The following is a 56,687-nucleotide window of genomic DNA, read 5'->3' on the forward strand; positions in this document are numbered from 1 at the left end:
TCTCTCGCCAAACCATCGCCGGTCCTCCCGGCGGACAAGAAAACTGTCACCCATGCTATCGGTCCATTCTGTTACCTATCTATCCGGTTCGGACAGCATTTCCTCTCCCCCGTCGATCGGGGGAGAGGAAAGGTGCCAAGCCTGTCCCTGTTACTTCCAGTTCTTACGCCGCTCGAGCTCGGCCTCTGACGGCTTCTGCGTAGCGAACGACCCGACCTTGACCTCACCCCCGCGTTCGTAGGTCGCCATGATGACGCCTGTGGTAGTGGCCTGCGACTTGACCAGCTTGAAAGCGGCGGGCATCGCACCACCATCGAACAGCCGCTTGCCCTTGCCCAGCAGCAGCGGGAAGATCATCAACCGGATCTCGTCGATCAGCCCGTTGGCCAGCAAAGTCTGGATCAGCTCGCTCGAACCCTGGATGAGCAGGTCAGGCCCATCTTCCTTCTTGAGGCGGCGCAACGCCGCGACGATATCTTCTCCAAGCCATTGCGTATTTTCCCAGGTGAGCGAATCCGGCCGATGCGTCGCCACATATTTAGTCGCAGGGTTGAAGGCATCTCCGATGGCATCTTTCTGATACGGCCAGTAAGCGGCGAAGATGTCGTAGGTTCTGCGGCCGAGCAGCAGGGCGAAGGGTTTGGAGAACAATTCCTCCATGGCCACCCCCGCCACCTCGTCGAAGTAGTGGAACGTCCAGCCGCCGAATTCGAAGCCGCCAACCGGGTCTTCTTCCGGGCCGCCTGGCGCCTGCATGACGCCGTCGAGGCTGACGAAGGTGGAAGCGATGATCTTTCGCATTGGATTTTCCTTTTCCAGGATCCGCGCCGTCAGGGCCGGATTTCGATCTAAGGACGGACAGGCCGGCGGCCGCCCGACAGGCGTTGGCAAAAAAACGCTGCCGGCCGACAAGGGTACCTACCGCCGTCGCCCGCCGCCAAGCGCCTGCGACGAAAACCAGACGTCGCCGATGATGGCGGTGGCGGTCCGGTCCGGCGCCCTGTCTGACGTCAGCCAGATCGAACGGCTGCGCGCCGCCTTCTGGAGGTCGGGGATTTTGGCCGCCGAACCGGCCGCCGAGGCGCCGACGCAGGGGATGAACCACGAGCGCATGAAGGGGTCGCAGGCAAAGCCCTTGTCGTTGCGGGTTACCATCACGGCCAGGCCGACGCCCTGGGACGGACGCCAGGGAAAGATCATGCGGCCGCCCGCTTTCAGCGCCCGAAGCCAAGGAGCCGGCGGTGCGACGACACCGGCATTGACATAGATGATGTCGGACGGCGGCAGATCGCCGGTGACGGCATCGCCGTGGACGACGCTTACATTGCCGTAGGTTTCGAGATTCTTTGTTGCTCTGGCAGCAAGATCTGCCTCTATTTCGAAGGCGGTCACCGGGCCGGGCGCAACCAGCCGCGCCAGCAAGGCGGTGTAGTAGCCGGTGCCGGCGCCGATATGGGTGACGGCCTCGTCCGGTCTGGGGGCGATCCTGCCGATCCACATCGCGTGCAAGGAGGGTTCGCCATTGTTGATGCCCTTGTCGGCATCGAGCGCCACCAGCACGTCCTGATAGATGTGAACAGGATCGGCGCTCGGCGTCATGATCTTGCCGTTGCCGGTGGTGAGCGCCCTGCCGGCGACTACCGCCCAGGGTCCGGGACCGAGAAAGGCCTCGCGCGGAACGGTGGCGAACGCCTCTTCGAGGCGCGGATCGGCCGAGCCGGCATTGGCCGCCATCAGCTGCGCGTAAAATTTCCTGGCGTCTTCGACACTTGTCATGATGGCGAGCAAGATAGCGCAAGCCGCCGGTTTGTCGCGGTCGGGAATGAGAATCAGCCGACGCCGAAGACGGTGTCGTAGAGCAGCTTGAAGTTGAGCACCAGGATGACCGCCGCGACCACCCAGGCGAGGGCCGCCACGCCACGGGGAATGGCAAGGTCGCCCATCTTCTTCTTGTCGGAGACGAACTGCACCAGCGGGATGACCGCGAAGGGCAGCTGCATCGACAGCACCACCTGGCTGAAGACCAGCAACTGGCCGGTGCCCTTTTCACCATAGAGCGCGGTCACGACCACCACCGGGACGATGGCGATGCCGCGCGTCAGCAGCCGGCGCGCCCATTGCGGAATGCGCAGGCGCAAAAAGCCTTCCATGACGATCTGGCCGGCAAGCGTAGCCGTAACCGTCGAGTTGAGGCCGGAGGCCAGCAGCGCCACCGCAAACAGGATGGAGGCGATGCCGAGGCCGAGCAGTGGCGACAAGAGCTCGAAGGCTTGGCCGATCTCGGCGACATCCTGATGGCCGGTGCCATGGAAGGCCACCGCCGAGACGATCAGGATCGAGGCGTTGACGAACAGCGCCAGGACGAGCGCGATGGTCGAGTCCGTCGTCGCCCATTTAATGGCGTCGCGCTTGCCTTTTTCGGTCCGTTCATAGGCGCGTGTCTGTACGATCGAGGAGTGCAGGTAGAGATTGTGCGGCATCACCGTGGCGCCGATGATGCCGATGGCGATGTAGAGCATCGCCGGATTGGTGACGATCTCCGTCGACGGCACGAACATCGAATGCAGGATCGAGCCGACCGGAGGGGCAGCGGCAAAGATCTGGATGGCGAAACAGCCGAAGATGATGATCAAAAGCGCGATGACGAAGGCTTCGAGATAGCGGAAACCCTTGTTCATCAAGAGCAGCACGATGAAGGCGTCGAGCGCCGTCAGCAACGCGCCGCCGATCAGCGGAATGCCGAACAGAAGCTGCAGCGCGATCGCCGTGCCGATCACCTCGGCGAGGTCGCAGGCGATGATGGCGAGTTCGCAGGCGATCCACAGCACGAAACTGACGGGACGCGGATAATAGGCGCGGCAGGCCTGGGCGAGGTCGCGGCCGGTGGCGATGCCAAGCCGGGCGGCAAGCGCCTGCAGCAGGATCGCCATCAGGTTGGACAGCATGATGATGAACAATAGCGTGTAGCCGAACTGGGCGCCGCCGGCGAGGTCGGTGGCCCAGTTGCCCGGATCCATATAGCCGACCGAGACCATGTAGCCCGGTCCCATGAAGGCGAACAGGCGACGGAACCAGACGCCGGACTGCGGCACCGCGATCGTGGAGTTCACCTCGCGCAGGCTGGGAGGATTGTCCTCCGGCCTGTCAAATCGCCAGGATGATCCCAAGGTAGCGTCAGCTTCGGACATGGAGGGCTTTCCACTGGGTGGATCGGTTGACGTCATCCTATCTATGCCAGGGCTCAACATTATGCAATAGGCTATATTTCATTGTATGTGCTTCCTGTTGCGCCGACCGGCAGGCCGGCCGGGGATCGCAAACGCCGGTTGCGCCTACCATGGAATGGAAATAAACGGCTGGAACAGTTAAGCCCGTGCTATGAATGGCAAAGGGCGATTGCTTTGCCCAAAGCCGATTCTTGTCAAAAGATAGGAAGGAGCGCGTGTTGGCGCTGAAGCACAGACCGGTTGGACGCGAGGAGCCGCTGCCTGACGCCGAGATTCATTCGAAAGGGTTCCGGCAGCAGCGCGAAGCGCGCCGCGGCGCGCTGGTCGAGGATTATGTCGAGCTGATCGCCGACCTGATCGAGGACGGCAATGAGGCGCGTCAGGTCGATATTGCTGCGCGGCTCGGTGTCGCCCAGCCGACGGTGGCCAAGATGCTGACCAGGCTGTGCGCCGACGGGCTCGTTTCCAGAAAACCCTATCGCGGTGTGTTCCTGACCGACGCCGGGCGCAAGGTGGCGGAAGAGAGCCGCATCCGCCACCAGACGGTAGAAGCGTTTTTGCGTTCGCTCGGTGTCAGCGCCGAGACGGCGCGCATCGATGCCGAGGGCATCGAGCATCATGTCAGCGCCGAGACGCTGGAAGCCTTTCGCAAGGCGATGATCGCGCCGCGCTGAGGGGTGCCGGGGCCGCACCACTGGAACCTCCGCACGTCAGGCTCGTTGCTCCTGACGTTGCGCGTGATTGTCGCGCGCCAAGGAGGAAAACATGGGCGTCGAACAGGCACCGACCGCGAAGGGCAAGCAGGCGGCCGAGGGTTTGAGGCAGGCAGCGGCAAAGGACGAACGCAAGACCGAGGTCGAAACCGGCCATGCGCTGAAAAAGGGCGCCGCGCGTTTCGAGGAACGCTCCAAAAGCTCGGACGGCAAAAGCGCCGGCACCAAGCAGAAGATCTGAGTTCTGTTCGCAAGCGGCAACCTGCCGCTCATTCCTCGGTGTCCTGCACCCAACTGCGCGGATGGCCGTCGACGCGGAACTGGAATATGAAATAGGGCGGAATGCAGGAGCCCTTGCCAGGCTTGGCTGCGGCCAGATCGTCGTAGCCGGCGGTGCAGATATAGTCCTCGCGGCAGGGATGCGCCTTGTCGCAGGCGCGCAGGCCGGCGGTCTTGGTGAATTCCTTGGTGCAGAATTTGTGGTCCTTGCCCGACGCGATGCAGTCGTTGAAACCGGTCTTGGCGAGGCGGCCGCAAGTCGCCTCGTCGGGAAGCTTGTCGCAGCTTGCCTTGCGCAGCATGCCCCCGGGAAAGCCACCGGTCTTCTGCTCGGGGTTGTCGTAGCGTTGGCGCGCCGCGCCATAGCCGGCGAGCTTGATTACCGGTTTCTTGTCGCGCGCCGGATCGATGGCGCAGGCTTTTGCGGTGGCCGGCGACAGGCGGCAATATTTGTCGCTGCCCCAGCTCGACATCTTAATCTCGCCGAACTCGACGGGGTCGCCGACTGCGGTGGCCGCCTCGCTGACGCAGGTGCCGAAGCCCGGATGGATGTCGCTTTCATGGACGCCGGCGCAGCGCAGGCTTTCGCCGCAGCTCCAGTCCTTGAAGCTGGCATCCTTGCCGCTGTAGCAGATCGAGCCCCAGCCATTGTAGAGATCGGTGCCTTTCAGCGCTTCGGCGAGTTTGGCGTCCGGACGGGCGGCGAAGCCGTGTGAGAAATCCGGATGGCCGCCGGCGGCGAAGTCCTCGACGATGGCGCGGCGGCGAGGCAGGTCGGCGAAGAACACCGCCGAGCCGGGGACGAAGACGGCGTTGCGGCGCGGCTCGCTGGCCGGATCGGCGCCGGTGTAATGGAAGCCGGCAATGCCGTGCGTCTGGTGGCAGCCGGTGCAGGTCATTTCGTTGAGACGCAGATTGAAGCCGGCCACCGATTTCACGCTGCGCAGCTCGTTGCCCTTGGCGACATAGTCCTGCAGTGCCTTGTCGATGTCGGCATCGTCGAGCAGCCCATAGGCGATATTGTTTTGCGACCTGGCCATGCCGCCGGGTGCGACCGAGACGGCGCTGGTCGCCAGGAACTTGTCGTCGATGACCAGCCGGCCGCGATCGAGGTCGTAGAGGTTGCGGTCGGTGAGCAGCCATTTGGCGAAGGCCGGCCGGTCGGCCAGAACCACTTTCCGGTCGATCTGGTTCTCCATCTTCGATTCCTGGAAGGTGGACGTCGTTGGGTCCCATTTGAAAATCTTGAGGAGATATTCGGCGTGGCCACCGAAGTCGCGGCGGCTCGAGGCCGACAGCCGGAGAACCTGCATGTTCAGCTCAAGCCGCATGATCTGCGACGAATTCAGCATGGCGTTGGAGAGCGGCCCTTCGTCGGAGCGCAGCCAGGCTGCCAGTTGCTCGGGCGCAAGGTTCTTCTGGCCGGCGGCGAGCCAGCGCTTGGCGATTTCGGCACAGGAAACGGCGGTGGCGCTTGGACGGTCTCTCGAAGCGCGGGGGCGAGCCTCGCCGGGCCTGGCGTTGAAGACCAGACCCATGGTCAGCGGCAGCCGCGACGAGATGCGTTGCGCTGTCTTTCCCTTCGTGGGCTTCTCCGCCACCGAATAGTGGAAGCGGTAGATCAGCCTGATCTCGCCGCATTCGGTGTGGCCGAGATAGCCGCGGTCCATGCGGTTGACGACGCCGGTCAGGTCGAGCGTCGAGCCGTCATCGTCGATGTATTTCGGGTTGAATTTCTGGCTGGTGTCCTTCGACTTGACCATGGCCGCGACGTAAGGATCGGGGCTATTGGCAGGCTCGTCGGCGATCTGCTGCTTGACGGCGTTGCGGACAGGGGTCAGCGCGCGCACCGAAAACAGGCCGCGATTGTCGACCTCGCGCGTGAGACCCAGCGCCGGGCCGAGCAGGCGGCTGATCGAGAGGCCGCCACGCTCAAGCGCCTGCAATGTCTCGGGATCGGTCACGGCGACGCTGGAATCGAGCGTCACGGCGCGCGCCGGCAACGGGCCGAGGCATAGCACCACCGCCAGCAGCAGAAATCGACCGATCGTCCGCAAGTCCCGACACCCCCGTTCGAACCGGATGCTACAGCGCGCATGCCGCCTCGACCAGAGTGCGAACGCGATGCCGCTGCCACGAAAAATACTGTGACTTGGCGCAACCATTGCGATAATTGTCTGTTGGGTCGGACTGGGCCACGACATCGGCCAGGCCAGCCGAAAATTTGCATACGGGGAGTTGCCATGCTCTGGAAGGGACGCCGTCAGAGTGACAATGTCGAGGACGAGCGCAGCGACAGCGGCGGCGGTGGTGGTTTGGGCGGCGGCAGCCCTGGCCAGTTCCGCATCCCGATCGGCGGCCGCACCGGCGGCGGCGGCAGCATATTGCTGGTCGTCCTCGTGGTGCTGGCCGGATGGTATTTCGGCTTCGACCCGTCGCAGATCCTGGGCAGCGGCGACGGCGGCGGCGTGCTGCCGGGTGGCGGTGGCCAGATTACCGACAACAGCGGCGGCCAGGACGACGGCGCCGGCACGCCTGCTTCCGACGAGATGAAGCAGTTCGTGGCGACCGTGCTGGCCGAGACCGAAGAGACCTGGACCGGCATCTTCCAATCGCAGGGCCTGAAATACGAGGACCCGAAGCTTGTGCTGTTCAGCGGCCAGATCCGCTCGGCCTGCGGCTCCGCCTCGACGGCAGCCGGACCGTTCTATTGTCCCGGCGACCACAAGGTCTACCTCGACACCACCTTCTTCCAGCAGCTCGACCAGCAGTTCGGCGCCTCGGGGGATTTCGCCCAGGCCTATGTGATCGCCCATGAAGTCGGTCACCATGTGCAGAACCTCACCGGCATCCTGCCCAAGTTCAACCAGATGCGGCAGTCGATGGGTGAGGCGGAAGCCAACCAGATGTCGGTGCGCATCGAGCTGCAGGCCGACTGCTTCGCCGGCGTTTGGGCGCATTTCACCGCGCAGAAGGGCATTCTGGAACAGGGCGACATCGAAGAGGCGCTCAACGCCGCCAAGCAGATCGGCGACGACACGCTGCAGAAGAAGATGCAGGGCTATGTCGTTCCGGAAAGCTTCAACCACGGGACGTCGCAGCAAAGGCAGACCTGGCTGGCGCGCGGCTACAAGAGCGGCAAGCTGTCGGATTGCAACACGCTGACCGGTCCGGTTTGAGGCGCTCGCAAGTTCCAGCCGACCGCGGTTCAAAGCGCATCCGTCGGCGGGCCGATTCACCACCGGCAACAGATGTCAGGAGGAGAACGCCTGAGGCGTTCTCCTATTGTTCCAAAGTGACGCCTCGCCTATAACGGGCGCCCGCCCAAGGGCGGTCCGAGGGAGCAGACGCCATCATGATCGACCCCAAAACCGCCAGGCGGGGCCTTGCGCTCGTCTTCACCACGCTGCTGCTCGACATTATCGGCTTCGGCATGATCATGCCGGTGTTGCCGGCCTTTCTCAGGGAGCTTTCCGGCGTCGGCATCAGCGAAGCGGCAATCGAGGGCGGCTGGCTGTTCTTCGTCTATGCCGCGATGCAGTTCTTCTTCGCGCCGATCATGGGCGGGTTGAGCGACCGCTTCGGGCGGCGGCCGATCCTGCTTGCCTCGGTGCTTACATTCTCGATCGACAATCTGATCTGCGCCATCGCCTGGTCCTATCCGATGCTGTTCATCGGCCGCGTGCTGGCCGGCATTTCGGGCGCCAGCTACTCGACGACGTCGGCCTTCATTGCCGACATCTCGAACGACGACAACCGGGCGAAGAATTTCGGTCTGCTCGGCATCGCCTTCGGCGTCGGCTTCGTCATTGGGCCGGTGCTGGGCGGGCTGCTCGGCACGTTCGGGCCGCGAGTGCCGTTTTACTTTGCCGCCGGGCTTGCCTTCGTGAACTTCCTCATCGCCATGTTCTTCCTGCCTGAAACGCTCGATGAAAAGCACCGCCGCCGCTTCGAGTGGAAACGCGCCAACCCGGTCGGCACGCTGCTGCAGATGCGCCAATATCAGGGCATCGGCTGGATCGGGCTCGCCTTCTTCCTGATGACGCTCGGCCACATGATGTATCCGGCGGTGTGGTCGTTCGTGTCCAATTATCGTTATGGCTGGAGCGAGCAGCAGATCGGCTTCTCGCTCGGCGCCTTCGGCCTGTGTGGGGCGATCGTCATGGCGACGGTGCTGCCGCGCGTGATCCCCAAACTTGGCGAGTGGAAGACGGCGGTGATCGGCCTGACATTTACGGCGGCCAGCGCCTTCGGCTACGCCTTCGCCTCGCAAGGCTGGATGATCTATGCGGTGATCGTCGTCGGCTGCCTGGAAGCACTGGCCGATCCGCCGCTGAGAAGCCTCGCCGCCGCCAAGGTGCCGCCATCGGCGCAAGGCGAATTGCAGGGCGCGATGACGTCGATCTTCTCGATCACCTCGATCATCACGCCGCTGCTGTACACCGCGATCTTTTCCTGGTTCACCGGGCCTAATGCGCCCGTGGTGTTTGGCGGCGCGCCCTATCTGGTTGGCGCGTGCTTCCTGACGCTTGCCGTCATTGTCTTTGTAACGAAAGTTGCGAGGCCGACGGCGGTGAAAAGCGTTGCCACCGGCGCTGCGGAAGATGGAGCCCAGATATGAGCCATGACAGCCGCATAGAGCTGACCAAGGACGGAGTGTCGCTGTCGCGGCTGGTGTTCGGCGCCTGGCGCCTGCTCGACAGCGCGCGCGCCCGGACGCCGATCAGATCGCGCGGCTGATCGGCACTGCGGTCGATCTCGGCCTGACCAGCTTCGACCATGCCGATATTTACGGGCATTACCAGGTGGAAGCTGCCTTTGGCGCCGGCTTGTCGCGCTGGAAGGGCAAGCGCGACAGCATCGAGCTGATCTCGAAATGCGACATCATTCTGGCATCGGCCAACCGGCCTCAGAACCGGCTGAAGCATTACGACACCAGTGCGGCCCACATTGCCGCCTCGGTCGACCGTTCGCTCGCCAATCTCGGCACCGACTATCTCGACCTGTTGCTGCTGCACCGGCCGGATCCGCTGATGGATGCCGACGAGACGGCGGCGGCCCTTGCCGGGCTGGTCAAGTCGGGCAAGGTGAGAGCGGTCGGGGTCTCCAATTTCACGCCGTCGCAGTTCGACCTTCTGGCCTCGCGGCTGCCGTTTGCCTTGGCCACCAACCAGATCGAGATGTCGGTGCTGAAGACCAATGCGCTGATGGATGGCAGCCTCGATCACGCGCAACGCCTCGGCTATGCGCCGATGATCTGGTCGCCGCTCGGCGGCGGCTTGCTGTTCACCGGCAAGGAAGGGCGCGAGGCGCGGGTCAGGGCGGCAATCGCGGCGGTGGCTGCCGAGATCGGCGCCGGCGATCTCGCCGCCGTCGCCATCGCCTGGCTGCTGCGTCATCCGGCGCGGCTGGCGCCGGTGCTCGGCACGATGAAGCCCGAGCGGCTGGCCGCCATGGTCAAGGCGCTGGAGATCGACCTCGACCGCCAGCAATGGTTCGCCATACTGGAGGCCAGCGAAGGCCGGCCGGTGGCATAAGGTCACCCAGGCGCGAACTTCGAACCCGCCATAGGTGTGTGCTTCGTCCGTTAATGCGGCGCGCAAGCGAAGCGATGAGGGGGGCTTGGGCTCAGGGGATGCCGTCGGCGCTCTCGAAGCCTTCGTCGCTTCGCGCCGTCACAAACAGACCGGTTGACCGGTTTATTCCATTGACCCAAGACAAGGGCAATCGCGCCGCGTTTGTAACTCCGGCTATTCGGAGCATCACGATCTGGGCAACGGCTAGGCGAAGACCTGTAAAATCAAACCCGTTCGGCCAGCAGTTCCTCGCCGCGCTTTTCGCGGATCAGATTGACGAAACGGCGGAACAGATAGTGCGAGTCCTGCGGGCCGGGCGAGGCCTCGGGGTGGTGCTGGACCGAGAACACCGGACGTCCGGTCAGCGCGATGCCGCAGTTCGAGCCATCGAACAGCGAGACATGGGTTTCCTCGACGCCCTCGGGCAAGGAGTCGGCATCGACGGCAAAGCCGTGGTTCATCGAGACGATCTCGACCTTGCCGGTGGTATGATCCTTGACCGGGTGGTTGGCGCCGTGATGGCCCTGGTGCATCTTGGCGGTCTTGCCGCCCAGCGCCAGGGCCAGCATCTGGTGGCCGAGGCAGATGCCGAACACCGGAATATCGGTCTTGAGCAGATCCTGGATGACCGGCACGGCGTAGTCGCCGGTGGCTTCCGGGTCGCCGGGCCCGTTGGAGAGGAAGATGCCGTCGGGCTGCATGGCAAGGATCTCTTCCGAGCCGGTGCCGGCCGGAACCACGGTGACCTTGGCGCCGAGGCCGGAAAGCAGGCGAAGGATGTTACGCTTGACGCCGTAGTCGATGGCGACGACGTGCATCGACGGCTCGGCCTGTTCGCCAAAGCCTTCGTTCCACACCCAGGGCGTTTCACGCCAGACCGAGGACTGGCCCGAGGTGACTTCCTTGGCGAGGTCAAGCCCGATCAGGCCCGACCAGGCGGCGGCGCGCCGCTTCAAATCGTCGATGTCGAAGATGCCGTCGGGCGCGTGCGCAATGACGGCGTTGGGCATGCCCTTTTCGCGGATCAGCGCGGTGAGCGCGCGGGTGTCGATGCCCGACAGCGCGACGATGCCGCGCTTCTTCAGCCACTGGTCGAGGCCGGCTCCGGCGCGGTAGTTGGACGGGTTGGTGACATCGGCCTTGAACACCGCACCGACGGCGCCGGCGCGGGCGACCGGGTTGAGGTCCTCGATGTCCTCGTCATTGGTGCCGATGTTGCCGATATGCGGGAAAGTGAAGGTGACGATCTGGCCGGCATAGGACGGGTCGGTGAGAATTTCCTGGTAGCCGGTGAGCGCGGTGTTGAAGCAGACTTCGGCAACGGCGGAACCGGTGGCGCCGAGGCCGCGACCCTCGATGACGGTGCCGTCGGCCAGCACCAGGACGGCGGTCGGCTTTTCGGTTGCCCAAGGCGGGGTCAGTTCGGGGGTCATCTCGGCCATGGCGACGCTCCTGTCACGCTGCGCGCTTCGATGGCGGGCCATCTGCGCAGCAAACGGCGCGGCCGATCTCTCGAGCCTGCGCGCATCAATTCTTTGTCTTGTGCAAGGCCGAGTACATAGGGGAAGGCGCCAGAGCGGTCAATGATGCCCGTGCCAAAAACGGCGAGCATTTGTTTCGTCGAACGATATCACGGCTTTGGCGCGTTTGCTTTGCGGATGGGCCGCGGTTATTGTCCGCGCCGTTCGAAGGAGAAAGCATCATGCGCGCAAAAATCGCCGAATCCCTGAAGAGCGCGATGAAGGCGCAGGACAAGCACCGGCTGCCGACGCTGCGGCTCATCCAGGCCGCCATTCACGACCGCGACATCGCCAATCGCGGCTCGGCCAAGGACCCCGCCAGCGACGAGGAGATCTTGCAGATCCTGGCCAAAATGGTGAAGCAGCGCGAGGAATCGGCCAAGGCGTTCGAGGACGGCAAGCGCCCGGAACTGGCGGCGCAGGAGCGTGGCGAGATGGAGATCATCCGCGGCTTCCTGCCGACGCAGTTGGACGAGGCGGCGGTGATTGCAGCATCGCGCGAAGCGATCACTGCTACCGGTGCGACCAGCCAGAAGGACATGGGCAAGGTGATCGCTGTGCTGAAGCAGAAATATGCCGGCCAGATGGATTTCGGCAAGGCCAGCGGCATCGTCAAAGGCCTGCTGCAGTAGGAGCCGACACCACTTCAATGGCGAAGGAGAGCAGGGGGCGGGACATCACCTCTGGGCAAGAAACGGTCCGCACCGGCTTAAGCGAGCCAAGCCTTGACCTGCCGGAGAGCCCCACCATAATCGAAATCGTCAAACCCACGCTCGAACATCTGCCCTCCTACAAGGCGGCGCTCGAGCGTGGCTGGTCGCCGGACAATGTCCGGCTGATGGAAGCGACGCGCGAGCAACTTGCGGCGATCGACGAGGATCCCGCGGCGTTCCTTGCCAGCCTCGACGATCCCGAGGCCAAAGGAGGCCCGATTACCTTGCCGGACGGCACGACCGTGCCGCGGCTGCCGGGCTTCCGGCGCTGGATCTGGGACGGCGAGGCCGCCGGCTCGATCGGCTTTCGCTGGCAGCCCGGTACGGCCGCACTGCCGTCGCATGTGCTCGGCCATATCGGCTATGCCGTGGTGCCGTGGAAGCGCGGACGAGGCTATGCGACCGAGGCGCTGCGGCTGATGCTGGACGAGGCGAGGGCTGTTGGTTTGCCATATGTCGAGCTCACCACCGACCTCGACAATCCGGCCTCGCAGAAGGTGGTGCTGGCCAATGGCGGCCGTGTGGTCGGTCCGTTCATCAAGGACGCCGCGTATGGCGGCGCCGAGAGTTTGTTGTTCCGGATCGGTTTGTAGTCCGACGCTATTCGGCCGGTGCGGGCAGCGGCGGCGCTGCCCGGCTGCGCCCCTCCCAGATGTAGGAGGCAAGTGCCACCACCACCGCGACCAGCATGGCGGCAGCGCCCACAACCGGCAGGCTGCGGTAGCCGTAGCCGGCATTGAGCATGGCGGCGCCCAGCGACGCGGCGAGCGCGATGCCGACATTGAAGCCGGAGGGGATGAGCGAGGAGGCGAGGTTGGAGGCGTCCGCCGTCCAGGCCAGGATGCGGGTCTGGATCGGCGTGCCTATGGCGAAGTTGAGGCCACCCCAGATAACGATGGCGATGACCATCGGCACGGGGTAGGGGCTGACGGCATAGATCACGCCCAACATCACCGCCTGCAGGGCAAGCATGGTGATCAGCGACGGCATCAGCTTCCAATCGGAAAGCTTGCCGCCGAGAAAGACACCGACGGTGGCGCCGACGCCGTTGAGCAGCAGCACCCAGGGGATCAGGCTCTCGTCGAGATGGGTCACCTCAAGCAGTGTCGGGGTGATGTAGGTGAACAGGCCGAACTGGCCGATCATCAACGTCAGCATCAGGATCAGCGAGGTCCAGACTTGCTGGCGCGCCAGCACGCGAACCTCGCTGCCAAGACTGACGGATGGCCTTGATGCGCCTGTCGTGCGCGGCAAAAGCGCAGCCATGGCGGCAAACGCCACCACGCCCAGCGCGCACATCACCCAGAAGGTGGCGCGCCAGCCCCAGAGATTGCCGATTGCGGTGCCGGCCGGCACGCCGATGACATTGGATACTGTGAGGCCGGAGAGGATCACAGCCACGGCCATGCCGCGCTTGTCCTCGGGCACGAGGCCGACAGCCACCACCATGGCGACTCCGAAATAGGCGCCGTGTGCGACGGCGACCGCAATGCGCAAGAGCAGCATCGAGGCAAAATCGGGCGCCAGCGCGCAAGCGGCCTGGCCGATGGTGAAGGCGACGGTCAGGCAAAGCAGCAGCGTCTTGCGGGAAATGCCCTTGGTGGCGAGCGCCAGCAATGGCCCACCAACGGCGATGCCGCCGGCGTAGCCGGAGACGAGATAGCCGGAAGTCGGGATCGAAACGCCAAGGCCGTCGGCCACTTGCGGCAATACACCGGCGATGACGAATTCGGTGGTGCCGAAAGCAAAGGCGGCAATGAACAGGGCAATGAGCGGGAGCATGGCGGAAGCGATCCTCGGATAAGGTCGCCTCAAACCATGGATGGGGTTCGTGGGCAATGCAGAAATTATCGACGCCGCTTTAGGTTTTCTTGATCAGCTTGCCTTCAACCGCGACCCACCCAGCAACCCGCGCTCTTCCAGCACCGGGTAGGCCATCGACGCCAGCAGCGAGTTGATCTGCTTCAGGTCGCGGATGGTGTCGAGGTGGATGGAACTTGTTTCGACGCTCTTGGCGGTGCCGTCGCGCAGGCGCACGAAATGGCTGGCGCTGGTTTCCTTTTCGCGGTCGCGCAGCCGGTCCTTTTCCAGCACCAGCTGGCGGGCGGTCTCAGGGTCGCGCGACACCAGCACGTTGAAAGCAAGCCTGGCATTGGCCAGCACCGAGGTGTGAAAGGCGAGCAGCTCGCTCCAGCCCTCGGGCGTGAACTCCAGCCCGCGCTCGAACTTCTTCTTCACATGCACCAGCATGTTGCGCACGATGATGTCGCCGACCTGCTCGAGCTTGACGCAGGCGCCTATCAGCTCCTGGCAGCGCAGCGCCTCGTCCTCTGTGAGCGAGTTCCTGGTCAATTTGGCCAGATAGAGCTTGATCGCCGCGTGCTTCCTGTCGACGCGGTCGTCAAGGGCGGCCAGCGCCTTGATCTTGTCGCCGTCGGCGCTTTCATACAGCTCGATGATGCGCTTGAGCATGATCTCGACCGTCTCGCAGACGCGCACCACCTCGCGGGTGGCGTTGGCCAGCGCCTGGCTCGGAACGTCGAGCGCGCCGTCGTTGAGGGCGGAGAGTTCGACCACATCGAGCTCTGTAGCCGGCGCTGGCTTGGTGCCCATTGCGACGATCTTCTCAGAGGCACGATAGATCAGGCTGGCAAGCGGCAGGCCGGCGAGCAGGATCAGCACATTGAACAGGATGTGGGCGTTGACGATCTGGTCGGGCACGGTGGCGCCGAGGAAGGCGACCGGCGGCTTCAGCGTCATGAACAGGATCAGCATCATCAGCGAGCCCATGCCGCGCATCAACAGATTGCCGATCGGCACGACGCGCACGCCAGGTTCGGCACTTCGGGTGAGCAGCGGCGCGATGATCGACGAGCCGAGATTGACGCCGAGCACCAGCACGATGCCGAGTTCGGGCGGGATGAAGCCGCGGCCGGCCAGCGTCACCATCAAAAGCACGGCGGCGATCGAGGAGTGGAAGAGCCAGGTAACGAGCGCGGCGAGCAGATAGGCGGTGACGTAGTCGCTGGAGAAATATTCGATGATGAGCGGCATCAGCGTGCTCTGCCGCAGCGGCTCCGACGCCTGGCCGATCATTTCCAGCGACAGTACCAGAAGGCCGATGCCGACCAGGATACGGCCGAACTGGCGCCAATCGCGCCGCTCGGTGGCCATGAACATGACCGTGCCGGCGACGAGGCAGATCGGCACCAGCAGCGTCAGATCGAAGGTCAAGAGCTTGACCACCAGCGCCGAGCCGATCTCGGCGCCGCGCACAGCCAATTGGCCCGACATGCCCGAGACGATGCCGGCGCCGGCGAAGGAGCCGACGAGAAGCGTGACGGCGGTCGAGCTCTGCAGCGCGATGGACAGGCCGCAGCCGGCCAGCACCGCCATGATCGGATTGCGCATGGTGGAGCGCAGCCGGTGACGCAGCACGTCGCCATAGGCGCGCTCGACGCCTGTCTTGACCATGCGGGTGGCAAACAGCATCAGCGCCACCGCGCCCGCCAGATGCAGCAGGACGACGGAGCCGCTCATTTCGAAACCCGCACGCAGACAGCTACCGCGACGCGGAGGGCGCGCAGTGCAGGGAGGAAAACGGGGCTGCGAATCATGGTCATGACAGTCTTGAACAATATCCGGAATATTTTAGCCGGGTAATAAAATCTTGTCGATTTCAAGAGCCGTCGCGGCGCGACAGGGCGTGTCGGAAAATGGACGGATGCGCAAATGGTTGCATGGCGGATCCCTGGTGATGGCAGCGGATCGTCCCGGTTTGCCGGACTCCCGGCAATCGCCTTTGCGATGATGTTCAAATATCCAGGATAAGCACCGGATTTCATTACGTAAATGTAATGCTAGTGTTCAGTTTCGGTTCATCCTTCGGGCGCTATTCCCTAGGCATCGACAACCAAGGAGCCCCGCTATGAAACGTGTTGTTCTTTCCGCCCTCGCTTTCTCGATGCTGGCCGCCACTTCGCTTACCGGCCAGGCCGCACCGGTGAACGCACCGGTCGCACCGCAGTCGAATTACACGCGGGTCGACTGGCAGAGGCCCGGCAAGCATGTCGATGTCAGGAAGCGCGTCGTGAAGAAGACGGTGGTCGTCAAGCGCAGCCATTGGCGCAATGGCCAGAAATATTCCAGCTGGAAGCGGCACCAGCCGATCCGCGATTATGGCCGCTATGGCCTGCATCGCCCCGGCCGCGGCCAGGAATGGATCCGCGTCGGCAACGACTATGTGCTGGTCAGCGTCCTGTCCGGCATCATCTTCGGCGCCATTGCCGCGCATTAAGCCCGGCCTCGCCGGCGCAATGCAGAGACTTGAAAGGAGGCGGCCCGAAACGGCCGCCTTTCTTTTGGCTGTAGAAACCGGGCTTTTTGGCTGTGGAAACCGGGTATGGTCCGCAATAAGGGTCGTCGGATTCCGCGAGCATGATTATATGAGGGACAAACGAGTTCCCCAATGCGCTTTCCGCCCGCCTTTCTCGATGAGATACGCGACCGTGTGCCGATTTCATCGGTCATCGGCCAGCGCGTCGCATGGGACAGGAAGAAGACCAACGCCTCGCGCGGCGACTATTGGGCCTGTTGTCCGTTCCATGGCGAAAAGAGCCCCTCCTTCCACTGCGAGGACAAGAAGGGCCGCTATCACTGTTTCGGCTGTTCGGTGTCGGGCGATCATTTCAAGTTCCTGACCGAGCTCGACGGATTAAGCTTTCCCGAAGCGGTCGAGAAGATCGCCGACATGGCCGGCGTGCCGATGCCGGTGCGCGACGAGCGGGAAGAACAGCGTGAGAAGGAACGCGCCAGCCTGACCGATGTCATGGAGATGGCGACTGCCTTCTTCCAGGAGCGGCTGCAAGGACCGGAGGGTGCAAAAGCCCGCGCCTATCTCAGGGATCGCGGGCTGACGCCGGCGACGCAGCAATCGTTCCGGCTGGGCTTTGCGCCCGACAGCCGCAATGCGCTGAAGGAACATCTTGCCGCCAAGGGTGTGCCCAAGGCCGACATCGAGGCCTGCGGGCTGGTGCGTCATGGCGACGACATCCCGGTCTCCTATGACTGGTTCCGCGATCGCATCATGTTCCCGATCCCGGATTCGCGCGGCAAGATCATCGCCTTTGGCGGCCGCGCACTGGCGCCCGATGCGCTGGCCAAATACATGAATTCGCCCGACACGGAGCTCTTCCACAAGGGCAACGTGCTCTACAATTTCGCCCGCGCCCGCAAAGCGCTGGCGAAAGGGGGCACGGTGATTGCCGTCGAAGGCTATATGGACGTGATTGCGCTGGCGCAGGCCGGCTTCGAGAATGCCGTGGCGCCGCTCGGCACCGCGCTCACCGAAAACCAACTCGAACTTCTGTGGCGCATGGCGCCTGAGCCGATGCTGTGCTTCGACGGCGACCAGGCCGGGCTGAAGGCGGCGTGGCGCGCCGCGGATCTCGCGCTGCCGTCGGTGCAGGCCGGGCGGTCGGTGCGCTTTGCGCTGTTGCCGGAGGGCAAGGATCCCGACGATCTGGTCAAGGCAGAAGGGCCGGACGCGTTTCGTGCCGTGCTGGCGGAAGCGCGGCCTCTCGCTGATTTGTTGTGGATGCGTGAGACATCCGGTGGCGTCTTCGACACGCCGGAGCGGCGGGCGGGGCTGACAAAGACGCTGCGCGAACTGACCAGCCGCATCCGCGATGAGAGCCAGCGCTACCACTACCAGCAGTGGATGCGCGAGCGGGAGCTGACCTTCTTCAGCGCCCAGCGCGAAGTGCGGCAAGGTCGCCAGGACTGGAAACCGGGGCAGGGCAAAACGCCCGCACCCGGCGGACAGTTCGCCAAAGGCAGCGGGGCAGGCGCGCGCGCCGCGATCACCGAAAGCCTCGGCCGCTCCGCCATGGTCAAACGCGGTGGCGAGATGATGTCGGTGCGCGAGGCGACGATCATCGTAGCCCTCGTCAACCATCCGGCGCTGATCGACGAGAACTTCGCCCATGTCGAGTTCCTCGATCTCGCCAACACCGATCTGCAGCGGCTGCACGCCGCCATCCTCGATGCGATGGCGCACGACATGGCCAATGACCGTAGCGCGGTGATCGCCACCATCGAACGTGCCGGCTGCAGCGATATCTGGGGGCGCGCCGTGGCGCTCATCCAACGGGCCAGGCAATGGCCCGCGCTGGAAACCGCAGCGCTTGACGATGCCCGCGACGCCTTCAACCAGGCGCTGCACTTGCAGCGCAGCGCGCGCACCTTACATAAGGAGCTGAAACAGGCGGAAGCAGCGCTCGCCAGCGATCCCACTGACGAAAACTACCGGCACCTCATCGAGATTCAGGCGCAATTCCGTGATGTACAAGCAACGGAAGCGCTGATCGAAGGGTTCGGTGTATCCTCGGGCAGGGGTGGGCGCGTCTAGGTCGAAACCTGGCAAGAATGAATGTTGTACGTGCTGCACGTCGAATCGACGCCTCTAAGTCGGGTAATTGATTCGCTTTTTTGATGCGAATCATGCGAGAGGCGCTTGACCTTCTGGCAGAATGACGGAATCAGGACGATTCGAAACCTTAACCCGCGCCGGCGTCGATGGAAATGCACTGACGCGAGGTGCTGATCACTGGACAGGCTGTCAGCCTGCCACAGATATCAGGGTTAATCTGGACTTAATGCATATCGCCCAAAAGTGAAAACCGGTTTTGGGGGCACGATATGAACAAACAAAAGAGTTGATTCGGTTACCGGCCCGGTTAAGCGCCACCAGCGCATGTAGTTTGACCGGTGCGGCAGCTACGCGGCTTCGATGCTCGGCCGCTAGGAGAAGATAAAGACTATGGCGACAAAGGAAAAGGAAGAGGTCGAGACCGAACGTGAAGGCGCCACCGATGGGCCTCTGCTCGACCTTTCCGATGATGCTGTCAAGAAGATGATCAAGGCCGCCAAGAAGCGCGGCTATGTGACTCTCGACGAACTGAACGCGGTTCTGCCGTCGGAAGAGACCGATCCGGATCGCATCGAAGACATCAATGCGATGCTGTCCGACATGGGCATCAACGTGGTCGAGGACGACGATCAGAGCGAGGAGCCCGAGGCCGCCGACAGCAATGCCGACGCCGAGGAAGACGCCAACGAACTGGCCGAGCAGACCGGCACCGCCGTCGCCGCCACGACCACCAAGAAAGAGCCGACCGACCGCACCGATGACCCGGTGCGCATGTATCTGCGCGAGATGGGCTCGGTCGAGCTCCTGTCGCGCGAGGGCGAAATCGCGATCGCCAAGCGCATCGAGGCCGGCCGCGAGACGATGATCGCGGGCCTCTGCGAAAGCCCGCTGACCTTCCAGGCCATCATCATCTGGCGTGACGAGCTCAACGAATCCAAGATCCTGCTGCGCGAGATCATCGACCTCGAAGCCACCTATGCGGGCCCCGAAGCCAAGCAGGCGCCGGTGGTCGAGCGCATCGAGGAGGCGCCCAAGGCCGAGGACAAGCCGAGGCGTGGACGCGACGAGGAAGACGACATCACCAATGTCGGCGCCGACACGCGCGGCTTGGTCGATGACGACGAGGAAGACGAGGACGAGGCGAGCCTGTCGCTGGCGGCGATGGAAGCGGAATTGCGCCCGCAGGTGATGGAGACGCTCGACGTCATCGCCGACACCTACAAGAAGCTGCGCAAGCTGCAGGACCAGCAGGTCGAAAACCGTCTGGCCGCGACCGGCACGCTGTCGCCCAGCCAGGACCGCCGCCTGAAGGAGCTGAAGGACCAGCTGATCAAGGCGGTGAAGTCGCTGTCGCTCAACACGGCGCGCATCGAGGCGCTGGTCGAGCAGCTTTACGACATCAACAAGCGCCTGGTGCAGAACGAAGGCAAGCTGCTGCGCCTAGCCGAAAGCTATGGCGTGCGCCGCGAGGAGTTCCTCAAGGAATATCAGGGCTCCGAGCTCGACCCGAACTGGACGCGCTCGATCGGCAACCTGACCTCGCGCGGTTGGAAGGAATTCACCAAGAACGAGAAGGACGCGATCAAGGATCTGCGTTCGGAAATCCAGAACCTCGCCACCGAGACGGCGATCTCAATCCTGGAATTCCGCAAGATCGTCAACCAGGTGCAGAAGGGCGAGCGCGAAGCCGCGATCGCCAAGAAGGAAATGGTCGAGGCCAATCTGCGCCTCGTCATCTCCATCGCCAAGAAATATACCAATCGCGGCCTGCAGTTCCTCGACCTGATCCAGGAAGGCAATATCGGCTTGATGAAGGCGGTCGACAAATTCGAATACCGCCGCGGCTACAAGTTCTCGACCTACGCGACATGGTGGATCCGGCAGGCGATCACGCGTTCGATCGCCGACCAGGCGCGCACCATCCGCATCCCGGTGCACATGATCGAAACGATCAACAAGATCGTGCGCACGTCGCGCCAGATGCTGCATGAAATCGGCCGCGAGCCGACGCCGGAGGAACTGGCAGAAAAGCTCGCAATGCCGCTCGAAAAAGTGCGCAAGGTCTTGAAGATCGCCAAGGAGCCGATCTCGCTCGAAACCCCTGTGGGTGACGAAGAGGATTCGCATCTGGGCGATTTCATCGAGGACAAGATGGCGATCCTGCCGATCGATGCGGCGATCCAGGCCAATCTGCGCGAGACCACCACGCGGGTGCTCGCCTCGCTGACGCCGCGCGAGGAGCGGGTGCTGCGCATGCGCTTCGGCATCGGCATGAACACCGACCACACGCTGGAAGAAGTCGGCCAGCAGTTTTCGGTCACGCGCGAGCGTATCCGCCAGATCGAAGCCAAGGCGCTGCGCAAGCTCAAGCACCCGAGCCGGAGCCGCAAGCTGAGGAGCTTCCTCGACAGTTGATACCGGCAACAGACCAGCATTCGAAAAGGGCGCCGATGGCGCCCTTTTTGTTGCCCGGGGAGGGCTCTTGTCGCCCATCTCCGTCGGGAGGATACTTGCCTGGTCGGATGCATGTTCTGGGCGAAAAACCGGATGTCCGCCCCGGCTGATGTCCTCAGCCGTGCTCCGTGGCGCCGGAGGGAGGTGTGTGATGACAACCTACATCCTGCTGATGAACTGGACGGAACAGGGCGCCAGAAATATCCGAGAGTCGCCGAAGCGGCTCGATGCCGCCAAGAAGCAACTGGCCGACATGGGCGGCTCGTTCAAGGCGTTTTACCTGACTATGGGCGAATATGACATGGTGGCGATTATCGAGGCGCCCGACGATGCTGTGCTTGCTCGTTTCGCCCTGATGCTGGCAACGGGTGGCAGCGTCAAGACGCGAACGCTCAAGGCTTTCCCGGAATTTGCCTATCGCGAGATCGTCACTTCGCTTGGATAGCGCTGGGCGCGGGTCCGTGCGGCTCGGCGTCATATTGCGGGGCCGTGCCGTCAGGGTGATAGTCGCGCCATGTCCAAGCCTGCGCTGACCGTCTGGTACAACACACGCTGCCCGGTTTGCGATGGCGGCATCACCCGGCAGAAACGGCGGCTGATCGAGGCGATCAAGGCCGGGCGGATCGAATTCCGCGACATCAACCTCGAACCGGCGGCGCTCTCTGGCTACAGCGCCTCGCTGGAGGACATACGCCGCCGGCTGCATGCCACCGATGCCGAAGGCAGGCTGCTGGTCGGCGCCGATGTCGCGGTTGCCGTCTGGCGGACGACGCCGGGCGAGGGCTGGCTGGCGACGCTCTTCGGCAATCCGGTCGCGCTGCCGCTGACGCGCTTGGCCTATGATCGTTTCGCCGATCTTCTCTATGCCTGGAACCGGCGCAAGGGCCGCTGGTAGCGAGGCAAGGCCCGAAGATATCTGCGGGCCTTACCGTCATGGGCGTTACCGGGACGCCGGCTCGCAAAGCCAGCCGACAATGCGGCGCACCGCCGGCAGCACCATGAGCAACGTTGGGAACGCTACCAGCCAGGACAGGCCCCAGGCAGTGAGCCAGACAGCCGGCAAATCAGGTCGCAGTCCAAGGCTTTTCAGCGTCGATATGAACGAGACGATGAAGGTCATCAGCAGCGACAGCACCAGCGGACTGACGATCGCGGCATAGCGCGCCGGCAGCTTGCCGCGCTTACGGGTCGTGGTCATTTTTGGATTTTCCTGAAACATCCGGTCCGTCGCATTTGGCATCCATTGCGCCGGGTTTCCGGCGGAACTGCCCGGAAAGACCGGGGTGGATGCGTTGCTTGACGTCAGACGCTTACGGAGAGGTTTTGGCCCTCACGAGCTTTCTAGCTGCCGGCGGCGGCGAAATCAACCTTCTGGCGCCGCCTTTAGATGCATCGTAAGATATATCTTGACTCGTCGGCGGGGTAAGCCTAATTAAGATGTATCGTAAGATATAACTCAAGGAGCAATTCATGCACAGACATCATCCCTTTGGCGAGCGCGCCGAGCGCGCATTCCTGCACATGGCAGGCAAATTTGGTGGAAGAGGGGGCGGCGGCTTTGGTCCGTTCGGCCACGGCGGACGTGGCGGTGGACGCGGCGGCCCGGGCGACATCTTTCGTGCCGGGCGCATGCTGGCCGACGGCGATCTCAAGCTGATCACGCTGTCGCTGCTGGCCGAGGCGCCTCGCCACGGCTACGACATCATCAAGGCGCTGGAAGAGCGCACCAGCGGCATCTACAGCCCGAGCCCGGGCGTCGTCTATCCGACGCTGACCTTCCTGGAAGAGGCCGGCTATGCGGCTTCAGCCGCCGACGGCAACAAGAAGGTGTTTTCGATCACCGAGGCGGGCCAGGCGCATCTCGCCGAGAACCGCGAGATGATCGACGGCGTGCTCGAGCATCTCGAGCGCTTCGGCCGCAAGATGGCCAAAGCGCGGGACTGGTTCGGCTGGAACGACGACGGCGAGGAAGGCGGACGGCGTGGTGGACGGGGTCGCTCGGAAGCCCGCGACGAGTTCCGCGCCGTGCGCCACCGGCTGCGTGCCGCGCTCGGCGATCTCGTCGACGCGCCGGCTGAAAAGCAGGCCGAGGCGATTGCAGTCCTGGAAGCCGCCGCTGAAGCCCTGGAAGCGCTATCGCGCGGTTGACCCCTGGCGAGAACGCTTGCCCGTTCGACTGAGGAACGGTACTGAAAATCATCCTGCACCGCGAGACGTGGTGCAGGATAATTGCCGTTGGAGGAAGCCCCATGTCTTTTCTGAAGCGTCTTTTCGGTGGTGGCGGTGAGGGGGGCGAGCCCAAGAGCGCAGCACCGGCAAAGCAGGTTGAGCACAAGGGATTTTTGATCAGCGCCACGCCCTACAAGGCGGAGGGGGGCCAATACCAGACCTGCGGCGTGGTTTCGAAGGAAGTCGACGGCGTGATGAAGGAACACAAATTCATCCGCGCCGATCGCTTTGCCGGACTGGACGACGCCGTCGACATCTCGATCAAGAAGGGCATGCAGTTGGTCGACGAGCAAGGCGAGAGGATGTTCGGGTAGCCTACAGCCTCGGATCGATTGGCTCGCTCTCCAGCGCCAGCACGCCGAAAACACACTCGTGAACACGTCGCAGCGGTTCCTTGGCGACAAACCGCTTCAGTGCCTCGTGACCGAGCGCGAACTCTCTGAGCGCCAGGCTGCGCTTGCCACCCAAGCCTCGTTCGCGCAGGCGCACGAGATTGTCCCGTGCATCGTATTCGGGGCCATAGATGATGCGCAGATACTCCTGGCCGCGCACTTTCAGCGCCGGTTGCATGAGCCCCTTCTTGTTTCGGCTGACGAAGTCGTGCGGCTTCACTACCATCCCTTCGCCGCCTGAGTCGGTCAGCGTCTCCCACCAGGCGACGGCCTCCGCACAAGAACCGGCATCAGCCAGGTCAACCATCCGCCATTGCGTTCGCGTTACCACGCCGCCCCCGGCAGCCAGACGGTCCGCAAGCGTCATGTGCCAAACGTGGTTCTGGTCGAACCAGACGCATCCCTCACTTGCCAGCAGGTGGAACGGCGCGACTTTCAGGTCGTCGACGCCCGAGACCGGCCACACGTAAGGCGCCCAGGCAGTGGCGTATCTGGCGGCACGCGCGGCGCGGTCCTCAATACGAGCCTTGAGCGCAGCCGTATCCACGCCGCGTGCCATCGCACGGGCCAGCGCTTCGCGGCTGGCCTGGAGCCCAGCGGCCGCAGACGTTGCCACTGGGGCGTACTGGCTTTCAATCAGGCTGCTTGCCTTGGCCGACCATGGCATGATCTCGGTGTCCAGCAGCAACCAGTCGCTGTTCAATTCCTGCCATAGATCCGCAGCGTCGACGCTGGCGCGCAGGCGATTGAGCAGGCGCTCCGTCATGCCGCTGTCGCTGAAAAAGGAGCGTCCGGTCCGGGTCCAGATCGCGCCTGTCTCGTCGCCAGATACCCCGAACCGGTCGCGCGCCGTCTGCGCGTTTCGGCACAGAGCGATGACTGCCCGCGAACCCATGTGCTTCTCTTCGCACAGGATTTGGGTGACGCCACGCTCGCGGAAATGACTGAAAGCTTCCTCGGGGCGTTCCAGCCAGCCGGCTTGGCTGCTGGTCTCGGATGGCGACATTGTCGGCGGCAGATATACCAGCCACTGCGGCGACAGCGCGAAGCGGCTCATCACCTCAAGTGCCGCCGACGCGTTCTCCTCGGCCACGACAACCCTGCCTTTCAGTTCGGTCTCGATCCAGCGTCGCCCAGAGACATCCTGATAGTCGAGCACGCCGTCGGCATCGGCCTGTGCCGATTTGCCAAGGCCTGGTCCACCGAGGGGACGCACGGGTTCGGACCAGGTCTCGATTGCCGGTACGTCGACCAGTTCGCGTTCCGGCCAGCGCAAGGCAGTCAGCTTGCCGCCGAACACGCAGCCGGTGTCGATGCAAAGCGTGTTGTTGACCCACTCCGCCGACAGCACCGGCGTGTGCCCGTATACTACGCTGGTTTTGCCCCGATAGGCGGCTGCCCAGTCGGCACGGACGGGCAGGCCAAATTCGTCGATTTCGCCCGTGGTTTCGCCATAGAGGGCGAACTCGCGCACCGCGCCGGAACCGCGCCCGATCATCTCTTCCTTGAGTCCGGCATGTGCCACGGCGAGGCGTCCGCCGTCCAGCCAGACGTGGCTGCGCAGGCTGTCGAGGAAGGCCGGCAAAGCCTCTCGCAGGCCGCGATCCTGAGCGTCCAACTGGTCGATGGTTTGCTGCAGGCCGTGGGCGATCGTGACCTTGCGGCCTTCCAGCCAGCGGCTGAGTTTGCGTTCGTGATTGCCCTGGACACAGTAGGCGGTTCCCGCCGCGACCATGCTCATGGCGATGCGCAAGACGTCGGGCACGTTGGGACCACGATCGACGAGGTCGCCGACAAAGACGATCTTGCGGCCTTCTGGCGGCGTCACAGTGACGGTCCGATCGCCATGGCCATCGGACCAGGCGATGCTGTAACCGAGCTGACGGAACAAGGTCTGAAGTTCGTCGGCGCAACCATGGACATCACCTATGACGTCGAAAGGACCGCAATCGTCGCGCTTGTCGGTCCATAATGGCTGACGCGAGACCTTGGCCGCGTCGATACTGGCCTCGCCGGTGAGCTTCCAGACCTGACGGAAACCTTCGCGTTGCAGGCCGCCGAGGCCCTTGCGAATTTCGGTCGTCATACGCTGGGCAACGCCGGGGCCGAAGGGACGATCGGCTCGTAGCGCGTTGCGGGCGATGCAAACATCAACACTCGGATCGATGACCACGGCGACCGGCAAAGCGTGCCATTTGCGCGCCAGCTCGACCCACGCCTTGCGATCAGCGGGTCGCACATTGGTCGCGTCGATGACGGCCAGCTTTCGATGCTTGAGCCGTTTGCCGGCGATTTCGCGCACCAAATCAAAAGCGTCGGCCGAGACATCCTGATCAGTCTCGTTGTCGCTGACGAGCGCGCGGCAGCGATCCGACGAGATGATTTCGGTCGGCAGGAAGTGCCTGGCGGCGAAGGTCGACTTGCCCGATCCCGTCGAGCCGATCAGCACGACGAGGGCGAAGTCAGGGATGGTGAGGTCGGTCTTGTCTGGCTCTCTCATCGGGTGAATACCGCCATCTGCGTCGGCGCGCCGAGCACGGGGTCCACGGCTCCGATGCCACTTAAGGCGGCATTATAGCCATAGATCTCGCCGATCCTGGCCGCCCAGGCTTCAAACCGAACCCGGCCCCATTCGAAACGGTGATCCGGATGGCGAAAAGCGCCGACGGCCAGACTGGGGAACAAGGGGTTGTAGTCAGCGTTCGGCGTAGTCACGATCACGAATTTTGGCGCTGTCTCGCCGAAGATAATACGCTCGATCATTGGCAGCCGGTCTTCGTCGAGATGTTCGATGACCTCGACCAGCACCGCGACGTCGGCTTCCGCCCATCGGCTGTCGCGATATGTCAGCGATCCGTGCAGCAGCGTGACCCGGTCTTCAGGCGGTCCCCCGAACTCGTTCAGTTTGAGACGCTTGGCGGCCCATTCCAGTTCACGAATAGCGGGGTCGAGCCCGAACAGCTTGTGGACCCATTTTTCGCGCACGAGCCGATAGAGCAGCTTGCCTTCGCCACACCCCAAATCTGCAACACTGGTCCCTCCGGTCGCCCGAATGGCTTGCACCACGGCGTCCATGCGCAGGTCGTTCAGCCGGATGGGCGCCTCCAGCGCTTGCTCAAGTGCAGCCCGGGCTTCGGGGGGTAGGACCTCATTGGCCGTCTCCGGAGCCAGCCGCTCCAGGGCGATGCGGGCCAACGCACCTCGGTTGCGCAGATAACGGCGCACGATCAGGTCTTTGGCTGGGTGGTTTTCCAGCCAGCCCTCGCCCTTGGACAGCAGCTTGTCAATCTCGGCCTCGCCCACCCAGTAGTGCTTGGTGTCGTCCATCACCGGGATCAGGACATAAAGGTGGTTGAGCAGGCTGCTTAGGCGGCCGGTGCCAGTCAGCCTCAGATGACCGTATCGTGGTCCACCCGCGCCAGATCCGACAGTTTCGACCGGCGCCAGGTTGACGGTCCATCCCAGCGGTTCGAATAGATCTCGAACCAGGGCCTCGCCGCCACGCATCGGCAGCGGGGTCACCACAGCTTCGAGCGGGAGGTCGCTATCGGCCAGTTGCTGGCGCTCCTTCGAGATGCCGGTCATCGCTGTCCGCAGTACCTTGTTCAAAGCCACAGACAGAAATGACGATGCCGTATAAGGTCGGTCGTTTACATATTGATCCAGCAAGCCCTCTGCCTGGCCTTTGCCCCGAACGAGCCCTATCGGATCGACATCGAGCAGAAGCACAGCCTCACAACGCTCATCGGTCGCCTCCGGATAGAACAGCCAGCCCTTGCCGAAGGATAGGTCAGTCTCGTGCAGACGTTCGGGATGCTTGTGCAGCAAGAAGCCGAGATCTGTGGCTGGATGATGGGTTGTCGCGACGGAAAGGAACATCAGCGACCGATAACGCAGACAGGCCGAATAACCAATGGCGTTGCGCGGCAATCTAGTAACGCGATAGATCCGTTTTCGACACGCAACCTATCGCGCCGCCTGACAAGGAAAAAGGCAGGCGCCGAAGCGCCTGCCTTTTCAATGCGAATGACGGGGTGTGCTTACGCGGCGATTTGCGCGCTCGCGGTCTTGGCCACCACGGCATCGACCTTGGCCGTCGCATTGGCGAGCGCGGCGGTGACGGCATCAGGGCCCATGCCGACGCCTTCGATGCGGATGACGTCGACATCGGTCATGCCGAGAAAGCCGAGCACGCCGCTCAGATAGGGGATGGCGTGATCGAACTGCACGGCCGCACCTTCGGAATAGATGCCGCCCGAGGCGAGTACGATATAGACCTTCTTGCCGGTGACGAGGCCCTTGGGACCACCCTCGCCATAAGAGAAGCTCTTGCCGGAGCGGGAGATGTGATCGACCCAGGACTTCAGGGTTGAGGAGATGTTGAAGTTGATGAAGCCGGTGGCCAGGATCACGGTGTCGGCTGCGAACAGTTCGTCAAGCACGATGTCGGAGACGCCGACGACTTCGGCCTGGCGCGGCGTGCGGGCTTCAACGGGGGTGTAGATGCCGGTCGCATAATCGGTGTCGATATGCGGCAGCGGGTTGGCCACGAGGTCGCGTACGACGAGCGTATTCGACGGGTCGGCGGCGACGAGCTTTTCAGCGAATTCGGTAGCGATACGGGTCGAGTGCGAGGCAGCGCCGCGCGGGCTCGAGGTTACAAGCAGGATAGACATAGCGGTTCTCTCCAGTGGGAATTGATTTCTCCCGCCTGATATGGGCCCACCGACCCATTCAAAAAACTGGTATATTTTCTATACGATCCATCCATAAAGTAGGTATGTCGTGCAACCCAATCCGACGCTCGACCAATTGCAGATCCTGGTTGCGGTCGCCGACACCGGCAGCTTCTCAGCCGCCGGCCGCAAGCTTAACCGCGCGCAGTCCGTCATCAGCTACGGCATCGCCAATCTTGAAGCGCAGCTTGGCCTGAAACTGTTCGAGCGCGAGGGCACGCGCGAGCCGCAGCTGACCGAAATCGGCCGGGCGATGCTGGAGGACGCCCGGCGCATGGTCGGCGTGCTGCAGCGCATCCGTTCGCGTGCCGACGGTCACCATCAGGGGCTGGAGGCTGAAGTTGCGCTGTCGGTTGACGCGGCGCTGCCCTCGCCAGTGCTGGTGCGCGTGCTGAAGGCGTTCGAGGCGCAGTTCCCGACCGTGATGATGCGACTCCATATCGGCACGCTCGGTCTGATCCCCGACCATGTCGTCAGCGGACAGTCGGATCTTGGCATCGGTGGCTTGCTGGGCGAGGTCGACGTGCATCTCGTGCGCATCGGCTTCATGTCGATCGTGCTGGCTGCCGCCCCCACCCACCCTCTGGCACTGCTGCCGAAACCGGTGGCGCTCGAGGATGCGCGAGAGCACACCCAGCTGGTTGTCAGCGACCAGTCGGAACGCACCAAGGGACGCGACTTCGGCGTCTTTGCCTATCGTACATGGCGGCTGACAGATGTGCGTATCAAGCATACGTTGATGCGCGAGGGGCTGGGCTGGGGAGGGTTGCCGCGCTGGCTGATCGCGGACGATTTGGCCAGCGGCAGGCTGGTCGAACTCGACCTTGAACCCTTTAGCGAGGTGCGCTCATCGCTCTATGCCATGCACCGCGCCGACCGCAGCCCGAAACCGGCGGCGGCCTGGCTGATCGACCAGTTCAAACGCCAGCTCGGCTGCTTCAACGAGTTCGAACCGGACGACCTGCCTGAGGGCGAGCCGGAGACAGCCCATCGATCAGAGCCATGAGCACGGCGCGATAGTCTTCGGCCGAGGCGCCGGCCTCGACGGCAAGTGCTGCGCGGTCGAAGGCAGCGGCGAGCAAAGCGGTCAGCGCATCGGCCGGCAGTCTGGTCATCGACTGTTCGCGCATTGCCGCAACCAGGCCTTCGCGCAGCGACCGGTTGCCGTGGCGATTGTCGATCGCATCCATGGCGGCGCGGCCAAGCACGGCCGGCCCGTCGAGCAGCAAAAGCCGCGTGCGGCCGGGCGCGCGCATGGCGGCGAGATAGGCGTCCGAGCCGGCAATCAGCGCATTGCGGGCAAACAAAGAAGGCGGCGAGGCGCGCTCGATCTCTTGCGCCACCGCCGCCGCCTCCTGCTCGACCACAGCGGCAAACAGCGCCTGCTTGTCGGCAAAGTGGTGATAGAGCGCGCCGCGGGTGACGCCGGCGGCCGCAACGATCTCCGGCGTGCCGGTCTCGGCATAGGACTTTTCGATGAACAGTTTGCGCGCCGCAGCGATCAGGTCGGCGCGCGTCGCTTCGGTGCGGTCGCGGTTGGAGCGGCGCGGGGTTTCTCGTTGCATACATGCAGCCTGTATGTTATTTCGAATTACATGCAAACTGTATGTTGGCTGACGGGAGAAAGAAAGATGAAGACGACGAGCTATTATCCGGTGCTGATGACGGGCGACGTAGCCGGCACAAAAGCCTTCTATATCAATCACTTTCGCTTCAAGCCGCTGTTTGCGAGCGACTGGTATGTGCATCTGCAGTCTGCCGAGGATCGCCGGGTCAATCTCGGTATCGTCCAGGGCGACCACGAGACGATCCCCGAGGGGGGGCGCGGCCGCACATCGGGGCTGCTGATCAATTTCGAGGTGAGGGATCCTGATGCTGTCTATGAACGGATCGTTGCGGCCGGCCTACCGATCCTGTGCCCGCTGCGCGACGAACCCTTCGGCCAGCGCCATTTCATCACCAGGGATCCCAATGGCGTGCTGATCGACGTCATCAAGCCGATCCCGCTCAGCCCGGAATTTCAGGCGCAATTCGCGGCGGGCGCGGCGGGCGCCTGAACAATGGCAGCAAATGTCGGCAGCGGCTCCGGCCGCTGTGGCCGGACCCGCACCATGCGGTCTATGTTGGTGATGTTGAAGCTGGGCCTGCCGCATGCGTGACATCTGCCTTGTTCGTGCGCCATCCAATCTCGGCCTTCGGCCCTTGGAGCCGGGCCATGTGCCCGGCACCTGGCGTGCGCCGCAGGCGCTGAGCGAAGCTGGTTTGATCGAGTCGCTGGCGCCGGGGCGGGTGGTCGATCTCGACAGACCCGCCTACAGTACCGAACCGCAACCGGGCACTAGGCTGCGTAATGGTCCGGCGATCCGCTGCTTCAACCTCGATCTTGCCGAGATCGTCACCGGTGCGCTTGGGCAAGGCGAGTTCCCGCTGATCATCGGCGGCGACTGCTCGATCCTGCTTGGCGCACTGGTCGCCGCGCGGCGCTCGGGCGCAGTCGCCCTGATCCATTTCGATGGCCACAGCGATTTCCGCCATCCCGGCAACTACGATGTCAATGCCTCACTCGGCTCGGTTGCCGGCATGGATCTGGCACTTGCCACCGGACGCGGCGAGGCTTTGCTGGCGCAATGGCCAGGTGTTGTCGGTCCGCTCGTCGCCGACGAGGCGGTGGTTCAGATCGGCGAACGCGAGAGCCGCGATGCCGATTTTGCCTGGCCCGACATCAATGCGACCGCCGTGACGCGCATCGACGTCTTTGCCGCGCAGGAACTCGGCGCGGCTGGAGTGTTGCAAAAGACAAGAGCGACGCTGGCGCGCGCCGGCTGTCCCTACTGGCTGCATCTCGATGTCGATGTGCTCGACCAGACGGTGATGCCGGCGGTGGATTCGCCCGGCAGCCCCGGCATCGACCCCGATGAACTCGTTGCCATTCTGTCGGCGCTGGCAGCGGACCAGCGCTGCACCGGCTTGGACATGACGATCTACGATCCCGACCTCGACCCGACCGGTGACCTTGCGCGACTGCTGGTGTCGCTGCTCGGGCGGGTGCTCAAGCCTCGATAAAGGCTCAGCTCGCCCTTGCTACCGGCGTCACCGTCACCTGGCTGACGCCGGTGCGGCGCACCACTGTGCATAGCGTCTCGCGGCCGATGCGTTCGGCGTCGAGCATGCGCACGAGGTCGTCGACGCCGGTGACCGGGCGACCGTCTATCGCCGCGATGATGTCGCCTTCCCTGAGGCCGGCCTTCGCCGCGGGTCCGTCTTTCTCGACGCTGCGCAGCCGCACCGCAGTACTGGTGGTCACCTGCGACAGGAGCGCTGCGCGGCGCGGCAAACTGGTGGTGTCGGCCGAGATGCCGATGAAGGCGCGCCGCACGCGGCCGAAGCGGATGATCTCCGAAATGACGAAGTTGGCGGTGTTGGAAGCGACCGCGAAGGCGATGCCTTGCGCGCCGTGGATCATGGCGGTGTTGACGCCGATGACTTCGCCTGCCGACGACACCAGCGGTCCGCCGGAATTGCCGGGATTGAGCGCGGCATCGGTCTGGACGACATCGTCGATCAGCCGCCCGGTCGAGGCGCGCATCGAACGGCCAAGTGCGGAGACCACGCCTGACGTTACGGTCCATTCGAAGCCGAGCGGATTGCCGATGGCAATGGCGATCTGGCCGCGCCGCAGCCGCTTGGAATCGCCGAGCGGCGCGACTTCGGTGAAGCTGCCATCGGCGCGCACCAGCGCGATGTCGGTGTCAGGGTCGCGGCCTAGCACGCGGCCTTCGCTGGAGGCGCCGTCGGGCATAGAGACGCGCACCGTTTTGGCATCGCCAACGACATGGAAATTGGTAACGACCAGCCCGTCCGGCGCGATGACGAAGCCGGAGCCATGGCCACCTTGGCCACCGACGCGCTCGATGCGGCAGACGGCCGGGCCGATGCGGTCGACGGCGTCGGCGACTGTCGTCGAATAGGCGTCGAGCAGTGTGTCGTCGGTTTCGAATTTGTGGGCGGCGAGGGCCATTGGCGGGGCTCCGTGTTTTCAGGCGCGATGATGACTATATGTGCGGAGCGGCTCGAACTGCCGCGACCTGACCAGATGGCCAGTCACACCAGTAACTAGCCGTCAGACGAGTACCTCCGGGCGCACTGCCGAGCGATATCTGGGGCATGAGAAAACCCAGGAGATCATCATGAGTGACTTCAACCTTAATGCATTTTCCGACGCCATCGCCGATCTCGCCGCCAAGGCTGCGCCGGCAACGGCAAGTTTCACCACCCATCACCATCGCACCGCCAGCGCCTTCCACTGGCGTGACGGCTATTTCGTCACCGCCGAGGAAGCTGTCGAGGCCGGTGAGGAGATCGAATTGACATTGGCTTCGGGCGAAGCGGTGAAGGCCGAACTGGTCGGTCGCGATCCGTCGACCGGCGTAGCGCTTCTGAAGCCGGCCGGCGCTGCCGCAGCGCCTGCGCTGGCCAAGGCTGACGCGGTACGGCCCGGCAATCTTGCCATCGCCATCGGCAGTAGTCAGGGTTCGGCGCTGGCCGTATCGGGTTCGGTCGGCGAGGTCGGCCCCGCCTGGCGCTCGATGCGCGGCGGCAGCATCGATCGGCGCATCAATCTCGCCGTCAATGCCGGCGGCCGTTTCGAGGGCGGGCCGGTGCTTGACGCCAAGGGCGCGCTGATCGGCATGCTGCTGTTTGGGCCACGTGGTCGTGCGCTGGTCATGCCTTATGAGACGATCGAGCGGGCCGTGGCGACGCTGCGTGAAAAGGGCCATGTCGCGCGCGGCTATCTCGGCGCCGGCCTGCACCCGATCCGTGACGGCGCGGCGCGCGGCGCCATCGTCATGAGCCTCGACGACAATGGTCCGGCCAAGGCCGCCGGCCTTGCGCTGGGCGACATCATCGTGGCGTGGAATGGCGAGGCCGTGCACGGCCCGCGCGAACTGATCCGAAAGCTTGGGCCGGATAGCGCGGGCGCCGCGGTGACGCTCGGCGTGGTGCGCGGCGGCGAGCAGCGCGACGTCGCGCTGACCGTCGGTGAAAAACCGCTGAGCTGAGAGGGGCGATGGAAAGCGACACGCTGACAAGGCCGGAGGCGGGTGGGCCGGAGGTGGGTGGGCCGGAGGTGGCGGGCGGCGGACGCCAGCTCGTGGTGCTGATCGCGCTGCACGATGCCGCGCGTGCCGAGCGCCTGTCAGCTTCGCTTGCCATGGCGGACGATCTGCTTCCGGTCGTGGCCGGCAGCGGGATTGCCGACGTCGCTGTCGTCGATGACGCTGTTGCGAACAGTCCGGCCTGGCTCGATCGGGCCGATGGTGGCAACAGCGCAATCCCACGGGTGCTGCTATCCGCGAGCGCTGGCCGGCCGGAAAACCGGGTGCTTGCCGTGCTGCCTTTGGCGTCGGATGCGAATCTGATCGCGGCTGCCGTCAGACTTGCGGCGGCCGGCTACCGGGTGTCCAGGGATGGGCGTTCGACGCCCGCTCGCCACGACGATTTCGATGGCGCCGCCAACGGCGGAAGCCATAGCGGGCTGTTCGGCGAGGAGCCGTTGGACGATGGCGCTACCGCCCGTCCGGCGCTGTCGCCGCGCGAGGCCGAAGTGCTGGCGCTGCTGGCCGAAGGCGCGCCCAACAAGGTGATCGCGCGGCGGCTGAACATCTCCGTGCACACGGCAAAGTTCCACGTCGCCGCGATCCTGATCAAGCTGGGTGCTGCGAACCGCACGGATGCCATCGCGATCGCGATGCGGCAGGGCCTGGTGCTGGTCTAACCCCCTTATCCATTTGAGCCTACGTTGCGTAACCCGTTGCAGGCTGCCGAGGCCTTGCGCAGTGCATTGCCGCCGCGCAATGGTTCGCGTCAGTGATGTAGCAAGGGAGGTGCCAAGACATGTCGCTCAAGGGAAAGACGCTGTTCATCTCCGGCGGGTCGCGCGGCATCGGTCTTTCGATCGCGCTGCGAGCTGCGCGCGACGGCGCCAATGTGACGATCGCGGCCAAGACCGCCGAGCCGCATCCGAAGCTGCCGGGCACGATCTACTCGGCAGCTGAGGAGATCGAGCAGGCCGGCGGCAAGGCGCTGCCTGTTTTGTGCGACATCCGCGAGGAGGCGCAGGTGGCTGAGGCGGTTGCCAAGACCGTCGAAAAGTTCGGCGGCATCGATATCTGCGTCAACAATGCCAGCGCCATCCAGCTCACCGGCACGCTGGAGACCGACATGAAGCGCTACGATCTGATGCACCAGATCAACACGCGCGGCACTTTCCTGGTGTCGAAAATGTGCGTTCCCCACCTGAAGTTGGCTGAGAATCCTCACATTCTGAATCTGGCACCGCCGCTCGATATGAAGGCCAAATGGTTCAAGAACCATGTCGCCTACACCATGGCCAAGTTCGGCATGTCGATGTGCACGCTGGGGATGAGCGCCGAGTTTGCCAAGGACGGCATCGCGGTCAATTCGCTGTGGCCGATCTCGACCATCGACACGGCGGCGGTGCGCAATCTGCTCGGTGGCGCGACGGTCGCGGCGATGAGCCGCTTGCCCGACATCATGGCCGATGCCGCACACGCCATCTTCCTGCGGCCATCGCGCGAGACATCAGGCAATTTCTACATTGATGAAGAGGTGCTGCGGGCCGAGGGCGTGACCGATTTCGCGGTCTATGCGCCGGGCGCGACCGGGCCGCTGGCCGGCGACTTTTTCGTGCCGGACGCGGTATTTGCCAATTCGCCGACGAACGTCAAAAGCATCTACTGACGGAAATCACGGGCCGCCGGCGCTGCCCCCCATCCGCCTACCGGCGTTGTTCGAAAAACCAAGCAATTGGCTTTTCGCCCGCTGTGCGGACCAGCCTCACCTCCCTATGAACGGGGAGAAAGGGGCTCATCACTCCTCGCCCTTCTTGCCTTTGCTCAGTCCCATCAGCCGGTCGATATAGGCCAGCATCAGCGCCGAGACGACGAAGGCGAGGTGGATGATGGTCAGCCACATCAGCTGGTCGATCGTATAGGAAGAGGAATTCAGGAACACCTGCAGCAGGTGGATCGAGGAAATAGCGACGATGGTCGAGGCGACCTTGACCTTCAGCGAGCCGACATCGATGGTACCCAGCCAGTGTACGCCGCCATCCTGGTCGTCGAAACGGCTGACGAAATTCTCGTAGCCGGAGATGATCACCATCACCACCAGCGAGGCGACAAGTGCGGCGTCGATGAGGCCGAGCATTTTCAGGATGGTGTCGGTGTCGTCGAGTGTGAAGGCCACCATGACGAACTCGTAGAGTTTCTTGCCGAAGGACAGCGCATAGACGGCGAGCGCCAGGGCCAGCCCGATGTAGAAAACCACCAGCAGCCAGCGTGAGGCGAGGATGATCGATTCGATGGCGAGTTCGAGACGTTTCATGCAGCGGTTCCGGTCAGCTTTCTGAGGTCGACTGGGGTATTTCGATCAGCTTGCCGCAGTTTGCAAGGCAAATTGCGACGCAAAAAAACCCCGCCGGGAGGGCCGGCGGGGTTCAATGCATCCCGCTGGAGTCGGGACGGGGCAGGGAACGCCCAGGCTTGAATTTGGGGAGGGCGGCCGCTCTATTCAATGAGCCGGTTCTAATACCAGTACAATTCTTGCTGAACCGGGATTGCTGTCCGCAGCTCGACCCATCCCGATCTGCCGGGATGGGTCCTTGTTGTCGATCTGATTCCAGAAAGCTGCTCAAGCCATTGGAAAGCAGATCAATTGTTACTCGCCACCGGTGCCACCAGCGAGGTGATGCGACGGATGCCGACACGGCGGTTCTCGCGGTTGGGCGCCGTGGTGTTGACCTTCAGGTATTCCTCGCCATAGCCCTGAGTGGTCAGGTTTTCCGGCGGGATCCCGAAGGCATTGGTCAGCGCTTCGGCGACAGACTCAGCGCGCCGGTCGGACAGAGCAAGGTTTGCTTCCGGCGTGCCAACCGCATCGGTGTGGCCTTCGATCAGGAAGGTTTCGGCCGGGTTCTTCTTCAACAGTTTCTCCATGGCCGTGGCGACGCCTTCCAGTTTCTGCACTTCGGTGTCGGATATCGAGGCCGAGCCGAACTCGAAGTTCAATGTATCGAGGTCGACGCGACGGGCAATGTCGCGCACGCGCGCCGAACGCTTCACTTCGTCGATGGAGTAGAGGCGCTGGACCTTCTCCACCGGCGGTTGTTCGAGGAACTCGTAATAATCGTCCGGGCTTTCGACATCTTCCGAATCGAGGATGTACTCGCGGCGCGGGATGGTGAGCCGCATCGGCGGCAGGTCGTCACCGGGATCGCGCCAGTCATTGTCGTCGTCATAGCTGCGCTCGTCGACATAGCTCAGCACATATTCGTGCCCATCCGGCGTGATGCGCGATCGCCTGATGACGTCGCCATTGCGGTTGCGGATGGTGACGATCTGGATGCCATTGTCGCGCTCGACGATTTCCCGAGAGCGATCGCCCGACAGTTCCTCATAGTAAACATTCCTGGCGCCGCGGTGCATGCGCGGAGCGTCATTGCTTTCCACGATCGTCTGGTTGTTGAACTGCAGGATGACGCGGTCGCCGAGTTCCTTGACGACGTCGACGCCTTTCGGACGCCGGCGGTCGCGGACGTTCTCATCGGGTGCACGCTCGACGCGTTTGCCTTTTTCCTCCGTCACCGGGGCGATCTTTTCTGGCTGAATTGCCTGCTGAGCTGACTTGTCGTCGGTGGGCGGCGGTCCCTGGTCGACCGGAGCCGGCTTCGGGGCTTGCGCCTCGGTGCCGCCCTGCGCGGGCTGCTCGCCCGTCTGGCCGCCAGCATTCTGGCCGTTCCCATTTTGGCCGTCGCCATTCTGGCTGTTGCCGCCCTGGTCCTTGCGGTGCTTGCGCCTGGCATCCTTCTGGCTGTCCAGGATGGGTGCTTCGTCGGGGTTGGCCGTGGCTTCGCCTTGCGCCGGCGTCTCACCTTGCGCGGGCTGCTCGGCATTGGCCGGTTGCTCCGCAGGCTGTGGTTCACCGGTCGCAGGCTGCTGTTCGCCCGTCACCGGCTGTTCGCCGACAGTTTTTTTGCCGTGCTTTTTCGCCTGATCCTTCGGCTGTTCACCTTCGGCGGGAGCCGCTTGCTGATCGGCCGGGGGCTGAATCGGCTCGGCCTGCGGCGCGGGCTCTCCGGCAGGCGCAACTTTGACGTCTGGCGCTTTGTCGGCGGGCGCGGCCTCGATCTGCTGATCCTGCTTGCGCTTTTTCTTGCCCGACTTGTTGTCGTTTGCCGGCGCCACCTGTTCGGTGGGCGCTGCCTGCTCGGCAGGCTGCTGGGCCGGCTGTTCAGCGGGCGCCGCTTCGATCTGCTGTTGGTCGCGCTTCTTCTTGCGTGGCTTTAGCGGCTGTTCTTCATTTGCCGGAGCTACCTGTTCGGCCGGTTGTTCAGCCGGTGCTGCCTCGATCTGCTGCTGGTCACGCTTCTTCTTGCGTGGCTTGAGCGGCTGCTCATCGGTCGCCGGCGCTGCCTGGGCGCCGCCCTCATCCGCAGGCGCCGCCTCGATCTGCTGCTGTTGATTGCGCTTCTTTTTGCGCGGCTGCTGTTCCTCGGCGGCAGGTGCGGCCTGTTCGGCCGGGGCCTGCTCGGTCTGCTGCTGATCCCGCTTCTTCCTGCGCGGCTGTTGTTCCTCGGCGGCAGGGGCGGGTTGCTCTGCAGCCGGTGCAGGCTGCTCGGCGGCCGGCGCTGCCTGTTCGGCCTGCTGGCGTTTCTTTTTGCGCGGCAGTTCCTGGTCGGTCTGCTGACCATCTGCAGCAGGGTCGTCCTGGACCAGGATTAGTGGCGCGGCCGTGTGCTGCAAGGGGCCGAAAACGGCGTTGCCCTGCAACGGGGATGCGCCCAACGGCGCGGATGCCATAAGCAGGCCAAGTGCCGTACCTGCCAGTACCCGTGGTTGGCGTTTCATCTTAAATTCTCCTTGTGGGGTCCCATCCCTGCCCAAACTGTCCTTGACCGGATTGGTTCCGGTTTGCAGGCATTACCCGCACCCAAGGACGATTGACCGGCGTTTTGAAGGCAACTTCATGTTTTTCCTATGGTGCGGCCGGAACTTGAAGTCACACAACAGCTTGACCTTGCCGCATGCGGAGGCCACATCTCGACCCATAATGGAAACGCCGTTCTGGAAGACCAAGACGCTGGAAGCGATGACGCCCACCGAGTGGGAATCGCTGTGCGACGGCTGCGGAAAATGCTGCCTGTCTAAACTCGAGGACGAGGATACCGGCGAGATCTACTGGACATCAGTCGGCTGCCGGCTGTTCGATGGGCAAAGCTGCCGCTGTTCGGACTATGCCAACCGGCTGGCGCGCGTGCCGGACTGTGTCGGGCTGACGCCGCAGAATGTGCGCACCATCACGTGGCTGCCGAAAACCTGTGCCTACCGGCTGGTTGCCGAGGGGCACGACCTCTATTGGTGGCACAGGCTGGTGTCGGGAAGTGCCGAGACCGTTCATGATGCCGGCATCTCCATGCGCGGCCGCGTCCGCGCCAGTGAGACCGATCTGGCCGAGCCGGACGATTATTTCGACTATATGCTCGACGACGAGCCCTGAGCATTCTGGAACGGACGTTGCCATAGGGCGTTCCGCGCCATTGGACGTTTTTGACGGTCAGGATCGTTTGCAGCGGTGGAAGGGGCGGTTGCTTTTGACCTGTCGGGCAGATTAACCGAAAATGAACGGCCGGTTCGCGAAGAGTTCAGATTGCAAGGAGCATTCTCCCCCCATCGGTTCGACCAAGACGGGCGCAAGCCCTCAACAAGGAGAGAAGACAATGTTCAACTCATTCAAGACGGCAGCCCTTTCGGGTCTCGTAGCTCTCGGCACCCTTGCCGCAGTGCCCGCCCAGGCGGACTCGATCTATCTCGGCTTCGGCAACAACCATGACCGCCGCGTCGGCGTCTACACCGGCGACGATGAGGACGGCTTTCGCCGTGACCGCAATTGGCGCCGCTGCTCGCCGGACCGCGCCCTCGACAAGGCCGAGCGCATGGGCCTGCACCGCGTCCGCATCGTCGATGTCAATCGCCGCGTGGTGAAGGTCGCCGGCCGCCAGTATGGCGATCGCGTAGTGGTCGTGTTCGCCAATGAGCGCGGCTGCCCGGTTATCTATCGCTAAGAGAACCAGACTGATCTTCTGCGAAGATCAGTCTGGGATACGACCTTATGCGAAGGTCGATCCGGAGGCATGTTCCTCTGCCAGGATCAGCCTGGAGTACCTGGAGTAGCGGCATGACCCTTCTAGGGTCAGCCAGGAGCCCCTTTCCCTCCGCGGAAAGGTGCGGCTCGAAAAAACCCCGGAGGCCAGTCCTCCGGGGTTTTTCATGTCGGAAATCTGCGGTTCCGGCCGACGGGTTCAGCAGAACCGCGCCCAGCCCGGCGGCCTGCTACTTAAGCTCGAATGTCACTGTTACCTGCACGGCGTAGGCATTCTCGCCGGCCTGCACGGGAACCGCGGCGCCTGCCGCATCGAAGGCCTTGGCATTGATCGGCATCGGCGCCGGCGCAACGTTCTGGTCGGTGATTTCCAGCACCCGGCCGATGCTGACGCCGGCGGCTTCGGCCAGCGTCTTGGCCTTGGCCATGGCATCGGCGACCGCCTTCTTGCGGGCTTCGGTGACGGCAGCCTTCGGATCCTCGTTGGAGAACGAAATGCCGCCGCCCTGGTTGACGCCGAGCGACACAGCCTTGTCGAGAACCTCACCTGTTTTGTCGATGTCGCGAATGCGCACCGAGAGTGTGTTGGTCACCTGGTAAGCGACAAGCTCGGCTTCCTGGCTGCCGTCGGGCTTGTTGGTGTAATTGTAACGCGGGTTGATCTGGATGCCGGCGGTCTGCAGGTCGCGATCCTTGATCCCTGCCGACTTCATTGCCGCGATCACGGCGGCCATGGCGTCGTTGTTGGCGTCGAGTGCCGCGCGTGCGGTCTTGGCCTCGCGCATGACGCTGAGCGTCAGCAGCGCCAGGTCGGGCGCCACGGTCGACTGGCCTTCACCCGACACGATGATGCGGGGCGGGGGCAGCGAATCGGCAGCGCTTGCCATCGCCGGAAAAGCGATCGCGGCGGCAAGTGCGAGCGGCAAAATATGTCTGGTCATGAAAATCTCCTCGATGTGCGATCCAGTCGCGCCTGTCGACTAGGGCGCGAATATGGGCTGATTTGGGCGATCTCGGCCAGCCCGTCCGGAAAGCCTTGTGCCGCGCAAGGAAAAACACTAATCCAGCGCGCGTGGGGCCTGTAGCTCAATGGTTAGAGCCGGCGGCTCATAACCGCTTGGTTGGGGGTTCGAGTCCCTCCGGGCCCACCAGTTCATTATGTATCAATACCTTACGCCTAATTATTTGAGTTTGAATTGAGCGTTATCGGGTAAATCTATGGCTTCTGGGCAAAATGGTTTTGGGGCCTGTTCTTCAATTTCTCCGTCTCGTTGATGGCACCTGTCACACCTAACTCAAGCCCCATGGGTTCGAAAGACCCTGCAACGATTGCGTGCGGCAATCGGCGGCAATGACGTGCAATTAGGCGGGTTCTGAACTCGGCCGCAGTCTCAAAATGCGCTTGCCAGTTCGGTTGATCTGTGCGGATCTGGCAGCCAATTCCGACAGAATTCTCTTCCCCAGCCCGGACAGGTAAAGGCTGAGGAAATCATGAGAATGGTAATCGGTAATGTCCCCAACCGCATCGTTTTCCATCGGTCGTGCTTTGAAATAGATCTCAATCGCGACCGCGACGGCGCCGTGTACTTGACGCCGGTGCAGCTCAAGGCGTGGTGAGAGCCGCCACCAATCGAAGTCCTCGAGGTCTCCTTTCGGGTGCATGACGCGTTTTTACACACGTGGGCTCGACCCCTACTTGGGTGAAGTGTCGGAAACGCAGCGTACTCCTTTCAACGGGCAAGAATTGCAGCGGAATCGACGCGGGCAACCGAGCGTTCAGATTATGTCAGCCCTGCGCGCCAATTGTTCGCTTGTCATCACGGATTGCAGGTGGTGCCGAATATCCGGCAGCAGCCCGGTGACGCTCCGATTGTGCCGTTGGATGCAAGTGAAAAAAACTACCGGGCAATCAAAGCAGACATTTCTGGACTGTTTGCCGACCGGGGCGGAGTTTGGTGTAACGCTTGAACTTCAGCCAGGACCGAAATGGCCTTACCGTCCGATCCAGATCACGACGCCCGCGAAACACTTCGACTGATCGGTCCCGATCCGCAAAATTGGGTGCCGGATCGGGAGGGCATCGACCACAATGTCTTTGTCGTTGGCGGCGGGCAGACGGGCGCGACCTTCGCCTTCGCGTTGAGGCGGGCCGGCATCGGCAAGGTCACGGTCATCGATGCGGCGCCGGATGAGGGCAAGGCCGGCATCTGGCTCACGCATGCGCGGATGAACCGGCTGCGAACACCAAAGGGCCTGCCGGGACCGGAACTCGGCCTGCCGGGCCTGAGCTTTCAATCCTGGTACGAAGCGCGCCATGGTGCCGAAGCCTATGCAGGCTTCGACCGCATCGCGCGGACGGATTGGGCGAATTACCTGAAATGGTATCGCGACTTTCTCGGCATTGGCATTCGCTACGGCACGCGTCTCCTTCGCATCGAGCCGGCTGACGGGTATCTTCGCCTCCACCTCGATGCCGGCGGCACGCCATTGATCGAAACGGCGCGGAAGATCATTCTGGCCAATGGCTTTGGCGGCAGCGGCGGTCCAATGATACCGGCGGTGCTCGCTGCTCTGCCCCAGGGCTTTGTCGCACACAGTTCTGCAGCAATCGATTTTGCCTCGCTCAAGGGCAAAGCGGTCGCTGTCGTCGGGTCGGCGGCTTCGGCATTCGATGCGGCGGGGACAGCCCTTGAGGCCGGCGCGCAATCGGTGCGCCTGTTCGCGCGGCGCACCAGTATCGCCAGCGTGCCGATCAACCGCGTGCGGGGTTATCCCGGCGCCTATGACAACTATCCGCGCTTGCCCGATCCGGTGCGCTGGCGCCAGGCACTGCGCTTCCGCGAGGCCGGTTCGACGCCACCGCCCCATGCCGTGGAGCGGGTGGTGCGGCACAAGAATTTCCACCTGCATCTCGGTGCCCCCTGGACGAATGCGGATATCGACGGCGGCAAGGTCGTCACCGACATCGGCGCCGAGACGTTCGCTTTCGACTTCGTCATCGCCGGCACCGGCTATTTCGCCGACCCGACGCGCAAGCCGGAATTTAGCGATTTCGCCGCCTCGATCCGGCTGTGGCGTGACCAATACGCGCCGGCGGAAGGCGAACTGGATGAATTTTTCGGCGCCCATCCCTATCTCGGCCTCGGCCATGAATTCCTCGAGAAAGCGCTGGGGGAGGCGCCGTTCCTGAGGAACATCCACGTCTTCAATCCAGGCGGCTTCGTCAGTTTCGGCCTGCCGATAGGCGATGTTCCGTCGATCAGGCGCGACGTGCCGGCTGTCGTCGCCCGCATCAGCCGCGATCTCTTCCTTGCCGATCTCGACAGCCATGAGAGCCGCATCACCGGCAGCCATCCGGCCGAGTTCGGGGAGGAGGCCTACGCCTCTGCCGTCTGGCGGCCGGCACAGACCATTGCGGCGGAATAGACGCATTCCATGGACAAACGCATGACCTTCAGCCCTGACCTTTCCGACCCGTTCGTCGCCACGGCGGTCGAGCTGCGCACCATCTTCGATCGCGATGCGGTGGCGCGCGACAAGGCCGGTGGACGACCGGTCGAGCAGATCCGCCTGCTCAAGGAAAGTGGACTGCCGTCGGCGCAGATTCCCAAAAACTATGGCGGCAAGGGCGCGCCCTGGCTGTCGGTGCTGCGCGTCGTGCGCGAATTTGCCCGCACCGATGGTTCGCTAGCCCATCTCTACGGCTACCATCATCTGCCGCTCAACGGCGTGTTGTTTCGCGGTACGGACGCGCAGAGGGACCAACTGCTGACACGCTCGGCCCGCGAGAACTGGGTCTGGGGCAATTCCGGCAACGCCATGTCGAAGACCTCTACGGCCAGGCGCAACGGCTCGGGCTGGATCCTGAACGGCTTCCGGCCGTTCTCTTCCGGCTCGCACATCGCCGACTATATCCAGGTGGCATGGGAAGACGGCCAGGACCGCCTGGCAGCTGCGATCCCGGCCGATCGTGAAGGTATCGTCATCGAGGATGACTGGGATGGCGTCGGCCAGCGGCAGACGGGTTCCGGTAAAGTCACGTTCAAGGATGTGCATATCGGTGATGACGAACTGATCGGCTCGCCCGCCGTGCCGCTGACGCCGTTCCAGACGCTGATTTCACTCTTCCAGCAGGCGGTCCTGCTCAACCTCTTCGTCGGCAGCGCGCAAGGAGCGCTGAGCGAAGGCCGCGACTATACGGTCTCGCAATCGCGACCCTGGGTCTATTCCGGCTATGAGAACCACACCGACGATCCGTTCGTTCAGCGCAAATATGGCGATCTCTATATCCGCACGCTGGCTGCCGCCGAACTCGCCGATGTGGCGGCGCGCAGCCTCGATGCCGCCTATGGCAAGGGCGAGGCCTTGACCCTGGAGCAGCGCGGACAGACGGCGATCGACCTTGCCACCGCCAATGTCTATGCCGGGCAAATCGGTCTCGACGCATCGAGCGAGGTCTTCGAGGTGATGGGCGCCCGCTCGGCCACCAAGGCCAATGGCTATGACAGGTTCTGGCGAAATGTGCGCACGCACACGCTGCACAACCCGGCCGAATACAAGAAGCGCACCATCGGCACCTGGTTGCTGACCGGGGAATTCCCGGTCGGCGGGTTGTATCGCTGAGGAGGCGCGGAAAATGGCCAGGCGCAAGGACAAGCTCAAGCTTGGAGCGTTTCTTCTCTTCACCGGCCACCATGTGGCGGCATGGCGCCATCCACAGGCGGCCGAGGGGACCAGCCTCGGCGACTATGTCGAACTGGCCAGGCTCGCGGAAGCGGCCAAATTCGATGCGATCTTCTTTGCCGATGGCGTCGCGGCGCGGCTGAGCAATCTCGAGGCTGCCAGCCGCAAGGCGCATAGCGGCGTCTATCCGTTCGAGCCCATTACGCTGCTGTCGGCGCTGTCGGCGGTGACCACCAACATCGGCCTGATCGCCACGGCTTCGACCAGCTATTCCGATCCCTACAATCTGGCCCGCCAGTTCGCGTCGCTCGACCATCTGAGCGGCGGGCGCGCCGGCTGGAACCTCGTCACCTCGTCCGATCCGGATGCGGCATTCAATTTCGGCCACGATACGCATATCCAGCACGGCGACCGCTACGATCGCGCCGAGGAATTCGCCGATGTCGTGCTTGGGCTGTGGGACAGCTGGGAGGATGATGCCTTCCCGCGCGACAAAGTGAGCGGGCGCTATTTCGACAAGGAGAAGCTGCATGTGCTGAACCACAAGGGCCAGCACTTCGAGGTGCGCGGTCCGCTGAACACGCCGCGCACGCCGCAAGGCCATCCGGTCGTCGTCCAGGCGGGCGCGTCCGGCCCCGGTAAGGAGCTGGCGGCGCGCACCGCGGAAGCGATTTTCGCCGCGCAGATCACGCTCGATGAAGCCACCGCCTTCTATGCCGACGTCAAGGGCAGGCTCGGTAAGTACGGCCGTTCAGAGGATGATCTGAAAATCCTGCCAGGCATCTTTCCGGTCGTCGGCCGCAGCGAAGCCGAGGCGCAGGAAAAGTTCGAACAGCTGCAGGATCTCATCCAGCCGGAAGTGGGCCTCGGTCTGGTCTCGGCGCTGGCCGGCGGCTTCGATCTCACCGCCTATCCGCTCGACGGGCCGGTGCCGGAACTGCCGGAGACCAATGCCGGCAAGAGCCGGCAGGCGCTGGTCATCGATCTGGCGCGGCGCGAGAAGCTGACGATCCGGCAGCTCTATTTGCGCATCGCCGGCGCTCGCGGCCACTGGCAGGTGGTCGGCACGCCACAACAGATCGCCGACACGATGGAAGAGCGCTTTGAGAATTACGGCGCCGACGGCTTCAACATCATGGCACCGATCATGCCCGGCGGCTTGAAGGATTTCATCGAGTTGGTGGTGCCGGAACTGCGCCACCGTGGCCTGTTCCGTCGGGAGTATGAGGGCAGCACCTTGCGCGACAATCTCGGCCTGAAGCGGCCGGCAAACCGTTTTTCGCGGCATGCCGCGGCGGCGGCGGAATAGGAATGAGCCGATGGCGCGCGACACGCTCTTTCTCATCCAGCCGGGTTTCGCCGACCCAAAGCATCCGGGCCAGACCTTCGTCTGCCCATATTCCAACAAGGTCGAAGGGCTGCTCGCAGCCTTTCCCGATCTTGCTGCCAGGCTGGACGTCGAGCGCGTGCCGTTCGCAAGGCCGAGGGGTAAGGTGATCGATACGCTCGGCGAACGCCACCAGTCGCTGCCGGTGCTGGTCGTCGGCAGTGATCCGCCAGCCGACCTACCGACCGCCAAGGGCAAGGTCTTTGCCGACGACACAAGGCGCATTCTTGCGCTGCTTGCCGAGCGCCACGGCTTCCCGCATCTGCATGAGTGACCTGATGAGCTTCGATCCCGATACCTCCAATCCATGGATCGCCAAGGCGGTCGAGCTGCGCGACATCTTTGCCCGCGACGCGGTCGAGCGCGATCAGCTTGGCGGCAGGCCGGTCGAACAGATCCGCCTGCTCAAGGAGAGCGGCCTGCTCAGTATCGTCATTCCCAAGGAATTCGGCGGCGCCGGCGAACCCTATTCGACGGCGCTGAAGATCGGCCGCGAGTTCGCCAAGGTCGACGGCTCGATCGGCCACATCTACGGCTACCATTTCAGCGCGCTGATCGCCGCAAGGCTCAATTCGGACGAACCGCGCTCAGCCGATCTGCTGCGGCGTTCGGCTGCGGGCGACTGGTTCTGGGGCAACACCGGCAACAGCTTTTCCAAGACGCTGTTCGGCCGCAAGGATGGCGAGTGGACGATCGTCAGCGGCTTCAAGCCCTTCGCCTCCGGCTCGCATGTCGCCGACTATCTTTCGACCTCCTGGGAAGACGAGGTCAGCGGCGAGCGGAAGTTCGCGGCCATCCCCGCGGATCGTGAGGGCATCACCATTCTCGACGACTGGGATGGCATCGGCCAGACGCAGACCGGCAGTGGCAAGGTCGCCTACAAGGATGTTAGGGTCCATGACAACGAACTGGTGCGCGGCTGGGTGGACGCGTCGCTGCCGATCCGCACCATCGGCCCGCTGCAGCAGCAAAGCGTGCTGCTCAATGTCTTCATCGGCACCGCCCAGGGCGCACTGCTAGCGGCACGCGACTACACGCTCAACAGCTCGCGACCGTGGATGTATTCCGGCGTCGAGCGCCACATCGACGATCCATGGATCAAGCGGCAGTATGGCGAGCTCTGGGTCAAGACGCGGGCGGCAACGGTGCTGGCTGATCGCGCTGCGGCGGCGATCGATCATGCGATCGCGCGCGGCAAGGCGTTGACCGAGCAAGAGCGCGGGGAAGCGGCGGTTGCAGTTGCCGCGGCCAACGTGCTGGCCGGCAATGTCGCGCTCGAAGTCACCACCGAGATCTTCGAGGTGATGGGCGCGCGCTCGGCGGTGCGCAAATACGGCTTCGACCGTTTCTGGCGCAATGCGCGCATCCACACCTTGCACAACCCCGCCGAATACAAGGCCCGCACCGTCGGCACCTGGTATCTGACTGGCGCCTATCCCGAGCCCGGCGTCTTTCGATGAGCGGCCGACAGCTCCACCTCAATGTCAACATCCTGCACGCCGGCTTCTCGCCGGCGGCATGGCGGATGGACGGGGTCGACCCCTATGCCGCCTTCACCGTCGACCACTATGTGCAGGTGGCGAAGATCGCCGAGCGCGCCAAGCTCGACGCTATATTCCTTGCCGATCAGGCGGCAATTTCGGATCGCATCGACTATCGGCCGATTACATCGCTGGAACCGACCATCGTGCTGGCGACGATAGCCGCCGCGACCGAGCGCATCGGCCTGATTGCGACGGCATCGACCAGCTTCAACGAGCCCTACAACATCGCCCGTCGTTTCGCGACGCTCGACCATGTCAGCGGCGGGCGCATCGGCTGGAACATCGTGACTACGGCCGATCCCGCCTCGGCCCGCAATTTCGGCCTGACCGGCGCGATAGATCATGGCCGGCGCTACGAGCGGGCCGCCGAATTCACCGAAATAGTCAAGGCGCTGTGGGACAGCTGGGAGGACGATGCCTTCATCGGCGACGTCGCCAGTGGGCGCTTCGTCGATGCCGCCAAGGTTCACGCCATCGAGCACGAGGGCGCGCATTTTTCGGTGCATGGGCCGCACAATGTGCCGCGCTCGCCGCAAGGGCATCCGGTGGTCATCCAGGCCGGCGGTTCCGATGACGGCAAGGAGCTCGCCGCGCGCCACGCCGAAGCGGTGTTTTCCGCGTCGCAATCGTTCGAGGAGGCGCTCGCCTACGCAAAGGAGCTGAAGGCCCGGGCTGTCGCCTATGGCAGAAGCGGCGGCGTGCCGCTCAACCTCGCCGGTCTGGCCACCATCATCGGCAGCACCGAGGCGGAAGCGGAGCGGCGGCAGGAAGAACTGTGGGACCGCATCCCGCTCGACTACAGCCTGACGCGGCTGTCGGGCGTGCTCGGCATCGACCGCGAGCGGCTGAGGCTCGACGAGAAGCTGCCTGACGTCATCCCGCTGCCGCCCAACAGCGGCCACACCTTCTTCAAGGCCACGCTGGCACTTGCCCGCAACAACGATTTCACCGTTCGCCAACTGATCCGGGCGCTCAACGGCAGTACCGGCCACCGCACCGTTGTCGGCACGCCGGAGCAGATCGCCGACGATGTCGAAAGATGGTTTGTCGCCGGCGCCGCCGATGGCTTCAACCTGATGCCTGACGTGCTGCCGACCGGGCTGGAAGTCTTTGTCGATACGGTCGTGCCGATCCTGCGCCGGCGCGGCCTGTTTCGCAGCGACTATGAAGGGCGCACGCTACGCGACCATCTCGGCCTTATCAGGCCTGAAAGCCGTTTCGCGCCGCAGCCGCACAAGGCGTCAGGGTTGCTCGGGGCCACCCATTGAACGATCATCAAACGATAACGGCGCGGAAGGTACCGCCATTGACCTCCACGCCCGACAAAAATACAGGCCCGACAATGAGCGCTGATCCCGAATTTCTCTGGTACATCCCGAACCAGGTCGATCCCGGTCACCGCGGCGAGCCGGCCGTCGAGGACCACAACAGCCTGGAGACGCTGACCAGCCACGCAAAGGCGCTTGAGGAACACGGCTGGAAGGGCGCGCTGATCGGTACCGGCTGGGGCCGGCCCGACACGTTTACCGTCGCCGCCGCGCTCGCCGCGCGGACCACCTCCTTCGAGCCGCTCATCGCGATCCGCCCGGGTTACTGGCGGCCAGCGCACTTCGCATCCGCGGTCGCCACGCTCGACCAGCTGACCCGCGGTCGCGTGCGTATCAACATAGTGTCGGGCAAGGACAACCTCGCTGCCTATGGCGACAGCGAAGGCGAGCAGAACCATCGCTATGCCCGCACCAGAGAGTTCATGCGGCTGGTTCGCAGACTTTGGACCGAAGAGAACGTCACCTTTGCCGGCGAGCACTTCAAGGTCACCGGGTCTACCGTCATGCCCCGCATCCCTGTCCGTGGAAACCGTCGCCATCCCAGGCTCTATTTCGGCGGCGCGTCGGAGGCGGCCGAGCGCGTCTCGGCCAGCGAGGCCGATGTCCAGCTGTTCTGGGGCGAGCCGCTCGACGGCGTCCGGGAGCGGATCGAGCGGCTCAAGGCCTTGAGCCGGGAACTTGACCGGGACCTCCCGCCTCTACAATTCGGGTTGCGGGTCACCACGCTGGTCCGCGACACCACCGGGCAGGCCTGGGCGGACGCCGAGGCGAAGGTCGCCGAAATGGCAAAGGGCCAGGGCGCCGGCTGGAATGATCATGGTCGGGCGGTAGCGGTAGGCCAGCAGCGTCTGCTCGATCTGCACACGCGCGGCGAGGTGCTGGACGACAATCTCTACACTGCGCCGGGCAAATATGGCGGCGGCGGCGCCGGCACCACCTGGCTGGTCGGCTCGGCCGCCGACGTGGCCAGTTCGCTCGGCAAGTACCGGGATCTGGGCATCACGCATTTCGTGCTCTCGGACACGCCGTATCTTTCCGAGATCAAGCGGCAAGGCGACCAGTTGCTCCCGCTATTGCGCAATAGGGTCCAAGCCGCGTTTGTTGAATGACGTGGGGTTGTCAGAACACCGAACGAGCCAGATCGCCAAATAGGGACGACAATGCCACAGCCAGCCGCTTTCAGCATCCGCCCTTCCGACGCCGACCTGCGCGGTGAAGCAGCACTAAGGCGGCGTTACCGGGCGCCGCAAGAGGCGAACACTGCAAACTGGAACGAAGCCCTCGAGGCGATCCTTTCACATCGCTCGGTCCGCAACTATCTCGCCAGGCCTCTGCCCGAAGGGACGCTCGAACTGATCATCGCTGCCGCCCAGTCGGCGCCGACCTCGTCCAATCTGCAGGCGTGGAGCGTCATCGCCGTCGAGGATCCGGCGCGCAAGGCGCGGCTTGCCGGACTGGCGGCGGTCAATCGCCATATCGAGCAGGCGCCGTTGCTGCTGGTTTGGCTGGCCGACCTGTCACGGCTGCGCGCCATTGCCGAGGCAAACAGCCGGGCGGGCGAGGGGCTCGATTATCATGAGAGTTTTCTGCTGGCCGTGATCGACGCAGCACTTGCCGCGCAGAATGCCGTGGTGGCAATCGATGCGCTCGGGCTCGGCTCCTGCTACATCGGCGCCATGCGCAATCATCCTGAGGCCGTGGCGCAAGAGCTCGGCCTGCCGCCGGAAACCGTGGCGGTGTTCGGCCTGACCGTTGGCTGTCCCGATCTCCTGGCTGCGACCGACATCAAGCCCAGACTGCCGCAGCGTGTTGTGCTGCATCGCGAGCGCTATCAGTCAGGCGTCGATCAGGACGATCTCGCAGCGTACAACCTGACGCTTCGCACCTTTCAGCAAGAGCAGTCGATGCCCGTTGTCGACTGGACCGAACTGATGTCGAACCGCATCGGCAGCACTGCGGCGCTGAAAGGCCGTGATCGCCTGGGTGATGCGCTCAAGGCGCTGGGCTTCAAGCTTAAATAGCCTAGGCTATTCGGCGGCAACGATGGCGATGCGCGCCGGCAGTGCTGCCGGCGGTGTGAAGTCGAGTGCGCCAACCCTTCGCGCCTCAGCCTTCAGCCAGCCATGGAAGCGCTCGACGGTCGCGAGCTTCGCCTTGTGTGGCGTCGTCGCGAAGTAATAGGAAAACTCGACCGGCTGCGGCGAGCCGAAAGGGCTGACCAGCCGCCCTGCCGCAAGGTCAGGCTCGGCCAGTCGGAATTTGCCGAGACCGATGCCCTTGCCGGCAACCGCGGCGTCGAGTACCAGCGAGGACTGGCTAAGCCGTATGCCGCCGTCGACAAGGCGGCCGGACAGGCCGTTGGATCGCAGCCAGCCCTTCCAGTCGGGGCAACTTGGATCGCGCTCCGGCCCGTCCTCATGCAGGATCGGCGCGTTACGCAGCCCTTCCGGTCCACGGAAGAGGCCGTGCGTGCGGGCAAATTCGGGGCTGCAGACAGGCAGCACCGCTTCCGAGAACAGCCGTTCCGTGATGAGGCCGCTATAGGCGCCCGAGCCGTAGCGGATGACACAGTCGATATCTTCGCTGGCAAAGTCGGCAAGCCTTGTCGATGCATCGACCAGTACTTCGAGTCCGGGCACCGCCTCACGCAGCGCGTCGAGGCGCGGGATCAGCCATTTGCTGGCGAAGGAGGGCGCGACCGACACCTTGATCGGCGCATCCTCCTCGTCGCCGGAAATACGCGCGACCGATTCGACAACGACGTCGAAAGCCTCGGTGAGCCCGGGCATCAGCGCCTGACCGGCCGAGGTCAGCAAAAGCTCGCCCCGGTTGCGCTGGAACAGCGGTTGCCCCAGGTGATCCTCCAGCTGGCGGATCTGCTGGCCGATGGCGGCGGGCGTGACATGGAGTTCTTCCGCCGCTCGCGTAAAGCTCAGATGGCGGGCGGTTGCGACAAAGGCGCGAAGCGAGGTCAGCGGCGGAAGTCTCGCCAGCGTCGGTCGTAGCTTCCTCGGTTTGGCGCGAATGACATCAACCATGAGGCGCATTCAACACGTTCGGACCCGGCGCGACGAGGGCGGGCTTTGCGCCAAAGCGCGCGGCGGAAAATTTCGTTTGCCGCAGCGTCGCGCCAGCGGGAACGGAAATCTAAAAAATCGCAATGTCTACTATTCTTGTAGAAATAAGACGGGCAGCACCGATTTGGGTGTCGGTCGGCTTCGCAGGCCTGGAATGAACCAGTCGTGCAAAGCGGCGCTTTCGGCCGACGATAGAAAATCATTCTTCCGGTTTTGCGCGACGGCAGGGATCATTGCGTCGAGGCGCCGGAGTGCGTTCGGCCGCCGGATGCAATCCGTTTTCCGGAGCCCAAGACCATGTCTGTCAATCGTCGTCATTTCAACCAGCTCTTGCTGCTCGGGGGTGCGAGTTTCGCATTGCCCGGCCTTTCCTTTGCAGCCGAAGGCACGCCCGTTCAGGGCGGCACGCTCAACTGGGCCTACTATCCCGATCCGACATCGCTGATCGCCATCAACACCTCGTCGGGCACCGGCCAGGCGATCGGCCCCAAGGTGAATGAAGGCCTGCTTGATTTCGCCTACGACCTCACCCCGAAACCGCTGCTGGCCACGGAGTGGTCGATCAGCGATGACGGCCTGCGCTACACCTTCAAGCTGCGCCAGGGTGTCAAGTGGCATGACAGCAAGGACTTCACCTCGGAAGATGTTGCCTTCACCATCTTCCGGCTGAAGGAGGCGCATCCGCGCGGCCGCATCACCTACCAGAACGTGACAGCGGTCGAGACGCCCGATCCGCACACCGCCATTGTCGTGCTTTCGAAGCCGGCGCCCTATCTGATCACGGCGCTGAGCAGTTCGGAATCACCGATCGTGCCGAAGCATGTCTACGAAACGTTCAAGCCGGCAGAACAGCCCAAGCTGGAACAGACGATCGGCACCGGCCCCTTCGTTCTCAAGGAATGGGTGCCCGGCAGCCATCTGATCTTCGATCGCAATCCGAACTATTGGGATGCGCCAAGGCCTTACCTCGACCGCGTCGTGCTGCATGTCATTCTCGACCCGGCGGCACGCTCGGCGGCTCTTGAAACCGGCGAGATCGATATCGGCGCCAATCCCGTGCCGCTGGCCGATATCGAGCGGCTGAAGGCCAACCCCGCTTTGGTCGTCGACACCAACACCTATGCCTATTCCGGCCCGCAGCAGCAATTGTTCTTCAACTACGAGAACGAAATCCTGACCAAGCGCGACGTGCGTCTGGCCATCGCCCACGCGATCGACCTGCAGAAGCTGGTCGACATTGCGCTCTATGGCTATGCGCAGGTATCGCCAAGTCCCATCAGCACGGCACTGCCCAAATGGTATGACCCCAGCATCAAGGCGCGCGAACCCGACCCCAAACTGGCGGAGAAACTGCTCGACGATGCCGGCCATCCGCGCGGCGCCGACGGCACGCGCTTTAAGCTCCGGCTCGCCTACAACGCGTTCCTGCCGGCGTCCTATGCCGATTTCATCAGGCAGTCGCTGGCAGTGGTCGGCATCGACGCCGAGATCCTGAAGCTCGATCTGTCGACGTTCCTGAAGACCGTCTACACCGACCGCGCCTGGGACCTGGTGGTTGAGTCGCTGTCGAACACCTTTGATCCGACGCTCGGCGTCCAGCGCGCCTACTGGTCGAAGAATTTCAAGATCGGCCTCGTCTTCTCCAACGCCAGCCACTATGCGAACCCCGAGGTCGACCAGATCCTCGAAGCCGCCGCAATCGAGCCCGACGAAACGAAACGGCGCGAGCTCTGGTACAAGTTCCAGCACATCATCCATGACGACGTGGTGTCGGTCGACCTCGTTGCGGCCGGTGCCCAGATTGTTGCCAACAAGAAGGTCAGGGATTTCGCACCCGGAGCGCAAGGCATCAACAACAGCTTCGCGCAGATCTGGCTCGCGCCAAACGCATAGGCGCTCGGATTGCCTTGCCTTGGATCGGTGCGTGAAACCACCGATCCCGACTTTTCCCCATAAAGACAAATCGCGCAAACGCGGAGTACCGACCATGACCATCAACCGACGCTTGTTCAATCAGTTCCTGCTGCTGGCCGGCGCGAGTACCGCCCTACCTGCCGGGGCCTTTGCCGAAGACGCCAAGCCGGTGGCGGGCGGCACGCTCAATTTCGTCTACTATCCCGAGCCCAACCAGATCGTTTCCATCAACACCAGCGCCGGTGGACCGGCCACCATCGGGCCGAAGATTTTCGACGGCCTGCTCGCCTACGACTACGACCTCAATCCAAGGCCGCAACTGGCCACCGAATGGTCGATCAGCGATGACGGGCTCGAATATGTCTTCAAGCTGCGGCCGGGGGTGAAATTCAGCGACGGCCATGATTTGACATCGCAAGACGTGGCCTTTTCGATCTCGCGGCTGCGTGAAGCGCATCCGCGTGGACGCATCACCTTCCAGAATGTCACCGACGTCGACACGTCGGATCCGCATGTGGTGAAAATCAAACTGTCTAAACCGTCCGCCGCGCTGATCTCGGGGCTGGCCGCGACGGAATCGCCCGTCGTGCCCAAGCACATCTACGAGAAGCTGAAGCCGGCGGACGATCCGTCCTTCGAGCAGATCATCGGCAGTGGACCGTTCGTGCTCAAGGAATGGGTCAAGGGCAGCCACATCATCGTCGAGAAGAACCCGACCTATTGGGATGCGCCAAAACCCTATCTCGACCGGATCATCTTCCGCTTCATCACCGATTCCGGCGCGCGCGCCGCGGCACTCGAGACGGGTGAAGTCGACATCGGCCCGAACCCGGTGGCGTTTGCCGATCTGGAGCGGTTCAAGGCGTTGCCGCAGTTCGTCGTCGATAGCACCGTCTTTGCCTATAGCGGCCCGCTGCACCAGCTGATCATCAACCTGGAAAACCCGATCCTGAAGGAGAAGAAGGTCCGTCAGGCAATCGCGCATGCCATCGATCTCGATGCGATCAATGCCATCGTGTTCTACGGCTATGGCCAGGTGTCGCCGACACCGATCAGCGTCGTCAACAAGAAGTATTTCGATCCCGATGTGAAGGCGGCGACCGTCGATACGGCGCTGTCGGAAAAACTGCTCGACGAGGCTGGCTTCAAGCGCGGAGCGGACGGCATCCGCTTCAAGCTCAGGCTCACCAACAATCCCTACAATCCGTGGGGCTATGCCGACTTCCTCAAACAGGCACTGGCCAAGATCGGCATCGACGCCGAGATCCAGAAATTCGACTTCGGCACCTATGTCAAAACCATCTACACGGATCGCACCTGGGACCTGTCGACGGAATCCTGCGGCAACATCTTCGACCCGAGCGCCGGTGCGCAACGGCTCTACTGGTCGCAGAACATCAAGATCGGACTGCCATTCTCCAACGGCGCGCACTACGAGAACCCTGAGGTCGACCGGCTGCTGGAGGCCGCATCGGTGGAGCTTGACGAGGCCAAGCGCAAGCAGCTGTTCTTCAGGTTCCAGGAGATCATCGCCGACGAGTTGCCGATCATCAATCTGATCGCACCGCCGACCATCATCATTGCCCGCAAGACCGTCAAGAATTACGCGCCGGGTGCTGAAGGCCTGTCGGCCAGTTTCGCAGACGCATATATCGATCCGAACGCCTGAACCCGGCGGACATCAGCAAGAAAAGGGGCCGCGTCTCGACGCGGCCCTTTTCGATTCTATTGTCTTGAGGTGCAGAACGGTCAGGCCAGAGCACGCAGCCTTGGGCTGGAGCCGACCAGAAGGCCGGCAAGGGCGATGGCTTGCGCTAGCTGTTCGCCGATGGAACTCGATTCCCAGGCGACGCCGCGCAGCGGATGGCCGATGGCAAACAGATTGCCGTGGGTCCTGCCGTCGCCGGAAATCACCTGGCCGTCATGCGTGGCGTCGATGCCGAACCCGGTCGCATGCGGCCTGACGATGCCGTTCTCCAGCAGGCTCTGGACAAACGGATCGGCGATCCGCCGCCAGTCATGCTCCTGATGGCCCCGGCAGTTGACGACACCGTCGAAACGCAGCCGTTCGACCGCGCCGCTATCGCGCCAGCGGATCTCGGCGACAATGCCGCCGGCTCGCGGATGCAGTGCCAGCACCCGTCCGGCGCCGCCCGCCCAACGGCCTTGGCTTTGCGCCAGTGCGACGCGCTCAAAGCTCGGCGGCGCCGCTCGATGCGCGGTGACGTCCCAGAAAGCGCGCAGATGGCGTGCGAACTTCAGGCGCTCCTTGTCGGTAGCGCCTTGCCACAGAGCCAGGATCCACGGCCGGATCGTCAAAGGCAGCCCTTGCCAGTCCAGCCCGGCGGCCTCGATGGCCCGGCGTTCGGCCTTTACCAAGGCAAGAAGCGCCCTCGTGGTTTTCGGCAGCGGCCGCCCGGTAAGAAAATCGCGCCACGCTTCGGTATTGCGCCGAGGTTCGACGATCTGTCCGCGCCGCGACACGACGCGATAGCTGCCCTTGAAGCCGCGCGCCTCCATGCTGGCGACGACGTCGACCATGCTGAGACTCGAGCCGATCAGCAGCAATTGCCTGCTGCCGGCAAGCCGGTCGAGCGCCGCCGGATTCCAGGGGTTGGCGACATAGCGGGGATCGCCGACGATGGCTGCTTCCGTGGCGGACGGCTCGCTCTGGAACACGCCGGTCGCCAGGACGACCTCATCGGCCAGCAATTGCTGGCCATCGCTGGTGCCGACGCAGACACCACATGGACCGGTCAGCATGTCTATTGCCGAGGCGTTGATGTGGCGCAATGAGGAACGCCCGTCCGCGTCTTTGGTCGCTCTCGTCAGTTCGGACTGGACATAGCTGCCGAACAGCCAACGCGGCGGACTGGAGTCCGGGACATCTGCGGGCGGCGCCCAGCCATGCTCCGGCCCATTCGCCATGAGCCAGCGAACGAGATGATCGGGGTCATCAGGATGCAGCGAGAAGATGCGCGCCGCGCCATTGACCAAATGTTGCGGGTCGATGGTGCTGTAGGCGACGCCGCGGCCGAGCTCGGCCCGGCGCTCGATGATGGTGATTGCCAGCGGCTCGGTCGAACGGTCGAGCAGCTTGATCGCGGTAACCGCGCCGGCAAAGCCGCCGCCAATGATGATGATTGAACGAGGGATCGAGCGCGAAGTGCTGATTAAAGGCTGGGAGGACGGGGTATGAAGCATCAAGGACCTTTGTGACGCCGACGGTGCGTGGCTCTAGCCGATCACTGCGGCGGCGACCATCGTGCTGTGCCCCAACCCGATGTCAAAAAACAATAATTGC

The 56,687-nt window shown here is 63.5% G+C and carries 51 protein-coding genes and 1 tRNA gene; 34 read left to right on the forward strand and 18 right to left on the reverse strand.

What is annotated here, in order from left to right; all coding sequences use genetic code 11:
- Positions 1-150: 150 nt before the first annotated feature.
- The 3 genes from NKI37_RS25310 to NKI37_RS25320 all read right to left on the reverse strand — a co-directional run bounded on the left by NKI37_RS25310 (position 151) and on the right by NKI37_RS25320 (position 3,188).
- The gene (locus tag NKI37_RS25310; RefSeq protein ID WP_023727458.1) at positions 151-801 is read right to left on the reverse strand and encodes a dihydrofolate reductase family protein; all 651 of its coding nucleotides are present in this window, start codon (positions 799-801) and stop codon (positions 151-153) included.
- A gap of 117 nt (positions 802-918) precedes the next feature.
- Positions 919-1,776, reverse strand: coding sequence for a protein-L-isoaspartate O-methyltransferase family protein (locus tag NKI37_RS25315; RefSeq protein WP_023733300.1), 858 nt, complete (start codon positions 1,774-1,776; stop codon positions 919-921).
- A gap of 53 nt (positions 1,777-1,829) precedes the next feature.
- Entirely contained in the window at positions 1,830-3,188 is a 1,359-nt protein-coding gene (locus tag NKI37_RS25320; protein ID WP_023691522.1) for an Nramp family divalent metal transporter, read from the reverse strand.
- Positions 3,189-3,445: 257 nt separating this feature from the next.
- Here NKI37_RS25320 and mntR point away from each other — a divergent pair, with 257 nt between their 5' ends.
- Both mntR and NKI37_RS25330 read left to right on the forward strand, forming a co-directional pair.
- The gene (gene mntR / locus NKI37_RS25325; RefSeq protein ID WP_023672433.1) at positions 3,446-3,901 is read left to right on the forward strand and encodes a manganese-binding transcriptional regulator MntR; all 456 of its coding nucleotides are present in this window, start codon (positions 3,446-3,448) and stop codon (positions 3,899-3,901) included.
- A gap of 91 nt (positions 3,902-3,992) precedes the next feature.
- Positions 3,993-4,181 carry a hypothetical protein gene (locus tag NKI37_RS25330; RefSeq protein WP_023672434.1) on the forward strand — a complete coding sequence of 63 codons (189 nt, stop codon included), beginning with the start codon at positions 3,993-3,995 and terminating at the stop codon, positions 4,179-4,181.
- A gap of 28 nt (positions 4,182-4,209) precedes the next feature.
- Here NKI37_RS25330 and NKI37_RS25335 read toward each other — a convergent pair whose 3' ends face one another.
- A complete protein-coding gene (locus NKI37_RS25335; RefSeq protein ID WP_352791058.1) occupies positions 4,210-6,276 on the reverse strand; it encodes a hypothetical protein in 2,067 nt (688 codons plus the stop codon).
- 186 nt (positions 6,277-6,462) lie between these two features.
- Here NKI37_RS25335 and ypfJ point away from each other — a divergent pair, with 186 nt between their 5' ends.
- From ypfJ to NKI37_RS25355, 4 genes are all read left to right on the forward strand, one after another.
- A complete protein-coding gene (gene ypfJ / locus NKI37_RS25340; protein WP_023744344.1) occupies positions 6,463-7,398 on the forward strand; it encodes a KPN_02809 family neutral zinc metallopeptidase in 936 nt (311 codons plus the stop codon).
- Between the two features lie 176 nt (positions 7,399-7,574).
- On the forward strand, positions 7,575-8,840 hold the full coding sequence (locus NKI37_RS25345; protein WP_023751204.1) for a TCR/Tet family MFS transporter: 1,266 nt from the start codon (positions 7,575-7,577) through the stop codon (positions 8,838-8,840).
- Positions 8,837-8,959, forward strand: a complete 123-nt coding sequence (locus NKI37_RS25350; protein WP_023689749.1) for a hypothetical protein — start codon at positions 8,837-8,839, stop codon at positions 8,957-8,959. The genes NKI37_RS25345 and NKI37_RS25350 overlap by 4 nt, the downstream gene beginning before the upstream one ends.
- Before the next feature lie 23 nt (positions 8,960-8,982).
- Positions 8,983-9,756 carry an aldo/keto reductase gene (locus NKI37_RS25355; protein ID WP_352794592.1) on the forward strand — a complete coding sequence of 258 codons (774 nt, stop codon included), beginning with the start codon at positions 8,983-8,985 and terminating at the stop codon, positions 9,754-9,756.
- A gap of 263 nt (positions 9,757-10,019) precedes the next feature.
- Here the strand turns inward: NKI37_RS25355 and carA are convergent, their stop codons facing one another.
- Positions 10,020-11,237: a glutamine-hydrolyzing carbamoyl-phosphate synthase small subunit gene (carA, locus tag NKI37_RS25360; protein ID WP_081730888.1), complete on the reverse strand. Its 1,218-nt coding sequence runs from the start codon at positions 11,235-11,237 to the stop codon at positions 10,020-10,022.
- Positions 11,238-11,497: 260 nt separating this feature from the next.
- Between carA and NKI37_RS25365 the strand changes: the two genes are divergently transcribed.
- Entirely contained in the window at positions 11,498-11,947 is a 450-nt protein-coding gene (locus NKI37_RS25365) for a GatB/YqeY domain-containing protein (RefSeq protein WP_352791055.1), read from the forward strand.
- Between the two features lie 116 nt (positions 11,948-12,063).
- Positions 12,064-12,621 carry a GNAT family N-acetyltransferase gene (locus NKI37_RS25370; protein WP_352791061.1) on the forward strand — a complete coding sequence of 186 codons (558 nt, stop codon included), beginning with the start codon at positions 12,064-12,066 and terminating at the stop codon, positions 12,619-12,621.
- Positions 12,622-12,628: 7 nt separating this feature from the next.
- On the opposite strand, the gene NKI37_RS25375 is transcribed toward NKI37_RS25370, so the two are convergent.
- Both NKI37_RS25375 and NKI37_RS25380 read right to left on the reverse strand, forming a co-directional pair.
- A complete protein-coding gene (locus NKI37_RS25375; protein WP_352791053.1) occupies positions 12,629-13,810 on the reverse strand; it encodes an MFS transporter in 1,182 nt (393 codons plus the stop codon).
- A gap of 93 nt (positions 13,811-13,903) precedes the next feature.
- Complete coding sequence (locus NKI37_RS25380) at positions 13,904-15,568, reverse strand: Na/Pi cotransporter family protein (protein ID WP_023691517.1); 1,665 nt, start codon at positions 15,566-15,568, stop codon at positions 13,904-13,906.
- A 388-nt stretch (positions 15,569-15,956) separates the two neighbouring features.
- Between NKI37_RS25380 and NKI37_RS25385 the strand changes: the two genes are divergently transcribed.
- The 5 genes from NKI37_RS25385 to NKI37_RS25405 all read left to right on the forward strand — a co-directional run bounded on the left by NKI37_RS25385 (position 15,957) and on the right by NKI37_RS25405 (position 21,807).
- The gene (locus tag NKI37_RS25385; RefSeq protein ID WP_023672444.1) at positions 15,957-16,325 is read left to right on the forward strand and encodes an RcnB family protein; all 369 of its coding nucleotides are present in this window, start codon (positions 15,957-15,959) and stop codon (positions 16,323-16,325) included.
- Positions 16,326-16,496: 171 nt separating this feature from the next.
- Positions 16,497-18,437: a DNA primase gene (gene dnaG / locus NKI37_RS25390; RefSeq protein ID WP_023683795.1), complete on the forward strand. Its 1,941-nt coding sequence runs from the start codon at positions 16,497-16,499 to the stop codon at positions 18,435-18,437.
- A gap of 411 nt (positions 18,438-18,848) precedes the next feature.
- The gene (rpoD, locus tag NKI37_RS25395; protein WP_023672446.1) at positions 18,849-20,873 is read left to right on the forward strand and encodes an RNA polymerase sigma factor RpoD; all 2,025 of its coding nucleotides are present in this window, start codon (positions 18,849-18,851) and stop codon (positions 20,871-20,873) included.
- Between the two features lie 190 nt (positions 20,874-21,063).
- Positions 21,064-21,357 (forward strand): GYD domain-containing protein, encoded by a 294-nt coding sequence (locus NKI37_RS25400; protein ID WP_023672447.1) that lies wholly within the window; start codon positions 21,064-21,066, stop codon positions 21,355-21,357.
- Positions 21,358-21,426: 69 nt separating this feature from the next.
- Positions 21,427-21,807 (forward strand): thiol-disulfide oxidoreductase DCC family protein, encoded by a 381-nt coding sequence (locus NKI37_RS25405; protein ID WP_352791050.1) that lies wholly within the window; start codon positions 21,427-21,429, stop codon positions 21,805-21,807.
- Positions 21,808-21,852: 45 nt separating this feature from the next.
- Here NKI37_RS25405 and NKI37_RS25410 read toward each other — a convergent pair whose 3' ends face one another.
- Positions 21,853-22,110 carry a DUF2798 domain-containing protein gene (locus tag NKI37_RS25410; RefSeq protein WP_023697083.1) on the reverse strand — a complete coding sequence of 86 codons (258 nt, stop codon included), beginning with the start codon at positions 22,108-22,110 and terminating at the stop codon, positions 21,853-21,855.
- A 272-nt stretch (positions 22,111-22,382) separates the two neighbouring features.
- Between NKI37_RS25410 and NKI37_RS25415 the strand changes: the two genes are divergently transcribed.
- Complete coding sequence (locus tag NKI37_RS25415) at positions 22,383-23,060, forward strand: PadR family transcriptional regulator (protein WP_352791048.1); 678 nt, start codon at positions 22,383-22,385, stop codon at positions 23,058-23,060.
- A gap of 101 nt (positions 23,061-23,161) precedes the next feature.
- Positions 23,162-23,455, forward strand: a complete 294-nt coding sequence (locus NKI37_RS25420; protein ID WP_023672451.1) for an HlyU family transcriptional regulator — start codon at positions 23,162-23,164, stop codon at positions 23,453-23,455.
- A 1-nt stretch (position 23,456) separates the two neighbouring features.
- Here NKI37_RS25420 and NKI37_RS25425 read toward each other — a convergent pair whose 3' ends face one another.
- The 3 genes from NKI37_RS25425 to NKI37_RS25435 all read right to left on the reverse strand — a co-directional run bounded on the left by NKI37_RS25425 (position 23,457) and on the right by NKI37_RS25435 (position 28,209).
- On the reverse strand, positions 23,457-26,033 hold the full coding sequence (locus NKI37_RS25425) for a polynucleotide kinase-phosphatase (protein WP_352791046.1): 2,577 nt from the start codon (positions 26,031-26,033) through the stop codon (positions 23,457-23,459).
- Positions 26,030-27,463 (reverse strand): 3' terminal RNA ribose 2'-O-methyltransferase Hen1, encoded by a 1,434-nt coding sequence (locus NKI37_RS25430; RefSeq protein WP_352791044.1) that lies wholly within the window; start codon positions 27,461-27,463, stop codon positions 26,030-26,032. Before NKI37_RS25430 ends, NKI37_RS25425 begins: the two co-directional genes overlap by 4 nt.
- Positions 27,464-27,573: 110 nt before the next feature.
- Positions 27,574-28,209, reverse strand: a complete 636-nt coding sequence (locus NKI37_RS25435) for an FMN-dependent NADH-azoreductase (RefSeq protein WP_352791042.1) — start codon at positions 28,207-28,209, stop codon at positions 27,574-27,576.
- Between the two features lie 109 nt (positions 28,210-28,318).
- Here NKI37_RS25435 and NKI37_RS25440 point away from each other — a divergent pair, with 109 nt between their 5' ends.
- Positions 28,319-29,275 (forward strand): LysR family transcriptional regulator, encoded by a 957-nt coding sequence (locus NKI37_RS25440; RefSeq protein ID WP_023734949.1) that lies wholly within the window; start codon positions 28,319-28,321, stop codon positions 29,273-29,275.
- Here NKI37_RS25440 and NKI37_RS25445 read toward each other — a convergent pair.
- Positions 29,208-29,834, reverse strand: coding sequence for a TetR/AcrR family transcriptional regulator (locus tag NKI37_RS25445; protein WP_023691512.1), 627 nt, complete (start codon positions 29,832-29,834; stop codon positions 29,208-29,210). The genes NKI37_RS25440 and NKI37_RS25445 overlap by 68 nt on opposite strands.
- A 66-nt stretch (positions 29,835-29,900) precedes the next feature.
- On the opposite strand from NKI37_RS25445, the gene NKI37_RS25450 reads away from it, so the two are divergent.
- Both NKI37_RS25450 and NKI37_RS25455 read left to right on the forward strand, forming a co-directional pair.
- Positions 29,901-30,326, forward strand: a complete 426-nt coding sequence (locus NKI37_RS25450) for a VOC family protein (RefSeq protein WP_023705831.1) — start codon at positions 29,901-29,903, stop codon at positions 30,324-30,326.
- A gap of 94 nt (positions 30,327-30,420) precedes the next feature.
- Positions 30,421-31,332 carry an arginase family protein gene (locus tag NKI37_RS25455; protein WP_352791041.1) on the forward strand — a complete coding sequence of 304 codons (912 nt, stop codon included), beginning with the start codon at positions 30,421-30,423 and terminating at the stop codon, positions 31,330-31,332.
- Positions 31,333-31,336: 4 nt separating this feature from the next.
- On the opposite strand, the gene NKI37_RS25460 is transcribed toward NKI37_RS25455, so the two are convergent.
- Positions 31,337-32,287 (reverse strand): S1C family serine protease, encoded by a 951-nt coding sequence (locus tag NKI37_RS25460; protein ID WP_023689759.1) that lies wholly within the window; start codon positions 32,285-32,287, stop codon positions 31,337-31,339.
- 169 nt (positions 32,288-32,456) lie between these two features.
- On the opposite strand from NKI37_RS25460, the gene NKI37_RS25465 reads away from it, so the two are divergent.
- The 3 genes from NKI37_RS25465 to NKI37_RS25475 all read left to right on the forward strand — a co-directional run bounded on the left by NKI37_RS25465 (position 32,457) and on the right by NKI37_RS25475 (position 35,031).
- Complete coding sequence (locus NKI37_RS25465) at positions 32,457-33,329, forward strand: S1C family serine protease (RefSeq protein ID WP_023689760.1); 873 nt, start codon at positions 32,457-32,459, stop codon at positions 33,327-33,329.
- A gap of 8 nt (positions 33,330-33,337) precedes the next feature.
- Complete coding sequence (locus NKI37_RS25470; RefSeq protein ID WP_155922376.1) at positions 33,338-34,045, forward strand: helix-turn-helix transcriptional regulator; 708 nt, start codon at positions 33,338-33,340, stop codon at positions 34,043-34,045.
- A gap of 119 nt (positions 34,046-34,164) precedes the next feature.
- Complete coding sequence (locus tag NKI37_RS25475; RefSeq protein WP_023744356.1) at positions 34,165-35,031, forward strand: SDR family oxidoreductase; 867 nt, start codon at positions 34,165-34,167, stop codon at positions 35,029-35,031.
- A gap of 129 nt (positions 35,032-35,160) precedes the next feature.
- Here NKI37_RS25475 and NKI37_RS25480 read toward each other — a convergent pair whose 3' ends face one another.
- Both NKI37_RS25480 and NKI37_RS25485 read right to left on the reverse strand, forming a co-directional pair.
- Positions 35,161-35,676, reverse strand: coding sequence for a TIGR00645 family protein (locus tag NKI37_RS25480; protein WP_023672463.1), 516 nt, complete (start codon positions 35,674-35,676; stop codon positions 35,161-35,163).
- Between the two features lie 326 nt (positions 35,677-36,002).
- Positions 36,003-38,198, reverse strand: a complete 2,196-nt coding sequence (locus NKI37_RS25485) for an OmpA family protein (RefSeq protein ID WP_023744357.1) — start codon at positions 38,196-38,198, stop codon at positions 36,003-36,005.
- Positions 38,199-38,400: 202 nt separating this feature from the next.
- Between NKI37_RS25485 and NKI37_RS25490 the strand changes: the two genes are divergently transcribed.
- Entirely contained in the window at positions 38,401-38,847 is a 447-nt protein-coding gene (locus NKI37_RS25490; RefSeq protein WP_023672465.1) for a YcgN family cysteine cluster protein, read from the forward strand.
- A gap of 220 nt (positions 38,848-39,067) precedes the next feature.
- A complete protein-coding gene (locus NKI37_RS25495; RefSeq protein ID WP_023672466.1) occupies positions 39,068-39,412 on the forward strand; it encodes a hypothetical protein in 345 nt (114 codons plus the stop codon).
- Positions 39,413-39,680: 268 nt separating this feature from the next.
- Here NKI37_RS25495 and NKI37_RS25500 read toward each other — a convergent pair whose 3' ends face one another.
- Positions 39,681-40,391 (reverse strand): SIMPL domain-containing protein, encoded by a 711-nt coding sequence (locus NKI37_RS25500; RefSeq protein ID WP_023705824.1) that lies wholly within the window; start codon positions 40,389-40,391, stop codon positions 39,681-39,683.
- Between the two features lie 134 nt (positions 40,392-40,525).
- On the opposite strand from NKI37_RS25500, the gene NKI37_RS25505 reads away from it, so the two are divergent.
- From NKI37_RS25505 to NKI37_RS25545, 9 genes are all read left to right on the forward strand, one after another.
- A tRNA-Ile gene (locus NKI37_RS25505) sits at positions 40,526-40,601 on the forward strand.
- 835 nt (positions 40,602-41,436) lie between these two features.
- Entirely contained in the window at positions 41,437-42,876 is a 1,440-nt protein-coding gene (locus NKI37_RS25510) for an NAD(P)-binding domain-containing protein (protein ID WP_352521928.1), read from the forward strand.
- 21 nt (positions 42,877-42,897) lie between these two features.
- Positions 42,898-44,073 (forward strand): acyl-CoA dehydrogenase family protein, encoded by a 1,176-nt coding sequence (locus NKI37_RS25515; RefSeq protein ID WP_023815035.1) that lies wholly within the window; start codon positions 42,898-42,900, stop codon positions 44,071-44,073.
- A 13-nt stretch (positions 44,074-44,086) separates the two neighbouring features.
- Entirely contained in the window at positions 44,087-45,442 is a 1,356-nt protein-coding gene (locus NKI37_RS25520) for an LLM class flavin-dependent oxidoreductase (RefSeq protein WP_352497536.1), read from the forward strand.
- Between the two features lie 10 nt (positions 45,443-45,452).
- Positions 45,453-45,794 (forward strand): DUF3088 domain-containing protein, encoded by a 342-nt coding sequence (locus tag NKI37_RS25525; protein ID WP_023733281.1) that lies wholly within the window; start codon positions 45,453-45,455, stop codon positions 45,792-45,794.
- 4 nt (positions 45,795-45,798) lie between these two features.
- On the forward strand, positions 45,799-46,980 hold the full coding sequence (locus tag NKI37_RS25530) for an acyl-CoA dehydrogenase family protein (RefSeq protein WP_352497535.1): 1,182 nt from the start codon (positions 45,799-45,801) through the stop codon (positions 46,978-46,980).
- Positions 46,977-48,332, forward strand: coding sequence for an LLM class flavin-dependent oxidoreductase (locus NKI37_RS25535; RefSeq protein ID WP_352791035.1), 1,356 nt, complete (start codon positions 46,977-46,979; stop codon positions 48,330-48,332). Before NKI37_RS25530 ends, NKI37_RS25535 begins: the two co-directional genes overlap by 4 nt.
- 74 nt (positions 48,333-48,406) lie before the next feature.
- Complete coding sequence (locus NKI37_RS25540) at positions 48,407-49,501, forward strand: LLM class flavin-dependent oxidoreductase (protein WP_023727407.1); 1,095 nt, start codon at positions 48,407-48,409, stop codon at positions 49,499-49,501.
- 51 nt (positions 49,502-49,552) lie between these two features.
- Complete coding sequence (locus NKI37_RS25545) at positions 49,553-50,413, forward strand: NADPH-dependent oxidoreductase (RefSeq protein ID WP_352791033.1); 861 nt, start codon at positions 49,553-49,555, stop codon at positions 50,411-50,413.
- 6 nt (positions 50,414-50,419) lie between these two features.
- Here the strand turns inward: NKI37_RS25545 and gcvA are convergent, their stop codons facing one another.
- Positions 50,420-51,430 (reverse strand): transcriptional regulator GcvA, encoded by a 1,011-nt coding sequence (gene gcvA, locus NKI37_RS25550; protein ID WP_352594876.1) that lies wholly within the window; start codon positions 51,428-51,430, stop codon positions 50,420-50,422.
- Between the two features lie 336 nt (positions 51,431-51,766).
- Here gcvA and NKI37_RS25555 point away from each other — a divergent pair, with 336 nt between their 5' ends.
- Both NKI37_RS25555 and NKI37_RS25560 read left to right on the forward strand, forming a co-directional pair.
- Complete coding sequence (locus NKI37_RS25555; protein WP_023824720.1) at positions 51,767-53,362, forward strand: ABC transporter substrate-binding protein; 1,596 nt, start codon at positions 51,767-51,769, stop codon at positions 53,360-53,362.
- Positions 53,363-53,456: 94 nt separating this feature from the next.
- The gene (locus tag NKI37_RS25560) at positions 53,457-55,052 is read left to right on the forward strand and encodes an ABC transporter substrate-binding protein (protein ID WP_023727404.1); all 1,596 of its coding nucleotides are present in this window, start codon (positions 53,457-53,459) and stop codon (positions 55,050-55,052) included.
- Positions 55,053-55,132: 80 nt separating this feature from the next.
- Here the strand turns inward: NKI37_RS25560 and NKI37_RS25565 are convergent, their stop codons facing one another.
- Positions 55,133-56,587, reverse strand: a complete 1,455-nt coding sequence (locus NKI37_RS25565; protein ID WP_050593973.1) for an FAD/NAD(P)-binding protein — start codon at positions 56,585-56,587, stop codon at positions 55,133-55,135.
- Between the last annotated feature and the right edge of the window lie 100 nt (positions 56,588-56,687).

This window comes from Mesorhizobium sp. M0626, assembly GCF_040320665.1.
Lineage (GTDB): Bacteria > Pseudomonadota > Alphaproteobacteria > Rhizobiales > Rhizobiaceae > Mesorhizobium.

Excerpts from the sequence above, each read along its gene's own strand:
- NKI37_RS25310 (WP_023727458.1), bottom strand. The coding sequence starts at position 801 with ATGCGAAAGATCATCGCTTCCACCTTCGTCAGCCTCGACGGCGTCATG.
- NKI37_RS25315 (WP_023733300.1), bottom strand. The coding sequence starts at position 1,776 with ATGACAAGTGTCGAAGACGCCAGGAAATTTTACGCGCAGCTGATGGCG.
- NKI37_RS25320 (WP_023691522.1), bottom strand. The coding sequence starts at position 3,188 with ATGTCCGAAGCTGACGCTACCTTGGGATCATCCTGGCGATTTGACAGG.
- NKI37_RS25330 (WP_023672434.1), top strand. The coding sequence starts at position 3,993 with ATGGGCGTCGAACAGGCACCGACCGCGAAGGGCAAGCAGGCGGCCGAG.
- ypfJ (WP_023744344.1), top strand. The coding sequence starts at position 6,463 with ATGCTCTGGAAGGGACGCCGTCAGAGTGACAATGTCGAGGACGAGCGC.
- NKI37_RS25345 (WP_023751204.1), top strand. The coding sequence starts at position 7,575 with ATGATCGACCCCAAAACCGCCAGGCGGGGCCTTGCGCTCGTCTTCACC.
- NKI37_RS25350 (WP_023689749.1), top strand. The coding sequence starts at position 8,837 with ATGAGCCATGACAGCCGCATAGAGCTGACCAAGGACGGAGTGTCGCTG.
- carA (WP_081730888.1), bottom strand. The coding sequence starts at position 11,237 with ATGGCCGAGATGACCCCCGAACTGACCCCGCCTTGGGCAACCGAAAAG.
- NKI37_RS25365 (WP_352791055.1), top strand. The coding sequence starts at position 11,498 with ATGCGCGCAAAAATCGCCGAATCCCTGAAGAGCGCGATGAAGGCGCAG.
- NKI37_RS25375 (WP_352791053.1), bottom strand. The coding sequence starts at position 13,810 with ATGCTCCCGCTCATTGCCCTGTTCATTGCCGCCTTTGCTTTCGGCACC.
- NKI37_RS25380 (WP_023691517.1), bottom strand. The coding sequence starts at position 15,568 with ATGAGCGGCTCCGTCGTCCTGCTGCATCTGGCGGGCGCGGTGGCGCTG.
- NKI37_RS25385 (WP_023672444.1), top strand. The coding sequence starts at position 15,957 with ATGAAACGTGTTGTTCTTTCCGCCCTCGCTTTCTCGATGCTGGCCGCC.
- dnaG (WP_023683795.1), top strand. The coding sequence starts at position 16,497 with ATGCGCTTTCCGCCCGCCTTTCTCGATGAGATACGCGACCGTGTGCCG.
- rpoD (WP_023672446.1), top strand. The coding sequence starts at position 18,849 with ATGGCGACAAAGGAAAAGGAAGAGGTCGAGACCGAACGTGAAGGCGCC.
- NKI37_RS25400 (WP_023672447.1), top strand. The coding sequence starts at position 21,064 with ATGACAACCTACATCCTGCTGATGAACTGGACGGAACAGGGCGCCAGA.
- NKI37_RS25405 (WP_352791050.1), top strand. The coding sequence starts at position 21,427 with ATGTCCAAGCCTGCGCTGACCGTCTGGTACAACACACGCTGCCCGGTT.
- NKI37_RS25410 (WP_023697083.1), bottom strand. The coding sequence starts at position 22,110 with ATGACCACGACCCGTAAGCGCGGCAAGCTGCCGGCGCGCTATGCCGCG.
- NKI37_RS25415 (WP_352791048.1), top strand. The coding sequence starts at position 22,383 with ATGCACAGACATCATCCCTTTGGCGAGCGCGCCGAGCGCGCATTCCTG.
- NKI37_RS25420 (WP_023672451.1), top strand. The coding sequence starts at position 23,162 with ATGTCTTTTCTGAAGCGTCTTTTCGGTGGTGGCGGTGAGGGGGGCGAG.
- NKI37_RS25425 (WP_352791046.1), bottom strand. The coding sequence starts at position 26,033 with ATGAGAGAGCCAGACAAGACCGACCTCACCATCCCTGACTTCGCCCTC.
- NKI37_RS25435 (WP_352791042.1), bottom strand. The coding sequence starts at position 28,209 with ATGTCTATCCTGCTTGTAACCTCGAGCCCGCGCGGCGCTGCCTCGCAC.
- NKI37_RS25445 (WP_023691512.1), bottom strand. The coding sequence starts at position 29,834 with ATGCAACGAGAAACCCCGCGCCGCTCCAACCGCGACCGCACCGAAGCG.
- NKI37_RS25450 (WP_023705831.1), top strand. The coding sequence starts at position 29,901 with ATGAAGACGACGAGCTATTATCCGGTGCTGATGACGGGCGACGTAGCC.
- NKI37_RS25455 (WP_352791041.1), top strand. The coding sequence starts at position 30,421 with ATGCGTGACATCTGCCTTGTTCGTGCGCCATCCAATCTCGGCCTTCGG.
- NKI37_RS25460 (WP_023689759.1), bottom strand. The coding sequence starts at position 32,287 with ATGGCCCTCGCCGCCCACAAATTCGAAACCGACGACACACTGCTCGAC.
- NKI37_RS25465 (WP_023689760.1), top strand. The coding sequence starts at position 32,457 with ATGAGTGACTTCAACCTTAATGCATTTTCCGACGCCATCGCCGATCTC.
- NKI37_RS25470 (WP_155922376.1), top strand. The coding sequence starts at position 33,338 with ATGGAAAGCGACACGCTGACAAGGCCGGAGGCGGGTGGGCCGGAGGTG.
- NKI37_RS25475 (WP_023744356.1), top strand. The coding sequence starts at position 34,165 with ATGTCGCTCAAGGGAAAGACGCTGTTCATCTCCGGCGGGTCGCGCGGC.
- NKI37_RS25480 (WP_023672463.1), bottom strand. The coding sequence starts at position 35,676 with ATGAAACGTCTCGAACTCGCCATCGAATCGATCATCCTCGCCTCACGC.
- NKI37_RS25485 (WP_023744357.1), bottom strand. The coding sequence starts at position 38,198 with ATGAAACGCCAACCACGGGTACTGGCAGGTACGGCACTTGGCCTGCTT.
- NKI37_RS25490 (WP_023672465.1), top strand. The coding sequence starts at position 38,401 with ATGGAAACGCCGTTCTGGAAGACCAAGACGCTGGAAGCGATGACGCCC.
- NKI37_RS25495 (WP_023672466.1), top strand. The coding sequence starts at position 39,068 with ATGTTCAACTCATTCAAGACGGCAGCCCTTTCGGGTCTCGTAGCTCTC.
- NKI37_RS25500 (WP_023705824.1), bottom strand. The coding sequence starts at position 40,391 with ATGACCAGACATATTTTGCCGCTCGCACTTGCCGCCGCGATCGCTTTT.
- NKI37_RS25510 (WP_352521928.1), top strand. The coding sequence starts at position 41,437 with ATGGCCTTACCGTCCGATCCAGATCACGACGCCCGCGAAACACTTCGA.
- NKI37_RS25515 (WP_023815035.1), top strand. The coding sequence starts at position 42,898 with ATGACCTTCAGCCCTGACCTTTCCGACCCGTTCGTCGCCACGGCGGTC.
- NKI37_RS25520 (WP_352497536.1), top strand. The coding sequence starts at position 44,087 with ATGGCCAGGCGCAAGGACAAGCTCAAGCTTGGAGCGTTTCTTCTCTTC.
- NKI37_RS25525 (WP_023733281.1), top strand. The coding sequence starts at position 45,453 with ATGGCGCGCGACACGCTCTTTCTCATCCAGCCGGGTTTCGCCGACCCA.
- NKI37_RS25530 (WP_352497535.1), top strand. The coding sequence starts at position 45,799 with ATGAGCTTCGATCCCGATACCTCCAATCCATGGATCGCCAAGGCGGTC.
- NKI37_RS25535 (WP_352791035.1), top strand. The coding sequence starts at position 46,977 with ATGAGCGGCCGACAGCTCCACCTCAATGTCAACATCCTGCACGCCGGC.
- NKI37_RS25540 (WP_023727407.1), top strand. The coding sequence starts at position 48,407 with ATGAGCGCTGATCCCGAATTTCTCTGGTACATCCCGAACCAGGTCGAT.
- NKI37_RS25545 (WP_352791033.1), top strand. The coding sequence starts at position 49,553 with ATGCCACAGCCAGCCGCTTTCAGCATCCGCCCTTCCGACGCCGACCTG.
- gcvA (WP_352594876.1), bottom strand. The coding sequence starts at position 51,430 with ATGGTTGATGTCATTCGCGCCAAACCGAGGAAGCTACGACCGACGCTG.
- NKI37_RS25555 (WP_023824720.1), top strand. The coding sequence starts at position 51,767 with ATGTCTGTCAATCGTCGTCATTTCAACCAGCTCTTGCTGCTCGGGGGT.
- NKI37_RS25560 (WP_023727404.1), top strand. The coding sequence starts at position 53,457 with ATGACCATCAACCGACGCTTGTTCAATCAGTTCCTGCTGCTGGCCGGC.
- NKI37_RS25565 (WP_050593973.1), bottom strand. The coding sequence starts at position 56,587 with ATGCTTCATACCCCGTCCTCCCAGCCTTTAATCAGCACTTCGCGCTCG.